At 72.3% G+C, this 50130-nt stretch carries 44 protein-coding genes, 1 rRNA gene and 1 pseudogene; 33 read left to right on the forward strand and 13 right to left on the reverse strand.

Going from position 1 to position 50130, the window contains the following annotated elements; translation table 11 throughout:
* The 3 genes from rrf to ABZ016_RS38955 form a co-directional block, all read left to right on the forward strand.
* Positions 1-92: ribosomal RNA gene (rrf, locus tag ABZ016_RS38945) — 5S ribosomal RNA — on the forward strand; the annotation flags it as partial.
* Between the two features lie 254 nt (positions 93-346).
* Positions 347-1531, forward strand: coding sequence for a hypothetical protein (locus tag ABZ016_RS38950; RefSeq protein WP_356921536.1), 1185 nt, complete (start codon positions 347-349; stop codon positions 1529-1531).
* Positions 1423-2157, forward strand: a complete 735-nt coding sequence (locus tag ABZ016_RS38955) for a tetratricopeptide repeat protein (protein WP_356921532.1) — start codon at positions 1423-1425, stop codon at positions 2155-2157. Before ABZ016_RS38950 ends, ABZ016_RS38955 begins: the two co-directional genes overlap by 109 nt.
* Positions 2158-2216: 59 nt before the next feature.
* Here ABZ016_RS38955 and ABZ016_RS38960 read toward each other — a convergent pair whose 3' ends face one another.
* Positions 2217-3509: a DUF1015 domain-containing protein gene (locus tag ABZ016_RS38960; protein ID WP_356921494.1), complete on the reverse strand. Its 1293-nt coding sequence runs from the start codon at positions 3507-3509 to the stop codon at positions 2217-2219.
* A 72-nt stretch (positions 3510-3581) separates the two neighbouring features.
* On the opposite strand from ABZ016_RS38960, the gene ABZ016_RS38965 reads away from it, so the two are divergent.
* The 4 genes from ABZ016_RS38965 (at position 3582) to ABZ016_RS38980 (ending at position 7693) form a co-directional block, all read left to right on the forward strand.
* Positions 3582-4613: an HAD hydrolase-like protein gene (locus ABZ016_RS38965; protein WP_356921495.1), complete on the forward strand. Its 1032-nt coding sequence runs from the start codon at positions 3582-3584 to the stop codon at positions 4611-4613.
* 109 nt (positions 4614-4722) lie between these two features.
* The gene (locus ABZ016_RS38970) at positions 4723-5766 is read left to right on the forward strand and encodes an iron chelate uptake ABC transporter family permease subunit (protein ID WP_356921496.1); all 1044 of its coding nucleotides are present in this window, start codon (positions 4723-4725) and stop codon (positions 5764-5766) included.
* On the forward strand, positions 5763-6803 hold the full coding sequence (locus ABZ016_RS38975) for an iron chelate uptake ABC transporter family permease subunit (protein WP_356921497.1): 1041 nt from the start codon (positions 5763-5765) through the stop codon (positions 6801-6803). Before ABZ016_RS38970 ends, ABZ016_RS38975 begins: the two co-directional genes overlap by 4 nt.
* Positions 6800-7693, forward strand: a complete 894-nt coding sequence (locus ABZ016_RS38980; RefSeq protein ID WP_356921498.1) for an ABC transporter ATP-binding protein — start codon at positions 6800-6802, stop codon at positions 7691-7693. The genes ABZ016_RS38975 and ABZ016_RS38980 overlap by 4 nt, the downstream gene beginning before the upstream one ends.
* Here the strand turns inward: ABZ016_RS38980 and ABZ016_RS38985 are convergent.
* On the reverse strand, positions 7677-8024 hold the full coding sequence (locus ABZ016_RS38985; RefSeq protein WP_356921499.1) for an SCP2 sterol-binding domain-containing protein: 348 nt from the start codon (positions 8022-8024) through the stop codon (positions 7677-7679). The two genes, ABZ016_RS38980 and ABZ016_RS38985, sit on opposite strands and share 17 nt — an antisense overlap.
* Positions 8025-8066: 42 nt before the next feature.
* Here ABZ016_RS38985 and ABZ016_RS38990 point away from each other — a divergent pair, with 42 nt between their 5' ends.
* The 5 genes from ABZ016_RS38990 (at position 8067) to ABZ016_RS39010 (ending at position 13306) form a co-directional block, all read left to right on the forward strand.
* Entirely contained in the window at positions 8067-8345 is a 279-nt protein-coding gene (locus ABZ016_RS38990) for a hypothetical protein (RefSeq protein WP_356921500.1), read from the forward strand.
* Between the two features lie 7 nt (positions 8346-8352).
* The gene (locus tag ABZ016_RS38995) at positions 8353-9168 is read left to right on the forward strand and encodes a TlyA family RNA methyltransferase (protein WP_356921501.1); all 816 of its coding nucleotides are present in this window, start codon (positions 8353-8355) and stop codon (positions 9166-9168) included.
* Complete coding sequence (locus ABZ016_RS39000; RefSeq protein WP_003989274.1) at positions 9165-10070, forward strand: NAD kinase; 906 nt, start codon at positions 9165-9167, stop codon at positions 10068-10070. The genes ABZ016_RS38995 and ABZ016_RS39000 overlap by 4 nt, the downstream gene beginning before the upstream one ends.
* Before the next feature lie 157 nt (positions 10071-10227).
* On the forward strand, positions 10228-11946 hold the full coding sequence (gene recN, locus ABZ016_RS39005; protein WP_356921533.1) for a DNA repair protein RecN: 1719 nt from the start codon (positions 10228-10230) through the stop codon (positions 11944-11946).
* Between the two features lie 214 nt (positions 11947-12160).
* Positions 12161-13306, forward strand: a complete 1146-nt coding sequence (locus tag ABZ016_RS39010) for a glycosyltransferase family 4 protein (protein ID WP_356921503.1) — start codon at positions 12161-12163, stop codon at positions 13304-13306.
* Here ABZ016_RS39010 and ABZ016_RS39015 read toward each other — a convergent pair.
* Positions 13263-14966, reverse strand: a complete 1704-nt coding sequence (locus ABZ016_RS39015; RefSeq protein WP_356921504.1) for a PucR family transcriptional regulator — start codon at positions 14964-14966, stop codon at positions 13263-13265. The genes ABZ016_RS39010 and ABZ016_RS39015 overlap by 44 nt on opposite strands.
* Before the next feature lie 127 nt (positions 14967-15093).
* Here ABZ016_RS39015 and ABZ016_RS39020 point away from each other — a divergent pair, with 127 nt between their 5' ends.
* On the forward strand, positions 15094-16050 hold the full coding sequence (locus tag ABZ016_RS39020; protein ID WP_356921505.1) for an LLM class F420-dependent oxidoreductase: 957 nt from the start codon (positions 15094-15096) through the stop codon (positions 16048-16050).
* Here the strand turns inward: ABZ016_RS39020 and ABZ016_RS39025 are convergent.
* Together ABZ016_RS39025 and ABZ016_RS39030 are read right to left on the reverse strand one after the other, a co-directional pair.
* Positions 16037-17419, reverse strand: coding sequence for an FAD-binding oxidoreductase (locus ABZ016_RS39025; protein WP_356921506.1), 1383 nt, complete (start codon positions 17417-17419; stop codon positions 16037-16039). The genes ABZ016_RS39020 and ABZ016_RS39025 overlap by 14 nt on opposite strands.
* Positions 17420-17487: 68 nt before the next feature.
* Positions 17488-19290: a glycoside hydrolase family 15 protein gene (locus ABZ016_RS39030; RefSeq protein ID WP_356921534.1), complete on the reverse strand. Its 1803-nt coding sequence runs from the start codon at positions 19288-19290 to the stop codon at positions 17488-17490.
* 516 nt (positions 19291-19806) lie between these two features.
* Here ABZ016_RS39030 and ABZ016_RS39035 point away from each other — a divergent pair.
* The 10 genes from ABZ016_RS39035 to ABZ016_RS39080 all read left to right on the forward strand — a co-directional run bounded on the left by ABZ016_RS39035 (position 19807) and on the right by ABZ016_RS39080 (position 32151).
* A complete protein-coding gene (locus tag ABZ016_RS39035) occupies positions 19807-21465 on the forward strand; it encodes a CTP synthase (protein ID WP_356921535.1) in 1659 nt (552 codons plus the stop codon).
* A gap of 96 nt (positions 21466-21561) precedes the next feature.
* Positions 21562-22188: an NUDIX hydrolase gene (locus tag ABZ016_RS39040; RefSeq protein WP_356921507.1), complete on the forward strand. Its 627-nt coding sequence runs from the start codon at positions 21562-21564 to the stop codon at positions 22186-22188.
* Positions 22189-22465: 277 nt separating this feature from the next.
* The gene (locus tag ABZ016_RS39045) at positions 22466-24550 is read left to right on the forward strand and encodes a tetratricopeptide repeat protein (protein ID WP_356921508.1); all 2085 of its coding nucleotides are present in this window, start codon (positions 22466-22468) and stop codon (positions 24548-24550) included.
* A 136-nt stretch (positions 24551-24686) separates the two neighbouring features.
* Positions 24687-25811, forward strand: a complete 1125-nt coding sequence (gene ald, locus ABZ016_RS39050) for an alanine dehydrogenase (protein ID WP_356921509.1) — start codon at positions 24687-24689, stop codon at positions 25809-25811.
* Between the two features lie 420 nt (positions 25812-26231).
* On the forward strand, positions 26232-27359 hold the full coding sequence (locus ABZ016_RS39055; RefSeq protein ID WP_078506824.1) for a ParA family protein: 1128 nt from the start codon (positions 26232-26234) through the stop codon (positions 27357-27359).
* Positions 27344-27916, forward strand: a complete 573-nt coding sequence (locus ABZ016_RS39060) for a hypothetical protein (protein ID WP_356921510.1) — start codon at positions 27344-27346, stop codon at positions 27914-27916. Before ABZ016_RS39055 ends, ABZ016_RS39060 begins: the two co-directional genes overlap by 16 nt.
* A gap of 18 nt (positions 27917-27934) precedes the next feature.
* Positions 27935-29125, forward strand: a complete 1191-nt coding sequence (locus ABZ016_RS39065) for a segregation/condensation protein A (protein WP_356921511.1) — start codon at positions 27935-27937, stop codon at positions 29123-29125.
* Positions 29122-29808: an SMC-Scp complex subunit ScpB gene (gene scpB / locus ABZ016_RS39070; RefSeq protein ID WP_356921512.1), complete on the forward strand. Its 687-nt coding sequence runs from the start codon at positions 29122-29124 to the stop codon at positions 29806-29808. The genes ABZ016_RS39065 and scpB overlap by 4 nt, the downstream gene beginning before the upstream one ends.
* A complete protein-coding gene (locus ABZ016_RS39075) occupies positions 29808-30869 on the forward strand; it encodes a pseudouridine synthase (RefSeq protein WP_356921513.1) in 1062 nt (353 codons plus the stop codon). Before scpB ends, ABZ016_RS39075 begins: the two co-directional genes overlap by 1 nt.
* A gap of 262 nt (positions 30870-31131) precedes the next feature.
* On the forward strand, positions 31132-32151 hold the full coding sequence (locus tag ABZ016_RS39080; RefSeq protein ID WP_356921514.1) for an ADP-ribosylglycohydrolase family protein: 1020 nt from the start codon (positions 31132-31134) through the stop codon (positions 32149-32151).
* Here the strand turns inward: ABZ016_RS39080 and ABZ016_RS39085 are convergent, their stop codons facing one another.
* Together ABZ016_RS39085 and ABZ016_RS39090 are read right to left on the reverse strand one after the other, a co-directional pair.
* The gene (locus ABZ016_RS39085; RefSeq protein WP_356921515.1) at positions 32152-32844 is read right to left on the reverse strand and encodes a nucleotidyltransferase domain-containing protein; all 693 of its coding nucleotides are present in this window, start codon (positions 32842-32844) and stop codon (positions 32152-32154) included.
* 22 nt (positions 32845-32866) lie between these two features.
* Positions 32867-33307, reverse strand: coding sequence for a Rieske (2Fe-2S) protein (locus tag ABZ016_RS39090; RefSeq protein WP_356921516.1), 441 nt, complete (start codon positions 33305-33307; stop codon positions 32867-32869).
* A 180-nt stretch (positions 33308-33487) separates the two neighbouring features.
* On the opposite strand from ABZ016_RS39090, the gene aroH reads away from it, so the two are divergent.
* The 5 genes from aroH to der all read left to right on the forward strand — a co-directional run bounded on the left by aroH (position 33488) and on the right by der (position 38114).
* Positions 33488-33850: a chorismate mutase gene (gene aroH / locus ABZ016_RS39095; RefSeq protein WP_356921517.1), complete on the forward strand. Its 363-nt coding sequence runs from the start codon at positions 33488-33490 to the stop codon at positions 33848-33850.
* Positions 33847-34932 (forward strand): prephenate dehydrogenase, encoded by a 1086-nt coding sequence (locus ABZ016_RS39100; protein WP_356921518.1) that lies wholly within the window; start codon positions 33847-33849, stop codon positions 34930-34932. The genes aroH and ABZ016_RS39100 overlap by 4 nt, the downstream gene beginning before the upstream one ends.
* A gap of 117 nt (positions 34933-35049) precedes the next feature.
* A complete protein-coding gene (cmk, locus tag ABZ016_RS39105; RefSeq protein ID WP_356921519.1) occupies positions 35050-35730 on the forward strand; it encodes a (d)CMP kinase in 681 nt (226 codons plus the stop codon).
* On the forward strand, positions 35727-36383 hold the full coding sequence (locus ABZ016_RS39110) for a lysophospholipid acyltransferase family protein (protein WP_356921520.1): 657 nt from the start codon (positions 35727-35729) through the stop codon (positions 36381-36383). Before cmk ends, ABZ016_RS39110 begins: the two co-directional genes overlap by 4 nt.
* A 234-nt stretch (positions 36384-36617) precedes the next feature.
* Positions 36618-38114, forward strand: coding sequence for a ribosome biogenesis GTPase Der (gene der / locus ABZ016_RS39115; protein WP_356921521.1), 1497 nt, complete (start codon positions 36618-36620; stop codon positions 38112-38114).
* Positions 38115-38187: 73 nt separating this feature from the next.
* Here the strand turns inward: der and ABZ016_RS39120 are convergent, their stop codons facing one another.
* Both ABZ016_RS39120 and ABZ016_RS39125 read right to left on the reverse strand, forming a co-directional pair.
* Positions 38188-38574, reverse strand: coding sequence for a hypothetical protein (locus ABZ016_RS39120; RefSeq protein ID WP_356921522.1), 387 nt, complete (start codon positions 38572-38574; stop codon positions 38188-38190).
* A gap of 85 nt (positions 38575-38659) precedes the next feature.
* The gene (locus ABZ016_RS39125) at positions 38660-39445 is read right to left on the reverse strand and encodes a hypothetical protein (RefSeq protein ID WP_356921523.1); all 786 of its coding nucleotides are present in this window, start codon (positions 39443-39445) and stop codon (positions 38660-38662) included.
* A 545-nt stretch (positions 39446-39990) separates the two neighbouring features.
* Between ABZ016_RS39125 and ABZ016_RS39130 the strand changes: the two genes are divergently transcribed.
* Positions 39991-40629 (forward strand): transglycosylase family protein, encoded by a 639-nt coding sequence (locus ABZ016_RS39130; protein WP_356921524.1) that lies wholly within the window; start codon positions 39991-39993, stop codon positions 40627-40629.
* A gap of 71 nt (positions 40630-40700) precedes the next feature.
* On the opposite strand, the gene ABZ016_RS39135 is transcribed toward ABZ016_RS39130, so the two are convergent.
* From ABZ016_RS39135 to ABZ016_RS39145, 3 genes are all read right to left on the reverse strand, one after another.
* On the reverse strand, positions 40701-41342 hold the full coding sequence (locus tag ABZ016_RS39135; RefSeq protein WP_356921525.1) for an ATP-binding cassette domain-containing protein: 642 nt from the start codon (positions 41340-41342) through the stop codon (positions 40701-40703).
* A gap of 181 nt (positions 41343-41523) precedes the next feature.
* A complete protein-coding gene (locus tag ABZ016_RS39140) occupies positions 41524-44331 on the reverse strand; it encodes an ATP-binding cassette domain-containing protein (RefSeq protein WP_356921526.1) in 2808 nt (935 codons plus the stop codon).
* A 9-nt stretch (positions 44332-44340) separates the two neighbouring features.
* A complete protein-coding gene (locus ABZ016_RS39145; protein WP_356921527.1) occupies positions 44341-44817 on the reverse strand; it encodes a hypothetical protein in 477 nt (158 codons plus the stop codon).
* Between the two features lie 143 nt (positions 44818-44960).
* Between ABZ016_RS39145 and ABZ016_RS39150 the strand changes: the two genes are divergently transcribed.
* From ABZ016_RS39150 to ABZ016_RS39160, 3 genes are read left to right on the forward strand one after another with little or no spacing between them, the layout of a single operon-like run.
* The gene (locus ABZ016_RS39150) at positions 44961-45512 is read left to right on the forward strand and encodes a hypothetical protein (RefSeq protein WP_356921528.1); all 552 of its coding nucleotides are present in this window, start codon (positions 44961-44963) and stop codon (positions 45510-45512) included.
* Complete coding sequence (locus tag ABZ016_RS39155; RefSeq protein ID WP_356921529.1) at positions 45487-46773, forward strand: ABC transporter substrate-binding protein; 1287 nt, start codon at positions 45487-45489, stop codon at positions 46771-46773. Before ABZ016_RS39150 ends, ABZ016_RS39155 begins: the two co-directional genes overlap by 26 nt.
* Positions 46774-46812: 39 nt before the next feature.
* Complete coding sequence (locus tag ABZ016_RS39160; protein ID WP_356921530.1) at positions 46813-47853, forward strand: YafY family protein; 1041 nt, start codon at positions 46813-46815, stop codon at positions 47851-47853.
* Positions 47854-47896: 43 nt separating this feature from the next.
* Here ABZ016_RS39160 and ctaD read toward each other — a convergent pair.
* Positions 47897-49423, reverse strand: a pseudogene (gene ctaD / locus ABZ016_RS39165) (cytochrome c oxidase subunit I); the annotation flags it as partial.
* Positions 49424-49873: 450 nt separating this feature from the next.
* Between ctaD and ABZ016_RS39170 the strand changes: the two are divergent.
* Positions 49874-50089, forward strand: coding sequence for an I78 family peptidase inhibitor (locus ABZ016_RS39170; RefSeq protein WP_356921531.1), 216 nt, complete (start codon positions 49874-49876; stop codon positions 50087-50089).
* Positions 50090-50130: the final 41 nt, after the last annotated feature.

Raw genomic sequence — 50130 nt, forward strand, 5'->3', positions numbered from 1 at the left:
CGCCCGGTTACATTCCGAACCCGGAAGCTAAGCCTTACAGCGCCGATGGTACTGCAGGGGGGACCCTGTGGGAGAGTAGGACGCCGCCGAACAATCTTTGGAAGGACCCCTGGTCACCAGCGTTCAGCTGGGACCAGGGGTCCTTTTTTGTTTTTTGCACTGCGCGCCGGTGACCCGGTTGCGCGAGAATGACTTGCGGTACCGAAGACAGGAGTCACCATGTCCACCAACTCTCCCGAAGACCGACCGGAGCGCGACCAGCGGCGACGGGAGGGGGACCGGAGCGACCGCGGTGGCCAGCGCGGGGACCGTGGCGACCGTGGTGGCTTCCGCAGGAGCGACCGTGGTGACCGAGCCGACCGCGGAGAGCGCGGTGGTTTCCGGCGTGACGACAACCGCCGTGACGACAACCGGCGTGATGACAACCGCGGTGGTGGCTACGGTCGCCGTGACGACCGGGATCGCGGGCCGCGCAGGGACGACCGCGACCGTGGTGGGTTCCGGCGTGACGATCGTGGTGACCGTCCCTCCTTCCGGCGTGACGACCGACGTGACGACCGAGGAGAGCGTCGGGACGACCGGGGCGAGCGCGGCGGTTTCCGGCGCGACGACAGGCGCGATGACAGGCGTGACGACAACCGTGGTGGCGGCTTCGGCCGGCGCGACGACCGTCGGGGCGATGTGCGCCGAGGAGACGACCGTGGCCCCCGCGGTGGCTTCCGCCGGGATGACCGGCGTGACGACCGGCGTGATGACCGCCGGGATGATCGGCGCGAGGGTGACCGTGGTGGGTTCCCCCGCCGTGACGACCGCGGCGAGCGTCGCGACAGCCGGGATCGTAACTTCCGCGGCGACGACCGGGATCGTGGGTTCCGGCGGGACGACCGTGGCGGTTTCCGGGGGCGGGACGAGCGTCGCGGGGACGACCGGGGCGAGCGCGGCGGTTTCCGGCGCGACGACGCCGGTCGAGGCGGGCGTGGCGGCTTCCGCCGTGACGACGGCCCTCGTGGAGAGCGTGGGGACTTCCGCCGTGGTGACAGTTCTCGAGGTGAGCGCGGGGACTTCCGCCGTGACGACAGTCCTCGTGGTGAGCGTGGGGACTTCCGCCGTGACGACAGTCCTCGTGGTGAGCGTGGGGACTTCCGCCGTGATCAGAGTCCCCGTGGTGAGCGTGGGGACTTCCGGCGGGATGACAACCGGGGCGACGACCGGGACCGTGGCTTCCGGCGGGACGACCGCGGTGGGTTCCGTGGGCGGGACGACCGTGGCGGGCGCGGGCCGCGGCGGGACGATCGCGACCGTGGGTTCCGGCGTGACGGCGACCGGGGTGGGTTCCGGGGACGTGACGACCGGCGTGACGACCGGCGCGGTGGCGGCCGTTTCCGTGAGGAGCGGGAGCGGGACAGGGAGCCGATCAAGCGGCTGCCGATCCCGGAGGACGTCACGGGTGACGAGATCGACAAGGACGTACGGCAGGAGCTGCAGAGCCTGCCCAAGACGCTCGCGGAAGACGTCGCCAGGAACCTGGTGATGGTCGCGCGGCTCCTCGACGAGGACCCCGAGGGCGCGTACGGCTACTCCAGGGTGGCGCTGCGGCTGGCGTCGCGTGTCGCCGCCGTTCGGGAGGCCGCCGGGTTCGCGTCGTACGCCAACCAGAAGTACGGCGAGGCGCTGGCCGAGTTCCGGGCTGCCAAGCGGATGACCGGCAACATCGAGCTGTGGCCCGTCATGGCCGACTGCGAGCGAGGGCTCGGGCGGCCGGAGAAGGCGCTGGACATGGCCGGCGCGCCCGAGGTGCACAAGCTCGACAAGGCCGGGCAGGTGGAGATGCGGCTCGTGGCGGCCGGTGCGCGGCGGGACATGGGGCAGCTGGACGCGGCCATCGTGACGCTGCAGAGCCCGGAGCTGGCCTCCAACTCGGTGCAGCCGTGGACCGCGCGGCTGCGGTACGCGTACGCCGACGCGCTGCTGGCCGCCGGACGGGAGGACGAGGCGCGCGAGTGGTTCGCGAAGGCCGTGGAGGCCGACCGGGACGGCAGCACGGACGCTTCGGACCGGCTCGCCGAGCTCGACGGTGTGGAGTTCGTGGACGCCATGGCCGACGACGATGGTGAGAGCGAAGACGTCGCTCCGGAGGAGCCGGAGGAGAAGGACTGACCCGGACGTAGACAGCAGAAGGGGGCGGGTCCCGGCCGGGACCCGCCCCCTTCGTGCGTTCAGAGGTCCAGCGCGCGCAGCACCAGGCCCGACGCCGGCTTCGGGCCGAACGACGTCGACTTGCGCGGCATCGTCACGCCCTGCCTTGCCAGGTCGCGGACGACCTCCTCGCGGACCGGGTGCATCAGGACGGCCGTACCGCCGTCGCGTTCCGCCTTCGCGACGGTGGCGGCCGTGTCGTGGATGTAGGCGATGTGGGCGGGGGAGTCCTCGGGGATGCGCCACACGTGGTCGAGGAGGGTGGCGTGCAGGACCGTCGCGTCCAGGGTGCGCCAGGCCGTGGGACGGTCGGCGGGGACCGTCCGGTCCAGGAGGTCCGGGTCCGGGTGGTTGACCAGGTGGAAGGATCCGTCGCCGGCCAGCAGGAACGCGTTGCCCGCGCAGGCCGCGTCGGCCAGCGCATCCAAGGCCTCGGGCAGGGGGGCGTGCAGACGGCGTACCCGGAAGAGGCCGTGCAGGGCGGCCACGGCCCGGTCGACGGGCAGGTCGTGGAGGAGGCGGTGGATGGCGCGGACGCGGAGGGGGTAGCGGGCCGTGTCGACCAGGAGGACCAGGCCGTGGTCCCACGGGCTGGGGGAAGGGTGTTCGGTGCGCAGGCGGCGGTAGGTCGCCCAGCGGTGGTGGCCGTCGGCGATGAGGGCCTGGTGCCGGGCCAGGTCGGTCTGGATCGTGGCCAGGTCGGCCGGAGCGGTGACCGACCACAGGCGGTGGCTGAAACCGTCCTCCGTGGTGGTGGCCAGGAGGGGTGGCTGTTCCGCGGTGCGCTCGATGAGGTCGGCCGTGGCGGTCGTCGAGCCGTCGCCGCGGTAGGTGAGCAGGAGGGGTTCGAGGTTCGCCGAGGTGGCGCGCATGAGGGCCGCGCGGTCGGCGACGATGTGTGGCATGACGTCCTCGTGCGGCAGCACCACCTGCTCGGCGGGGTCCGACACGCGGAGGGTGCCGATGATGCCGCGTTGCAGCATGCCGGTGCCGTCGCGTTGCTCGTAGACGTACAGGCCGGGCTGCGGGTCGGTGGTCAGGACGCCCTCGGACAGCCAGCGGCGCAGGGTCTCGGCGGCCTGCTCGTTGCGGGCGCTGGGGGTGGCGGCCTGGGGGAGGATCAGTCGGACGATGTTGTGAGGGTCGGAGGACTCCAGGTGGTGCAGGCCGTCGGGGCGCACCACGACGTCGTACGGCGGAGATGTCACGGCGGCAAGGCTGCCGACCCGGTCGGGGTCGTAACGGAGGCCTCGGAACGGGGTGAGTTCCAGGCCTCGGTGCGCCGTTGCCTCCGAGTGACCTGCTGTGTCCATCCCGGCATCGTACGGCTGTCGGTGGCATGGGGGATGATCGGGGGAAAGCCGTCGAACGAGGAGCGATGCGGGATGAGCCGGAGTGTCAGGACGAGGCCCGAGGGCAGTGGGCAGGCCCTGAGCGAGGCGTACGACACCGCGCTGCTCGATCTGGACGGGGTCGTGTACGCGGGCGGCAGTGCGATCGAGTACGCGGTCGAGTCGCTGGCCGAGGCGCGGGCGGGTGGGATGCGGCTCGCGTACGTCACCAACAACGCGCTGCGGACGCCGGACACCGTGGCTGCACATCTGAGCGAGCTGGGGATACCCACGGGCGCGGACGACGTCATCACCTCGGCGCAGGCGGTCGCGCGGCTGATCAGCGAGCAGGTGCCGCAGGGTGCCCGGGTGCTGGTGATCGGCGGTGAGGGGCTGCGGGTGGCGCTGCGCGAGCGCGGGCTCGTGCCCGTGGAGTCGGCGGACGACGATCCGGTGGCGGTGGTGCAGGGCTACGGCGGGCCCGAGCTGCCGTGGGGCCGTTTCGCGGAGGCCAGTTACGCCGTGGCGCGCGGTGTGCCGTGGTTCGCCTCCAACACCGACCTGACGATTCCGAGCGGGCGGGGGATCGCGCCGGGCAACGGGGCGGCGGTGGAGGTCGTACGGATCGCCACGGGCGCCGAGCCGCAGGTCGCGGGCAAGCCGCTGCCGCCGATGCACCGCGAGACCATCCTGCGGACCGGGGCGAAGCGACCGCTGGTGGTGGGTGACCGGCTGGACACGGACATCGAGGGCGCGTTCAACGGGGACGTCGACTCGCTGCTCGTGCTGACCGGGGTGACCGACGGTGCGAAGTTGCTGGCCGCGCCGCCGCAGCACCGGCCGACGTATGTGGACGCCGATCTGCGCGGGATGCTCAGCGGCCAGCCGGAGGTCGTGGAGGCGGGCGACGGCAGGTTCCGGTGCGGGGGCTGGACGGCGGTGGCCGGTGCGGACCGGCTGGAGCTGGACGGGGAGGGTGCGGCGCTGGACGGGTTGCGCGCGTTGTGCGCCGTGGCGTGGACGGCCGCGGGTGAGGGCGTGTGCGAGCTGGACGGGGAGAAGGCGCTGGCCCGGCTGGGGCTGTGAGCGCCGGTTGGCACAGACGGTTCCGGGGCAGGCTCCGGCCGTGCGTTCGTGGGGCGTGGCCGGGCTCCGGAATCGTGATCGAATGCGAGGGTAGGCTAACCTAACCTGCGTGTTGGTCGACAGTCCCCCCGAACAGCGCGCGGAGACCACCTCCGCGCCCCCAACCCGACGTGCGATACGTGCCTTTGGGCTGCTCCTGGCCGTCGCGATCCTGGTGCTCGTAGCGCTGGCGAGCATCGCGATCGGAGCGAAAGAGCTGTCCCTCGGGCAGGTCTGGCACGGCCTGTTCGACGATTCGGGGTCGTACGGCGACGTCGTCGTCGCGGAGCGGCTGTCGCGGACCGTGCTCGGGCTGCTCGCCGGCGCCGCCCTCGGTCTGGCCGGTGCGGTCCTCCAGGCCCTCACGCGCAACCCGCTGGCCGATCCCGGGCTGCTCGGCATCAACGCGGGCGCGTCCGCAGCGGTCGTCACGGCCATCACGTACCTCGGGGTCACCTCGCTCACCGGCTACGTCTGGTTCGCGTTCTTCGGTGCGGCCGCGGTCGGGGCGCTGGTGTGGTTCCTCGGCGGCAGCCGGGGTGCGACGCCGGTACGGCTCGCCCTCGCCGGTACGGCGCTCAGCGCCGCGCTCTACGGTTACCTCCAGGCCGTGATGATCATGGATGACGCGGCGCTCGGCAAGATGCGCTTCTGGACGGTCGGTTCGCTGTCCTCGGCGACCGACTCGACCATCCGTCAGGTCCTGCCGTTCCTGCTGGCCGGTACGGTCCTCGCGCTCGCGCTGGCGCGGCCGCTGAACGCCATGGCCATGGGCGACGACACCGCCAAGGCGCTCGGCGCCAACCTGAACCGGACGCGGGCGCTGTCCATGCTGGCCGCGACCGTGCTGTGCGGGGCCGCGACCGCCGCCTGCGGTCCGATCGTGTTCGTCGGCCTGATGGTGCCGCATGTCGTGCGCTCCTTCACCGGGCCCGACCTGCGCTGGATCCTGCCGTACGCGGCGATCCTGTCGCCGGTGCTGCTGCTCGGGGCCGACGTCCTCGGCCGGATCGTGGCCCGGCCCGCGGAACTCCAGGTGGGCATCGTCACCGCGATCCTCGGCGGCCCGGTGTTCATCTTTCTCGTACGACGGCGGAGGACGGCGCAGCTGTGAAGACCACCAACCGTGCCGTGCGGACCCCGGGCGGCCTCTCCGTACGTCTGGACGTGCGCGCCTTCGTCGTCGTGCTCCTGCTGCTGGTCGTGGCGCTCGCGGCGAGTGTCGTGCTGATCGGCACCGGCGACTTCCCGATCCCCGCCGCCGACGTGCTGCGGACGCTGGTGGGCGAGGGCAACGCGGGCCAGGAGTTCATCGTCAACGAGCTGCGGCTGCCGCGGGTCCTGGTGGGGCTGCTGGTGGGCGCCTCGCTCGGCCTGGGCGGCGCGCTGTTCCAGTCCATCTCCCGCAACCCGCTGGGCAGTCCGGACGTGCTCGGTCTCGGGCAGGGCGCGACGGCCGGCGCGCTCACCATGATCGTGCTGTTCTCCGGGAGCGCCGGCCAGGTCGCCGTCGGCGCGCTCGTGGGCGGCCTGGTGACCGGCCTCGCCATCTACGTGCTCGCCTGGAAGCGGGGCGTGCACGGGTACCGGCTGGTGCTGGTCGGCATCGGTGTCTCCGCGATCGTCACGGCGGTCAACGGCTATCTGCTCACCAAATCGGACATCGTGGACGCGGCCCGCGCGGTCGTGTGGATGACCGGTTCCCTCGACGGCCGTGACTGGGCCCAGGTCTGGCCGCTGCTCGGGCTGAGCGCCGTGCTCGTGCCGCTCGTCCTCGGCAACGCCCGGGCGCTGCGGATGATGGAGATGGGCGACGACGTGTCGTACGCCCTCGGGGTGCGGGTGGAGCGCGTGAGGCTGCTGCTGATGGTGGCGGCCGTGCTGCTCACCGCCTCCGCGACCGCCGCGGCCGGACCCGTCAGCTTCGTCGCGCTCACCGCGCCGCAGCTGGCCCGGCGCCTCACCCGGTCGCCGGGCCCGAACTTGCTGGCCTCGCTCTGCATGGGCGCCGCCCTGCTGGTCGCCGCCGATCTGCTCTCGCAGCGGGCGTTCGGCGCCGAGCAGCTGCCCGTGGGCGTGGTCACCGGCGTACTCGGCGGTGTCTACCTGCTGTGGCTGCTGGTCACCGAGCGCCGGGCGGGACGGATATGAGCGCCGAGAGCAACAAGAACAGCGGACTGAACGACCGAAGGAGCACCGTGAACCGCCTGTCCGCCGAGAACGTCACCCTCGCCTATGACCAGCGGGTGATCGCCGAGCAGCTGTCGGTGGAGATACCCGACAACTCCTTCACCGTGATCGTCGGCCCCAACGCCTGCGGCAAGTCGACGCTGCTGCGGGCCCTGTCGCGGATGCTCAAGCCGAGCGACGGCCGGGTGCTGCTCGACGGGCAGGTCATCCAGTCGATGCCCGCCAAGAAGGTCGCCCGCACTCTGGGCCTGCTGCCCCAGTCGTCCATCGCACCCGACGGCATCACCGTCGGCGACCTGGTCGGCCGCGGCCGCTACCCGCACCAGGGCCTGCTGCGGCAGTGGTCCACCGAGGACGAGCGGATCGTCCAGGAGGCCATGCGGCAGACCGGCGTCGCCGAGCTGGCCGACCGCTACGTCGACGAGCTGTCGGGCGGTCAGCGCCAGCGCGTGTGGATCGCCATGGCGCTCGCCCAGCAGACCCCGCTGCTGCTGCTCGACGAGCCGACGACCTTCCTGGACATCCAGCACCAGATCGACGTCCTGGACCTGTGCGCGGAGCTGCACGAGGAGCAGGGCCGCACGCTCGTGGCCGTGCTGCACGACCTGAACCACGCCGCCCGCTACGCCACCCACCTCATCGCCCTGCGCGAGGGCACGGTCGTCGCCGAGGGCGCGCCGAACGACATCGTCACGGCCGAGCTGGTGGAAGAGGTCTTCGGGCTGCGCTGCCAGGTGATCGACGACCCGGAGACGGGCACGCCGCTGGTGGTGCCGGCGGCGCGGAAGGCCCGTGTGACGGGCGCGGCGGCGGTGGCGAAGACCGCCGCGGAGGCTACAGCAGCTTCCTGAGACGGAGCAGGTCCCGGAAACCCGCGTGCAGCTTCACCCGGCCGGAGCCCCATGCGGTGGCGAAGTTCAGCTCGCCGTCGACCAGGGCCACCAGGTCGTCGCCGGCCATGGCCAGTCTGATCTCGGCCTGGTCGGGCGGCGGTCCCTGGACCGTGTCGCGCACCTCGATCCGCCCGCCCTGCATGCGGCCCACGAAGGTGACGTCCAGGTCCGTGATGTGGCAGCTGACCGAACGGTCCAGGGCCGCGGCGTCGCGGGCGTCCCCTTCGGCGTGCTGCATGTTGTCCGAGAGCTTGTCGAGTGCGCTGCGGCACTCCTCGATCGTGGCCATCGCCGTCGACGTTACCGCAGGGGTTCGCGGTAGCGTCTGGGCATGGACGACGCAGTTCCCGACCCGCCGCCGGTGGAGGAAGCGCCCGAGCCCGCGTACGACCCGGCCGCTCCCGCCCCGCTGAACGTGCCCCGTACCCCCACCGGCGACGCCGACGTGGACGCGGTTCTGGCCCGGCTCGGTGACGCCGACCACCTCGCCACCGACGGACACGTCGAGGTGTACGAGGATGTACACCGGGGGCTGCGCGACGCGCTCACCGCGCTCGACGCCCGCCCGGGTCCTCCGGCGCCCCCGCGGACGCACGAACACAGGAGCTGAACACACCGTGGCAGGAGTCGCACGCCGCCGTCTGGACGCGGAGCTGGTCCGCCGGAAGCTCGCGCGCTCGCGTGAGCACGCCGGCCAGCTGATCGCCGCCGGGCGTGTCTCCGTCGGCAAGACCGTCGCGACCAAGCCCGCCACGCAGGTGGAGACCGCGGCCGCGATCGTCGTCGCGGTAGACGACAACGACCCCGACTACGTGTCGCGCGGCGGCCACAAGCTCGCCGGCGCGCTGCAGGCGTTCGTGCCGCTGGGCCTGGCCGTCGAAGGGCGCCGGGCACTGGACGCCGGCGCCTCCACCGGTGGTTTCACCGACGTCCTGCTGCGCGCGGGCGCCGCCCATGTCGTCGCCGTGGACGTCGGATACGGACAACTTGCATGGTCTCTGCAGAAGGATGAACGCGTCACCGTCAAGGATCGTACGAACGTACGCGAGTTGACACTTGAAGAGATCGATGGGGAGCCTGTGGATCTTGTCGTGGGGGATCTGTCCTTCATCCCGCTCGGGCTGGTCCTGCCCGCCCTGGTGCGGTGCGTGAAGCCGGACGCCGACCTGGTGATGATGGTCAAGCCGCAGTTCGAGGTGGGGAAGGAGCGGCTGGGCAGCGGGGGAGTCGTACGCAGCACCCGGCTGCGGGCCGAAGCGGTGACGGGGGTGGCCGAGAAGGCCTGGGGACTGGGGCTCGGGGTGAAGGGCGTGACGGCCAGTCCGCTGCCCGGGCCGTCGGGGAATGTCGAATACTTCTTGTGGCTGCGGGCCGGGGCACCGGAACTGGACCCGGCCGATGTCGAGCGTGCAGTGGCGGAGGGGCCGCGTTGACCGAGAACCGAGCTCGTACTGTTTTCCTGCTCGCCCACACGGGGCGGCCCGCCGCCGTGCGCAGTGCCGAACTCGTGGTGAAGGGGCTGCTGCGCTCCGGTCTCGGTGTGCGCGTCCTGGAGGCGGAGGCGCGTGACCTGCCCCTGCCGGAGGAGGTGGAGCTGGTCAAGGAGGCCACTCCGCAGTGCCTCGACGGGTGTGAGCTGCTCATCGTGCTGGGCGGCGACGGCACGCTGCTGCGCGGCGCGGAGTTCGCCCGGGCCTCCGGGGTGCCGATGCTCGGCGTCAACCTCGGGCGGGTCGGGTTCCTCGCCGAGGCCGAGCGCGACGACCTCGACAAGGTGGTCGACCGGGTGGTGACCAAGGCGTACGAGGTCGAGGAGCGGATGACCGTCGACGTCGTCGTGCACCGCAACGGGGACATCGTGCACACGGACTGGGCGCTGAACGAGGCGGCCGTGCAGAAGGTGTCCGCCGAGCGGATGCTGGAGGTCGTCCTGGAGATCGACGGGCGTCCGGTGACCGGGTTCGGCTGTGACGGGATCGTGCTGTCGACTCCGACCGGGTCGACGGCGTACGCGTTCTCGGCGGGTGGGCCCGTGGTGTGGCCGGAGGTCGAGGCGCTGCTGATGGTGCCGATCAGCGCGCACGCGTTGTTCGCGAAGCCGTTGGTGACATCGCCGGATTCTGTGTTGGCTGTGGAGGTTCTGCCGCACATTCCGCCGGGTGTGCTGTGGTGCGACGGGCGGCGGACCGTGGAGTTGCCCGCCGGGGCCAGGGTGGAGGTCCGGCGGGGGGCTGTGCCGGTTCGGCTGGCTCGGCTGCATCATGCGTCCTTCACTGACCGGTTGGTTGCCAAGTTCGCGCTGCCGGTTTCCGGGTGGCGCGGCGCTCCTCATTAGGGTGGTTGACCGTCGTCGGCGGGTGCGGGGCGTCTGTGGCTGGTCGCGCAGTTCCCCGCGCCCCCGAGAAGGCCACTTCCACTCACGTGGGTGACAAAGGCAGGCCAGTCGCAATCCTTGGCTCGGACCTCGTAAGGTCGTGTCCGTGTTGGAGGAGATGCGGATACGGTCGCTGGGCGTGATCGACGACGCTGTGGTCGAGCTGTCGCCCGGGTTCACCGCGGTCACCGGTGAGACGGGTGCGGGCAAGACCATGGTGGTCACCAGCCTCGGGTTGCTGCTCGGCGGGCGCGCGGATCCGGCGCTCGTGCGGATCGGGGCCGGCAAGGCGGTCGTGGAGGGGCGGATCACCGTCCCGGACGACGCGACGGCGGCCGTCCGTGCCGAGGAGGCCGGGGCCGAGCTCGACGACGGGGCCCTGCTGATCAGCCGTACCGTCTCCGCCGAGGGGCGCTCACGGGCGCACCTGGGCGGTCGCAGCGTGCCCGTGGGGGTGCTCGCCGAGCTCGCCGACGAGCTGGTGGCCGTGCACGGGCAGACCGACCAGCAGGGGCTGCTCAAACAGCAGCGGCAGCGCCAGGCGCTCGACCGGTACGCCGGCGACGCCGTCGCCGGGCCGCTGGCCAAGTACGGCGAGGCGTACAAGCGGCTGCGGGCCGTCGCCGCCGAGCTCGACGAGATCACCACGCGCGCGCGTGAAAGGGCCCAGGAGGCCGACATGCTGCGCTACGGGCTCGATGAGATCGCCGCCGTCGAGCCCCGGGCCGGAGAGGACGTGGAGCTGGCCGAGGAGGCCGAGCGGCTCGGGCACGCCGAGGCGCTGGCGTCGGCCGCCGCTGTCGCGCACGCCGGACTCGCCGGAAATCCGGAGGACCCGGAGGGCGTCGACGCCGGGACGCTCGTCGCGGGCGCGCAGCGGGCCCTGGACGCCGTACGGTCGCACGACCCGGCGCTGGCCGCGCTCGCCGACCGCATCGGGGAGATCGGGATCCTGCTGCGTGACGCGGCGGGGGACCTGGCCGGGTACGCCGACGACCTGGACGCCGATCCGCTGCGGCTGGCGGCCGTGGAGGAGCGGCGGGCCGCGCTCACCGGGCTGACCCGGAAGTACGGCGAGGACATCGCCTCCGTGCTGGCCTGGGCCGAGCAAGGTGCCGCCCGGCTGACCGAACTCGACGGTGACGACGAGCGGATCGGGGAGCTGACCGCCGAGCGGGACGCGCTGCGGACCGAACTGGGCGGGCTCGCACAGGCGCTGACGGACGCCCGGACCGACGCCGCCGAGCGGTTCGCCGCCGCCGTCACCGCCGAACTGGCCTCGCTCGCCATGCCGCACGCCCGGGTGTCCTTCGACATCCGGCAGACCGAGGACCCGGAGGGCGTCGAGGTCGGCGGCCGTGCGGTCGCGTACGGGCCCGCCGGTGCCGACGAGGTCGAACTGCTGCTGGCCCCGCACCCGGGCGCGCCGCCCCGGCCGATCGCCAAGGGCGCGTCCGGCGGTGAGCTGTCCCGGGTGATGCTGGCCGTGGAGGTCGTGTTCGCGGGGACGGATCCGGTGCCGACGTACCTCTTCGACGAGGTCGACGCGGGCGTCGGCGGCAAGGCGGCGGTCGAGATCGGCCGGCGGCTGGCCCGTCTGGCGAAGACCGCGCAGGTCGTGGTCGTCACCCATCTCCCGCAGGTCGCCGCCTTCGCCGACCGGCAGTTGCTGGTCGAGAAGACCAACGACGGGTCGGTCACCCGTTCCGGCGTGAAGGTGCTGGAGGGGGAGGACCGGGTCCGGGAGCTGTCCCGCATGCTCGCCGGGCAGGAGGACTCGGAGACGGCACGGGCCCATGCGGAGGAACTGCTGGCGACGGCCCGGGCGGATGTCTAGCTGAAGCAGCGGTCGTGCGGCAGGACCGGACGGGTGCGCCGATCTTCACTCGTGTGGGTGACCCGGCCCGGCGCACTGCCCCGACGCCGCGCCCCACTGTCGCGCCGTCGGGGTCCCGGCGTTCCCGGAACCCCCGTATGTCCTGGCATCCTTGGCGGAGTACGCGTAGGAAACCGCTTCGTGACCGCCCGACCCGAACCAGGAGCCCGGCCACGTGACCCCCGTGAGCAGCCACTCACCGCATGGCCAGTCGCCGCTGCGCACCGTGCAGGTGCTGGGCGGAGGCAACGCCGCCAGCAGCACGCATGTGCGCTCCCTGGCCGCGGGGCTCGTCGCGCGGGGCGTGAAAGTCACGGTGTGCGCCCCCTTCGAGGCGGATCGCGCCTACGACTTCAGGGGTGTCGGGGCCGACCATGTGCACGTGCCGCGCAGCAGTGACCCGGTGTCGGTGGCGGCCCTGCGGGCGGCCTGCGCCAACGCCGATCTGGTGCACGCCCACGGGCTGCACGCCTCCTTCCGGACCGTGCTGGCGCTCAGCGGGCGGCGCGTGCGTACTCCGCTGGTCGTGACGTGGCACGACCGGGCGCACGCCGACGGAGCCCGCGCCCATCTGCTGCGGGTGCTGGAGCGCCGGGTCGTGAAAGCCGCCACGGTGGTGCTGGGCACGACGTCGGCGCTGGTGGACCGGGCCCGGCGGACCGGGGCGAGGGACGCACGGCTCGCCGCCGTCGCCCTGCCCGGCCCCCGTAGGCCCGTGGAACGGGACGATCCGGACCGCCTGCGGTCCAAGGTGCGGGCCGAACTCGGCGCCATCGGACGGCCGTTGCTGGTGGCCGTCGGCTCTCTGGAGCGGCACCGCGGATACGACGTGCTGCTGGACGCCGCGCGCGCGTGGCGCCGTCTCGATCCGGTTCCCCTGGTCGTGATCGCGGGGGAAGGGCCGCTGCGCGGCGAACTCCAGGAGCGGATCGAGGAAGAGGGGTTGCCGGTCCGGCTCTTCGGACGGCGCGACGACATCACCGCACTGCTCGCCGCCGCCGATCTCGCCCTGCTGCCCAGCCGCTGGGAGGAGGCGCGCTCCGTCCTCGCCCAGGAGGCCCTCCACGCCCGTGTGCCGCTCGTCGCGACCGCGGTCGGCGGCGTTCCCGAACTGGTCGGGGACGCGGCCGAACTCGTTCCGTGCGGGGACGCGGGGGCCCTCGCCGACTCCGTCGTACGCCTGCTCGGCGACCCGGAGCGCCGGGAGCTGCTGAAGGAGAAGGGCGCCCGGCAGGCGGCGACCTGGCCGACCGAGGACGAGACGGTCGCCCAAGTGCTCAGCGTGTACGACGAGCTGACCCAGCCCCGGCCGCTCCCGTAGCGCCGCCGTAGGGCCCCTGGGGAACGTGTCTGCGGGCTCGCAGCGCCAGGCTGAGGGCCAGAACGGTCTGCGGGTCGTCGAGGTCCGTGCCCAGCAACTCCCCGATGCGCGCCAGGCGGTTGTACAGGGTCTGCCGGTTGAGGTGCAGCTCCCGGGCCGTCTCCGCCTTGCGTCCCGCGTGCGCGAGGTACGTCGACAGGGTGGGCAGCAGCGGCGGCCGGGAGCGGCGGTCGTGCTCCAGGACCGGGCCGAGGGCCCGGTCGACGAAGGCGGCCAGGTCCGGATGGTCACGCAGTCGCCACAGCAGCAGATCGATGTCCAGGCGGCGCGCGTCGTACCAGGGCCGGTCGGGCAGCCCCTGGGCCGCCGTGGCCGACTCGGCGGCGTGCCGCAGGCCCGACGCCACCGCCGTCCAGCCGCCGGCCACCCCCACGACCACCACCGGCGGCTGCCCGCCCGGCCGCAGCATCCCGGCCCGGCCCACCCCGGCCCGCAGCGCCACCGCCACCCGGTCCGCGACCGTCGTCCGCTCCGGCTCCGAGCGCAGCCCGAGCAGCACCAGCACCCGGCCCTCCACCGGCCGCACCCCGAGCAGCAGCGGTACACCCACCGAGGCCAGTTCCGCCGAGACCGCCCGGGCGAGCACCGCCCAGCCGCCCCCCGGGGACAGGGCGTCCCCCAGCCGCATGACCACCGGCAGCAGCGGACCGTCGCCCGGCCGGAAGCCCAGCACGCGCGCCTGGGCCGGGGCGTCCTCCGCCGTGACCCGGCCCTCGGCGAGATCCGTGAGGAAGTCGCCCCGCCCCCGCGCCGCCAGCTCCTCCTCCTGCCGTGCCTGCATCAGCACCACGGCCAGGATGCCCGCGGCCCGCTCGGCCGCCATCCGGTGCACCGGCGCCAGGGGCGCCCGTACGGGAAGCAGCACCAGACGCGCCCGGACGCCCCCGATGCCGGGCCCGCCGCCCGGGACGTCCACGAGGACCGAGCCCGCCGGCGGCGGCTCATCCCGGTTCTGGGCCCGCAGCCCCTCCCACACCTGCAGCGGGTCCGCGCCCTCGGGACCGGCCCCGGCGGCGTACAGCAACTGCCCGTCCGCCGTCTCCAGAAAGACAGGATTCCCGCCGAAATCAGCCAGAATGGCCAGCACTTGAGGTACCCCGCCACCGCTGAGCAGGGCCTCGGTACACCGCCGGTGCACCTCCTCGGCCCGCTGCAGCAGCGCGTAGTGGCCGTTGACGATCTCGGTGTGGACCTCCTCCGTGACGGTGACGAACGGCACCTCCCGGTGCAGTTGGACGAGCGGCAGCCCGGCGGAGCGTGCCGTGTCGACCAAGGCGGCCGGCAGCCGCGTGAAGCGCGGCCCGAGCTCCACCACCAGGGCGGCGATGCCCCGCTCGGCCAGGGTGCGCACGAAGGCCCGTTGCTCGGCCGGGCGGGTGCCGAGGCCGTAGCCCGTGGTCAGCAGCAGCTCGCCGCCCTTGAGCAGGGAGGCGATGTGCGGCACCTCGCCGGCGTGCACCCAGCGCACCGTGCGCCCGAGCCGCTCGGCGCCCGCCAGCACCTCGGGCAGCCCGCTGCGCAGCCCCGGCAGCTCCAGCGCCCGCTGCACGGTGATCCCGGCGCCCTGGGTGCCGTAGCCGCTGTCCGTCCCGCTGTCCATGTGCCGGACGCTACCCGTGCGGGTGCCTCACGGACATCTCCGGAGGCGCAGGGGAGCGATCACGTACGGGGGCGCGGCCGGTCAGGACACGGGATTACCGTGGCAACGGCCGGGTACGGGCGCCGTCATGGACATCAGCGTGGTCGCCGTAGGGCGTGAGGACGACAGTCCGATCGAGGAGCCGTTGCGGGTCGCGGTCCTCGCCGACCGGCTCGGATACCGGGAGGTGTGGGCGGGCGAGGGAGCCACGTGGGACTCGTTCGTCCTGGCGACGGCGATCGGCGCGGCCACCGAACACGCCGTGCTGACGGCCGGGCCCGTGCCCGTGAACGTGCGCGACCCGCTCACCATCGTCCGGGGCGCCGCCTCCACCGCGGCCGTCACCGGCCGGACCGTCGGTGTGGCACTGGGCACCTCCAGCAAGCGGGTCGTCGAGGGCGTGCACGGCCGGCCGCGGACCCGGCCCGCCGCCACTCTCGCGGAGTCGGCGGCGGCCGTGAGCGCCCTCATGCACAGCGTGCCGGGTGAGCCGATCGTGCCCGGCAGCGGCTTCCTGCGCCGGCTGCCGCCGCCCGGCGGCATGGTCACCGTCGCGGCGTTCGGAGAGCGCGCGGTCGCCGCGGCCGTCGAACACGCCGACCGGATGCTGCTCGACATCGTCTCGCCCGAACAGGTCCGGGTGCTGCGGGCCCGGATGCTCGCGGCCGCCGAGAAGGCGGGACGCACGCCGCCGCGGCTGGCCTCGTGGCTGCCCGCCGCCGTCGACCCGAAGCCCGAGACGCTCCAGCAGGTCCTGCGCAGCGTCGTCGGCTATCTCACGGTGCCGGGCTACAGCGACATGTTCGTCGACGCGGGGTACGCCGAGATCGTGGAGCTGGCCGCCAAGGGCGCGGACCCGGACACCCTGCTGCGGGCCATGCCCCCGGAGGCCGCCGGCACGGTCGCCCTCGTCGGCGACGCCGACACCGTCCGCGCCCGTATCGACGCCTACGCCGAGGCCGGGCTCGACGAGATCGCGCTGGTGCCCGCGACGGCGGGCGACCCGGCGGGGGAGCGGACGCTCAGGGCGCTCAGGCCGGCGTGATGTTGTGGTTGAAGCGGAACACGTTGTCCGGGTCGTAGCGCCGCTTCAGCTCCGCCAGCCGCCGGGTGTTCTCGGCACCCAGACCGGCGACCACACGCGCGTCGCCCTCGTCGCCGATGAAGTTGAGGTAGACGGCGCCGGTGCTCCACGGCCGCGTGCCGGCCCGGACGTCCCGCACCCACTGCCGGCACCGCTCGTCGTCCGCCGGGTCCTCCCAGATGGCGAACGGATGCACCGCCCAGGGAGCGTCCCGGTAGGGCACCGGGTACTCGGGCGGCCCGGCCGCGATCGCACCACCCTGCGGGAACAGCACGTGCTGGGTGCCGGTCGGCACGGGCACGGATTCGGCGAGGGAGCAGAAGGCGTCCACGAAGTCGTCGGGCGCGCCCGACACGTACTCCGCCGACCAGTAGTTCCGCATCCCCGGCGGGTCGTCGATCATGCACTGGAGGTCGGCGTACGGGATCGCGCCGACGACCTCGGCCTCGTGCGGCAGGGCCAGCAGCGGTTGGGCGACCTTGCGCATGTCGTCCTCGCCGCCGGCGTACGTCAGCAGCGCGCCGCACACGAGCCGGCCGACCAGGTGCTCGGGGACGAACTCCTCCGGCGGGGCGGTGAGGTAGATGATGCCGCCGCCCGCCTCGTCGGGCGCTGAGGTGATCACCTCGCGGAAGGTGCGGACGGCGTCCGGGCCGTGCTCCGGGAGGTACAGCACCAACGCCATGGAGAACTCGGGCAGTTCGTGCAGCCGCAGCGTCAGTGCCGTGGCGACGCCGAAGTTTCCGCCGCCGCCGTGCAGCGCCCAGAACAGGTCCGGGTTCTCGTCGGCGCTCGCGTGGACGCGGCTGCCGTCGGCGGTGACGAGCTCGACGGCGAGCAGATTGTCGACGGCGAGTCCGCACCAGCGGTCCAGCCAGCCGGTGCCGCCGCCCAGCACGAAGCCGCCGACGCCCGTGGTGGAGGCCCGGCCGCCGGTCGTCGCCAACTTGTACGGCTCGGTGGCCCGGTCCAGATGGCTCATCGTGGCCCCGCCCGCGACCCGGACCGCCTGCGCCGCCGGATCCACGGTCACCGCGTGCATCCGGCGCAGATCGACCACCACACCGCCGTCGTTGACCGCCATGCCCGCCACACTGTGCCCCCCGCCGCGCACCGCGACGGGCAGATCCAGCTCCCTGGCGAACCGCACCGCCCGCACCACGTCGTCCGCGTCGGCACACTGCGCGATGACCGCGGGCCGCCGGTCGATCATGACGTTGAAGACGGCCCGGGCCTCGTCGTAGCCCGCGTCGTCCGGGGCGAACACATCGCCGCTCAGTTCCTCGCGCAGCGCGGCGAGAGCCGCGCCCGCCTTCCAGAGGGGAGCCATGGCCGCCCCCTTCCGACCGGGGGAATCGTCCGCTTCCAGCCTAGGCGGCCGCGACCCGTCCGGCCCGTTCAGCCGCCGTAGGCGCCCGAAGCCGTCAGACGCAGGGCCGTGTCGATGAGGGGCACGTGGCTGAACGCCTGGGGGAAGTTGCCGACCTGACGCTGGAGACGGGGGTCCCACTCCTCGGCCAGGAGCCCGAGGTCGTTGCGCAGCGAGAGCAGCTTCTCGAAGAGCTTGCGGGCCTCGTCCACGCGGCCGATCATCGCGAGGTCGTCGGCCATCCAGAACGAGCAGGCCAGGAACGCCCCCTCGTCACCGGGCAGACCGTCGACGCCCTCGTCACCGCCCGAGGTCGGGTAGCGCAGGATGAAGCCGTCCGGCGTGGACAGCTCCCGCTGGATCGCCTCGATGGTGCCGATGACCCGCTTGTCGTCCGGCGGCAGGAAGCCCATCTGCGGGATCAGCAGCAGGGAGGCGTCCAGCTCCTTCGAGCCGTAGGACTGCGTGAAGGTGTTGCGCTCCTTGTCGTAGCCCCTCTCGCAGACGTCCCGGTGGATGTCGTCGCGCAGCTCGCGCCAGCGCTCCAGCGGGCCGTCCGCGTCTCCGGACTCGATCAGCTTGATGGTGCGGTCGACCGCGACCCAGGCCATCACCTTGGAGTGCACGAAGTGGCGGCGCGGGCCGCGCACCTCCCAGATGCCCTCGTCCGGATCCTGCCAGTGGTCCTCCAGGTAGCGGATCAGCTTCAGCTGGAGCAGCGAGGCGTAGTCGTTGCGCGCGAGGCCCGTCATGTGGGCCAGGTGCAGGGCCTCGGTGACCTCGCCGTAGACGTCAAGCTGGAGCTGGTGGGCGGCGCCGTTGCCGACCCGGACCGGGGTGGAGTTCTCGTAGCCCGGCAGCCAGTCCAGCTCCGCCTCGCCGAGCTCGCGCTCACCGGCGATGCCGTACATGATCTGCAGGTTCTCCGGGTCGCCGGCCACCGCCCGCAGCAGCCACTCGCGCCAGGCGCGGGCCTCCTCGCGGTAGCCGGTGCGCAGCAGCGAGGACAGGGTGATCGCCGCGTCGCGCAGCCAGGTGTAGCGGTAGTCCCAGTTGCGGACGCCGCCGATGTCCTCCGGCAGGGAGGTGGTCGGCGCGGCGACGATGCCGCCGGTCGGGGCGTACGTCAGCGCCTTCAGCGTGATCAGCGAGCGGACCACGGCCTCGCGGTAGGGGCCGTGGTACGTACAGTGGTCGACCCACTCGCGCCAGAAGTCCTCGGTCGCCTCCAGCGACTGCTCCGGCTCGGGCAGCGGCGGCGGCTCCTTGTGCGAGGGCTGCCAGGAGATCGTGAACGCGATCCGGTCGCCCGGCGCGACCGTGAAGTCCGCGTACGTCGTGAGCGACTTGCCGTAGGTCTCGGCGGATGTGTCGAACCACACGGAGTCGGGGCCCGCGACGGCCACCGTGCGCCCGTCGTGCTTGTGGACCCACGGCACCACTCGCCCATAGGAGAACCGCATCCGCAGGGCCGAGCGCATCGGCACCCGGCCGGAGACGCCCTCCACGATCCGGATCAGCTGCGGGGCGCCGTCACGCGGCGGCATGAAATCCGTCACGCGGACCGTGCCCCGCTGGGTGTCCCACTCGGATTCCAGGATCAGCGAGTCACCCCGGTAGCTGCGCCGCGCGGCGGTGGGGGGCTGCTGGTCGGAGGCGTACGCGGGGCCGAGCCGCCAGAAGCCGTGCTCCTCCGTGCCCAGCAGGCCGGCGAAGATGGCATGCGAGTCGAAGCGGGGCAGGCACAGCCAGTCGACTGTCCCGTCCCGGCAGACCAGGGCAGCGGTCTGCATGTCTCCGATGAGTGCGTAGTCTTCGATGCGCCCGGCCACGTGCAACTCCAGTCGAACGGCCACGTCACCCCACGAGGGGGCTGTCGCTAGTGCGGTCAAGGGGGGTTTTCAGCAGTCTTGCAAAGCGTCGTTGAGCGATGAAGCAAAACAGGTCGCTCAGGCGTGACGCAAAGCGCCAATTGTTGCTCAACGAACTGACGAGCTCACCTTGTTCCGGTGCTTACGGGCGGGGGGTGGTGCCGTTGGGCCGGGCGGGCTCGGCAGCGAGTGTCCGAGCAGGATACGACGCACGCAGATGATCTGGGTGCCGCTCCGGGCAAGCCGGGTACGCCGAACGAGTGAGCAACGGGTGAGGAACCGGTGACGGGGGCCCTCTCCGTGGCGATCCGTGCGCGGAGCGTGGCCGGAAGCCATGGCCCCGAGGCGCTGATACGCTGGTAGCCCGTGGACCGGTGGGCAGCAAACCCCCGAACCGCAGCGACGGCAGCCCCCGGACCTCCGGCAGGCGGCCGTACCGCACCCCCATACCGCGACCACGGGAGCCCCGTCTTGGCCATGCCGCCCGCCGCTTTTCGTAATTCGACGACCAAGCACATCTTCGTCACCGGGGGTGTCGCCTCCTCGCTCGGCAAGGGCCTGACGGCCTCCAGCCTCGGCATGCTGCTCAAGGCCCGCGGTCTGCGTGTCGTGATGCAGAAGCTCGATCCGTACCTCAACGTCGACCCGGGCACGATGAACCCCTTCCAGCACGGTGAGGTGTTCGTCACCAACGACGGCGCCGAGACCGACCTGGACATCGGCCACTACGAGCGCTTCCTCGACCGCGACCTGGACGGCTCCGCCAACGTCACCACCGGTCAGGTGTACAACACCGTGATCGCCAAGGAGCGGCGCGGCGAGTACCTGGGCGACACGGTGCAGGTCATCCCGCACATCACCAACGAGATCAAGCACCGCATCCGCCGCATGGCGACGGACGAGGTCGACGTCGTGATCACCGAGGTCGGCGGCACGGTCGGCGACATCGAGTCGCTGCCGTTCCTGGAGACCGTCCGCCAGGTCCGTCACGAGGTCGGTCGTGACAACGTCTTCGTCGTCCACATCTCGCTCCTGCCGTACATCGGCCCCTCGGGTGAGCTGAAGACGAAGCCCACCCAGCACTCGGTTGCGGCCCTGCGCAACATCGGTATCCAGCCGGACGCGATCGTGCTGCGCTGCGACCGCGAGGTGCCCACCGCGATCAAGCGGAAGATCTCGCTGATGTGCGACGTCGACGAGGCCGCCGTGGTCGCCTGCCCCGACGCCCGCTCGATCTACGACATCCCGAAGACCGTGCACGGCGAGGGCCTGGACGCCTACGTGGTCCGCAAGCTGGACCTGCCGTTCCGTGACGTGGACTGGACGACCTGGGACGACCTGCTCGACCGCGTCCACAACCCCGACCACGAGATCACGCTCGCGCTGGTCGGCAAGTACATCGACCTGCCCGACGCCTACCTCTCGGTCACCGAGGCGCTGCGCGCCGGCGGTTTCGCCAACCGGGCCCGCGTGAAGATCAAGTGGGTCACCTCCGACGACTGCAAGACCCCGGCCGGCGCCGCCCAGCAGCTCGGCGACGTCGACGGCATCTGCATCCCCGGCGGCTTCGGCGAGCGTGGTGTGACCGGCAAGGTCGGTGCCATCCACTACGCCCGTGAGAACAAGATCCCGCTGCTCGGCCTCTGCCTCGGCCTGCAGTGCATCGTGATCGAGGCCGCGCGCAACCTGGCCGACATCGCGGACGCCAACTCCACCGAGTTCGACCCCGCCACCGGGCACCCGGTCGTCTCCACGATGGCCGAGCAGCTCGACATCGTCGCCGGCGAGGGCGACATGGGCGGCACCATGCGGCTCGGCATGTACCCGGCGAAGCTGGCCGAGGGCTCGATCGTGCGCGAGGTGTACGACGGCAAGGAGTACGTCGAGGAGCGGCACCGGCACCGCTACGAGGTGAACAACGCCTACCGCGCCGAGCTGGAGAAGAAGGCGGGCATCCTGTTCTCCGGCACCTCGCCGGACGGCAAGCTCGTCGAGTACGTCGAGTACCCGCGCGACGTCCACCCGTACCTGGTCGCCACCCAGGCGCACCCGGAGCTGCGTTCGCGGCCGACGCGTCCGCACCCGCTCTTCGCCGGGCTCGTCAAGGCCGCGGTCGAGCGGAAGACTTCGAAGTAACACACCAGTTGTACGGTGGCCGGGGTGCATCCCTTCAATGGGTGTGCACCCCGGTTTCGTTCCGGCAGGTCGCGCAGGGCACGTGGAAGGACAGGAATGACGATCAAGGACACCCCGGAGGAGTGGGAGATCCGGGCGACGGACACCCCCTTCGTGGGCAACAAGACCTCCGTCCGCACCGACGACGTGGTCATGCCCGACGGCACCGTGGTCGGCCGCGACTACCAGGTCCACCCCGGCTCCGTGGCCGTCCTCGCCCTCGACGAGGCCGACCGCGTCCTGGTCCTGCGCCAGTACCGCCACCCCGTGCGCCACAAGCTGTGGGAGATCCCGGCCGGACTCCTCGACGTCCCCGGCGAGAACCCGCTGCACGCCGCGCAGCGCGAGCTGTACGAGGAGGCGCACGTCAAGGCCGAGGACTGGCGCGTGCTGACCGACGTCTACACCACGCCCGGCGGCTGCGACGAGGCCGTACGGATCTTCCTCGCCCGGGACCTGTCCGAGGCCGAGGGCGAACGCTTCGCGGTCGAGGAGGAAGAGGCCGACATGGAGCTCGACCGGGTTCGGGTCGACGAGCTCGCCCGTGGTGTGCTGGCCGGCGAACTGCACAACAACTGCCTCGTCGTGGGTGTCCTGTCCCTGCTCGCCGCGCGGTCCGGAGACGGTCTGGACGCACTGCGCCCGGCCCAGGCACCGTGGCCGGCGCGTCCGTTCGAGGCGTAGCGCTCCGCTGGGGGCGCCGCGAACGTTGCCGGTCGGGTGCGGCCTCGCCGTGGCCGGTCGCGCCCGCGCGGCGGAGCCGCAGTTCAGGTACAGCCCCGGGCCCCTTCGGGGCCACCCCGACCCTGTCAGTCCTACGATCTGTTGATCCGATCGGGGGATGCCGTCGCCGTGCCCGCCGCGCTCCGCCCGGAACGTTGCAGAGCGTGAACTAGGCTCTGTTCCACGCCCGGACCGGAGTCCCGGCGGGCTTGTGCGTGGTGGGACGGGAGTGTGGCCCGTGACGGATCAGGTCGTGGAGACAGGCGACGTGCGGCTGACCGGGCACGCTTCAGGAGAACGCCGGTTCCTGGGCCGTACACGGGAATTGAAGGAACTGCGCGCCGACATCGAGCGCGCCGGACTGGACACGCTTGCGGGCCGCAAGGCCCCACGCGCGCGCGTGCTGCTCATCGCCGGCCGGCCCGGGTCGGGGCGCACCGCACTCGCCGAGGAACTCGCACGGCAGGTCGCCGGCGCCTACCCGGACGGGATCCTGCGCGCCCGGCTGACCGACCCCGACGGCACCCCCGTGCCCGTCGAGCGCGCCGCCCGGGACCTGCTCGCCGCCCTCGACCAGGACGCCCCGGCCGGAGCCGGTGAAGACGACCTCACCGACGCCCTCCGCTCCGCACTGGCCGACCGCCGGGCCCTGCTCCTGCTGGACGACGCGGCCGACGCCGAGCAGGTCGACGCCCTGCTGCCCGACACCCCGGACTGCCTGGTCGTCGCGGTCTCCGAAGGCCCGTTGACCGGCATCTCCGACGTCCGCCCCTGCACCCTGGGCGGCCTGGACGCCAAGTCCGGAGTGGAACTGCTCTCCCGGCACACCGGGTCGGTCCGGATCACCGTCGACCCCCGGGCCGCCGAGGGCCTCGCCGAGGAGTGCCAGGGCCAGCCGGCCGCGCTCATGCTGGCGGGCGGCTGGCTCGCCGCCCGCCCCAAGGCGGCCGTCTCCGACCTCGCCAAACAGCTGCGCGCCGAGGACGACGAGGGCACCGCGCTGAGCCGGGTCTTCCGCCTCGCCTACGCCGCCCTGCACACCACCGCCGCCCGGATGCTGCGGCTGCTCGCCCTCGCCCCCGCCGGCCTCGTCGACCCGCAGACCGCCTCCGCCCTCGCCGGCTGCTCGGTCGACAGCGCCCGCACCGTCCTGGACGACTTCGTCGCCCTCGGCTTCCTGCACGCGGTGGACTCGCCGATCCCGCAGTACGAGGTGCCCGGCTGCCTGCACCCCCTGCTGCGCGTCCTCGTCGAGCACCACGAACGCCCGGCCGAGCGCCGGCTGGCCGGCGCCCGCATGCTGGAGCGGACCGTACGGATGCTCCAGTCGTGCCGGGCCATCACCGAGACCGACAACCCCCAGGCGCGCCAGAAACTCCTCGACATGCCGCGCGCCCTGCGCTTTCCCACCCCGCGGGCGGCCGCCGACTGGCTGCGCCTGACCCGGCCCGCCCTGCTGGCCTCGGCCCGGCTCGCGGTCCTCGACGGGGAGCTCGACACCCTGGCCCGGCGGCTGATGTCCCAGTTGGTACGGGCGATGGTGGCGCACGTCGGCACCCAGGCGGCGGCGCCCGACCTCTACGTCATCCACACCCTCGTCCTCGACGTGGCCGAGCGCCTGGACCTGCCCCGCGAACGCGCCGCCGCCCTGCTCAACCTCGGCGACCTCGACGCCCGGACCGGCCGTACGGCCGACGCGCTGCTGCGGTACCGGGCGGCACTGGACGCCGGCCGCGAGGTGAACGATCCGTACGCGACCGGCCGCGCGATGGAATCCGTAGGGGGCGCGCACCTGGAACTCGGCGACTTCGACCGGGCCGCCGACTGGTTCGGCCGGGCCCTGGCCGAGCGGCTCGCCCGGGGCGAGCGTGAGGACGCCGCCCGGCTGTACGGGCGGATCGCCGCCGCCCACACCTACGCCGGCCGCTACGGCGAGGCCCTGCGGAACTGGCGCTCGGCGATCACCGGCCACCGCAGGAACGGGGACGTGGCCGCGCAGGCGCGGGCCATGAGCGAGTTGGCGCGGGTCCAGGAGTACGCGGGCCGGCCCGAGGAGTCGCTGCGCACCTGCCGGGAGGCCGTGGAGTGGGCCCGGCGGGCCGAGGACGCACGGTTGCAGGCCGCGCTGCACCTGCGGGTCGCCGACACCCTCGAGCACCTCGGCGACCCCGCGTCGGCCCGGCTGCACCGGGGCGCCGCCGAGCGGCTGCTGGGGGAGGAGCAGGACGGGAACGACGAGCCCCTGGAGGCCCTCTTCGCCGACTCAAACCTGAAACCTCGACCTGACGCCTGCGAAATCCGTAGTGCATCCGAGGAAGATTGATGTAATGAAAGGCTAGACAGCGGGAACACCTTCATTAGACTGGCTCCGCCGCACGTTCTCCTGCGGTCTATCCCGGTGTGCCCGTGCGTGCCCGGGTATGCCTAGCAATGCCCCCATACCCTCTGAGCCAAGGACCGTGATCGACGTGAAGGTCGGCATCCCCCGCGAGGTCAAGAACAACGAGTTCCGGGTGGCCATCACCCCCGCCGGCGTGCACGAGCTGGTGCGTCATGGCCACCAGGTCGTCATCGAGCGCGGCGCCGGTGTCGGCTCCTCGATCGTGGACGAGGAGTACGCGGCAGCCGGTGCCGGGATCCTGGACACCGCCGACGAGGTGTGGGCCACCGCCGACCTGCTGCTGAAGGTCAAGGAGCCCATCGCCGAGGAGTACCACCGCCTCCGCAAGGACCAGACGCTCTTCACCTACCTGCACCTCGCGGCGTCCAAGGAGTGCACGGACGCCCTCCTGGAGTCCGGGACCACGGCGATCGCCTACGAGACGGTCGAGCTGCCCAGCCGCGCGCTGCCGCTGCTCGCCCCGATGTCCGAGGTCGCGGGCCGGCTGGCTCCGCAGGTCGGCGCCTACCACCTGATGCGCGCCAACGGCGGCCGTGGTGTGCTGCCCGGCGGCGTCCCCGGCGTCCTGGCCGGCCGGGCCGTCGTCATCGGCGGCGGTGTCTCCGGCTGGCAGGCCGCGCAGATCGCCATCGGCCTGGGCTTCCACGTGACCCTGCTCGACAAGGACGTCAACAAGCTCCGCGAGGCGGACAGGATCTTCGGCACGAAGATCCAGACCGTGGTCTCCAACACCCTGGAGCTGGAGAAGGCCTGCCTGGAGGCCGACCTCGTCATCGGCGCGGTGCTGATCCCTGGCGCCAAGGCCCCGAAGCTGGTCACCAACGAGCTGGTCTCGCGGATGAAGCCCGGAAGTGTCCTTGTCGACATCGCGATCGACCAGGGGGGCTGTTTCGAGGACTCCCGTCCGACCACCCACGCCGAGCCGACCTTCCAGGTCCACAACTCGGTCTTCTACTGCGTCGCCAACATGCCCGGCGCCGTGCCCAACACCTCCACCTACGCGCTGACCAACGCCACGCTGCCCTACATCGTGGAGCTGGCCAACCACGGCTGGGCGGACGCGCTGCGCCGCGACCCGGCGCTGGCCAGGGGCCTCAACACCCATGACGGCAAGGTCGTTTACCGGGAGGTCGCCGAGGCGCACGGCGCGGAGCATGTGGAGCTGTCCTCGCTGCTCGGCTGAGCCCGCGCCCTCCGTGGGCCGGTAAATCAACCAAGTCACCGACAGGTAAAGGCGATACGTCAACACGGGTCGTCAACGCCGCGCACCCGGCCGGACCTTGCCCGCAAGGTCCGGCCGGATGTGTGTATGGTCACTTCGCGGTTCTCGAGCAACTCGCCTCGAACGTAACCCTTCAACCGATTCGCACACCGGTGAAACCTGCCGTGCGACGGCCGTACGCCCTTGACAGCGGGATGTTTCATTGCCGACACATCGGGCCGGGTCCGGCGGATTGTGTTGCTGCGGACGCCCGACACGCCATAGAGTCGCCAACCGTCGGCATGGTGCCACGCTGACCTGTCTAGAAGTTTCCTGGTCACCAAGGAGGTAAGACGACTTGTGAATGAGTCGACATTTACTCCCGGGGGTGGCCAACCAGGAATGCCTGCACGGGACCAGGCGCCCGCGGGGTTCGCGGCTGTCGGCTCCGTCGCTGTGCGCACCTTCGCAGCCCACCAGAGTCAGCAGACGACTCACACTGCACACCAGAAGATGGATGGCCATCACGTGAACGCCATGGCCGGCGACGGAAGTGGCGCGCCCCACAACCACTTCGCCGACTACGACGAACTGCCCGAGGGGCACTTCTACGACCCCGACGCGGAGTACGAGCCCGACCCCGAGTACGCGGCCACTCTCGCGCCCGACGCGGCCAGACAGCGCCGGGAGCGTATCGGTCCGACCGGGCGTCCGCTGCCGTACTTCCCGATCCCGGGCCCGCTGGGCGACCACGGGCCCGCGAAGATCATCGCGATGTGCAACCAGAAGGGCGGCGTCGGCAAGACGACGTCGACCATCAACCTGGGTGCCGCGCTCGCGGAGTACGGACGCCGGGTCCTGCTCGTGGACTTCGACCCGCAGGGCGCGCTGTCGGTCGGACTCGGCGTCAACCCGATGGAACTCGACCTCACCGTCTACAACCTGCTCATGGAGCGGGGGATGGCGGCCGACGAGGTGCTGCTGAAGACGGCGGTCCCCAACATGGACCTGCTGCCCAGCAACATCGACCTGTCGGCGGCCGAGGTCCAGCTCGTCTCCGAGGTCGCCCGCGAGTCGACGCTCCAGCGCGCCCTGAAGCCGCTGCTGGACGACTACGACTTCATCGTCATCGACTGCCAGCCCTCGCTCGGTCTGCTCACGGTCAACGCCCTGACGGCCGCGCACAAGGTGATCGTGCCGCTGGAGTGCGAGTTCTTCGCGCTGCGCGGTGTGGCCCTGCTGACGGAGACCATCGAGAAGGTCCAGGAACGGCTCAACCCCGAGCTGGAACTCGACGGGATCCTGGCCACGATGTACGACTCGCGCACGGTGCACAGCCGTGAGGTCCTCGCGCGGGTCGTCGAGGCGTTCGACGACCACGTCTACCACACGGTCATCGGGCGTACGGTCCGCTTCCCGGAGACCACCGTCGCCGGTGAGCCGATCACCACGTACGCCTCCAACTCCGTCGGCGCCGCCGCCTACCGTCAGCTCGCCAGGGAGGTGCTCGCCCGGTGTCACGCCGAGTGAGTCTGCCGGGGGCCGACGAACTCTTCCGAACGACAGGGGGAATGGGGCTGCAGTCGTCCACGCCCAGGCGCCAGGTGAACGGCGAGGCCCGGGTGCCCGCTCCCGCGGGGGAGGGCGACGCGGTGGCTGCGGAGGACGCACCGCAGTCGGTGCCCGCGCAGGGCGGTGACGGTGAGGGCGCGGAGCACGTCGCGGCGGACGCGGAGCCGGCCGAGGCCGGGGAGTCCCGCAGCCGGGGCGCCGAGCGCTCCGGCTCCGCCCGCCGGCAGGCGGCGCAGGAAGGTTCTGCCGCCGGTGCCGCCGCGGCGCCGCGCAAGCGCGGGAGGTCGGCCTCACGCCGTCCCAGCGGCCGTGAGCGGCATGACGAGAAGATCACGGTGTACGTGTCGGCCGAGGAGCTCATGGACCTGGAGCACGCCCGTCTAGTGCTCCGCGGTGAGCACGGCCTGGCCGTCGACCGCGGCCGCATCGTCCGCGAGGCGGTCGCCGTGGTCCTCGCCGACCTGGAGACCCGCGGAGACGCCAGCATCCTCGTACGACGGCTGCGCGGGCGGTAGCGATAGCCTGCGGGGGCCATGACCTCGAACGCCTCTCCACCACCCACCGGCCCGTCCGGCCGCCGTCGTGCGTTGGGGCGGGGGCCGGGTGCTCCGAGTTCCGACCGGGGAAAGCCTCCGGCGGTTGAGCCGGTTGAGCCGGTTGAGCCGGTTGAGCCGGTTGAGCCGGGCGAGTGGACGACGCCGGGCGACCGGGCCGTGGCCGAGACGATCGCTGTGGCTCCGGTGGCCGGGCAGCCGGAGTCAGCCGGTCCGGCGGGTTCGGCCGTCGCTGTCGAGGAGCTTCCGGTCGTGGTTCCGGCCGGCGTGCGGGAACCGGTCACCGAATCCGGCGTAACGGAGGCGGGGCGCGAGTCCGGGGGCGGCACACCGGAGTCGGCAGACGACGGTGGCGCCGACGGCGGGGTCTTCAAGGTCCGGCTCTCGAACTTCGAAGGGCCCTTCGACCTGCTGCTCCAGCTGATCTCCCGGCACAAGCTGGACGTCACCGAGGTCGCCTTGTCCAAGGTGACCGACGAGTTCATGGCGTACATCCGGGCGCTGGGCCCGGACTGGGACCTGGACGAGACGACCGAGTTCCTCGTCGTCGCGGCCACCCTGCTGGATCTGAAGGCGGCACGGCTGCTGCCCGCCGCCGAGGTGGAGGACGAGGCCGACCTCGCGCTGCTCGAGGCCCGGGACCTGCTCTTCGCCCGGCTGCTCCAGTACCGGGCCTACAAGCGGATCGCCGACATCTTCAACGGGCGCCTCGACGACGAGGCCCGGCGCTACCCCCGTACCGTCGGGCTCGAACCCGAGCACGCCGAGCTGCTGCCCGAGGTCGTCATCAGCATCGGCGCGGAGGGGTTCGCCAAGCTCGCCGTGAAGGCGATGCAGCCCAGGCCCAAGCCGCAGGTGTACGTCGACCACATCCACGCCCCGCTGGTCAGTGTGCAGGAGCAGGCCGGGATCGTCATCGCCCGGCTCAGGGAGCTCGGCGAGGCCAGTTTCCGGACGCTCGTCAAGGACACCGACGACACCCTGACGGTCGTCGCCCGCTTCCTCGCCCTGCTGGAGCTCTACCGCGAGAAGGCCGTGGCGCTGGAGCAGGAGGCCGCGCTCGGGGAACTGCTCGTGCGGTGGACCGGCGGGGACGGGGACGAGACGCCGACCGTCACCGACGAGTTCGACCGGCCGCCCGAGCCGCCGAAGGAGGAGAAGAAGGAGTGAGTGAGGAAACCAGGGAGCTTCCGGCCGGCCTGCGTGCCGTGGCCGACCTCGACCTCAAGCCCGCTCTGGAGGCCGTCCTCATGGTGGTGGACGAACCCGCGACCGAGGAACACCTCGCGAAGATCCTCGACCGGCCGCGCCGGCAGATCGCGGACGCCCTGCGGGAGCTGGCCGACGAGTACACCGTCCAGAGACGCGGCTTCGAACTGCGGTTCGTCGCGAACGGCTGGCGGTTCTACACCCGCGCCGAGTTCGCGCCCGCCGTCGAGCGCTTCGTTCTGGACGGCCAGCAGGCCCGCCTCACCCAGGCCGCCCTGGAGACGCTGGCCGTCGTCGCCTACCGGCAGCCGGTCAGCCGGAGCCGGGTCTCGGCCGTGCGCGGAGTGAACTGCGACGGCGTCATGCGCACCCTCCTCCAGCGCGGGCTGATCGAGGAGGCGGGCACGGAACCCGAAACAGGTGCGATCCTGTACAGGACGACGAACTACTTCCTGGAGCGGATGGGCCTGCGCGGTCTGGACGAGCTCCCGGAGCTCGCGCCCTTCCTCCCGGAGGCGGAGGCGATCGAGGCCGAGACCCAGGAGGGCGTACCGTCGTTCGACCCGGACGCGCCTGACGACGACGTGCCGGGCCGCCCGGTTCACCCGGGTACCGACGACGAAGACGACCAGACGGACATTTGATGCGAAGCAGCGGCAGCGGCAAGAGCGGCGGACGCGGTAACCACCGCGGTGCCGGTAACAACAGGGACCAGAAGCAGGGGCAGGACCGCCCCCGCAAGCCCCGCCCCGAGGAGCGCCGCTACGACGTGGGCCCCGGGGCGACGAAGGACGGCCCCAAGGCCGGGCGCGGTGGTGCCGCGCGCGGTGGCGCCAAGGGCGGCCCCAAGCAGCCCCGGAAGCAGGGGCGGAGCGCCCCGGCGCGCCCCCGCGAGTACGAGGCGCAGGTCGAGGAGCGCAACCGCGACCGGTACGCCGGGAAGAAGGAGGTCAAGCTCCCGAAGACCTTCCCCGGCGCCGAGCAGGAGGGCGAGCGGCTCCAGAAGGTCCTCGCACGCGCGGGCTTCGGCTCCCGGCGCGCCTGCGAGGAGCTGATCGAGGAGGCCCGCGTCGAGATCAACGGCGAGATCGTCCTGGAGCAGGGGCGGCGGGTCGACCCGGAGAAGGACGAGATCAAGGTCGACGGGCTGACCGTCGCCACGCAGAGCTACCAGTTCTTCTCGCTGAACAAGCCCGCCGGTGTCGTGTCGACGATGGAGGACCCGGAGGGCCGCCAGTGCCTCGGTGACTACGTCACCAACCGCGAGACCCGTCTCTTCCACGTCGGCCGGCTCGACACCGAGACCGAGGGCGTCATCCTGCTCACCAACCACGGCGAGCTGGCCCACCGGCTGACCCACCCGAAGTACGGCGTGAAGAAGACCTACCTCGCGCACATCGTCGGCCCCATCCCGCGCGACCTGGGCAAGCAGCTCAAGGACGGCATCCAGCTGGAGGACGGCTACGCGCGCGCGGACCACTTCCGGGTCGTCCAGCAGACCGGCAAGAACTACCTCGTCGAGGTCACCCTGCACGAGGGCCGCAAGCACATCGTGCGCCGGATGCTCGCGGAGGCCGGCTTCCCCGTCGACAAGCTGGTCCGGGTCGCCTTCGGGCCGATCACCCTGGGCGACCAGAAGTCGGGCTGGCTGCGGCGGCTGTCCAACACCGAGGTGGGCATGCTGATGCAGGAAGTCGACCTCTAGGGCCTGTCGTTTGGATCAGGTCGGCTGAGAGGGCCTGTGCCTATCGGCCGACCCGAGCGGGGTGTGGTGCGTGCAGCTGCAAGGCGGAGGAGGGCGGCGACGCGGAGCGTCGACAACCGACGACAACGCGGCAGATGTGCGTGCCACACCCCGCGACGCCGGCATGATCCAAACGACAGGCCCTGGGCGCCACTCCGACGGGCCGAGTGCTGTGAGGCCCCGCACCCTCCGGAGGGTGCGGGGAAACGGGAGGATGCCTGACATGACCATGCTTGTCCATAAACAAGCGGCTACGGGAGCGCTCACGGGCCTCGCGCTGGGGGACGCGTTGGGGTATCCGACCGAGTTCGACAGCGTGTCGTCGATCCTGGCCAAGCACGGATCATGGCGGGAGCTCACGCTGCCGACACCGGCGATCGTCAGTGACGACACGCAGATGACGCTGGCCCTCGGGCGGGGGTTGCGGACGGCGATGGACCGCGGTCTGCTCACGCCGAGGCGGATGGAGCGGCCGGTGCGCGAGGAGTTCGTCGACTGGTACCAGTCGCCGCAGAACAACCGGGCTCCGGGCCGCACCTGTCTGAAGGCCTGTGCGGTCCTGAAGCACGAGGACCGCCCCTGGCAGGACGCCAGCCAGATCCACTCCAAGGGCTGCGGCGCCAACATGCGCGTCGCCCCCCTGGGCCTGATCCAGGGCCTGAGCGACGAACAGCGCGCGGGTGCCGCCCAGTTGCAGTCGGGCCTCACCCATGGGCATCCCACCGCACTCGCCGCGTCCGACCTCACCGCGCACGCCGTACGGCTGCTCGCGCAGGGCGCCGAACCGGCCGGGCTGATCGGTCTGCTGCGCTCCTATGCCCGGGAGAACCGCAGCCACTACCACGAGCGCTGGCTGGGCGATCTGTGGCGCAGGGCGCAGGACCCGAGCCCCGAGCAGTTCATCGCGCGCGGCTGGGACGAATGCCTGGCGATCCTCGACCGGCTCGAGCACGCCGTACGCACCCCCTCGCCCGAGACCGATCCGTGCCAGGCCACGGGGGAGGGCTGGATCGCCGAGGAGGCCCTGGCGACCGGGCTGCTGTGCTTCCTGCTCTTCGCCGACGAGCCGGTGACCGCCCTGCGGCGGGCCTCCTGCACGGCCGGTGACTCGGACTCGATCGCCTGTCTGACGGGCGCGTTCGCCGGCGCGTACCTGGGCGCGGAGGCCTGGCCGGGCGAGTGGGCCGACCGGGTCGAGTACCGGAGCGACCTGGTGACACTCGGGGCCCTCTGGGACGCCTGATCAGGCGGCCGGCCGGAGGGCCGAGGCGCGGCGGGCGCGGGTGAGGAAGTCCTCCACGCGCCGCCGGTCCGGTTCCGCCGGCAGGGGGCTGTCCCGGGCGGCCCGCTCCGTCTCCCGCTCCAGGCGCGTCATCCAGGAATCGATCCCGGACCAAGGCACCTCGCCCCGCTTCACCGCGAGCAGCGGCTCCCGGTGGTCGCCGACGTCGACCGTGAGCGTGCCCGTGCGCAGCAGGTCGCGGGCGCTGATCAGCAGGCGCAGCAGGTGCATCGCGTGCTTCCAGCGCGGGGCACCGTGGGCGCGGACGTCGGCGTCCAGCTTGCGGCGCTGGCCGTGCGCGTACCGGGTGAACGTCTCGTGGACCCTGCGGGAGAGGAACGCCTCCCGCAGGGCGAGCAGCTCGCGGCCGGTGTCGTCGGCGTACTCCACCAGCGGGGAGTGCAGGCACTCCAGGATGTTGGGGTTGGCGCGCAGAGCCAGCTCGCAGAAGCGCTCCAGTTCCCAGCTGAACTGCTCGTCGGCCGGGCCCTCGACGTGCGTCGGCGGCTTGTCGAAGCGCCAGAACAGCGGTGTGGGAGCGAGGAAGACGCCACGGCGGTCGGTGTCGCTGCCGTCGGTCGCCAGGCCGAAGGCGCGCGAGCCCATCACGCAGGCGTAGACGGTGTGTTCGCGCACCAGGGTCTCGGGCTGCATGACCGGGAGCGTACGCGGACCCTCACGTCAGGCGAACCGAGTTTCCCTCCACGGTGATCTGCTCGGCGGGCAGCGGCCGGGTCGCCGGACCATGGGCCACCGAGCCGTCGGCGACACGGAACCTGCTGCCGTGACAGGGGCAGTTGATCGTGCCGTCGGAGACGGACCCCACCGTGCAGTGCTGGTGGGTGCAGATCGCCGAGAAGGCCTTGAACCGGCCCTGCTCCGGCTGGGTCACCACGACCTTCTGTTCCGCGAAGATCTTGCCGCCGCCGACCGGGATCTCGTCGGTGGTGGCCAGCTCCTGACCGCCCTGGGCGCTCGTCGCCCCCGTGTCGGTGGGGGAGCTCGTCGACGTGGAGCCGCTGTCGCCGCCGCCTCCGCCGCAGGCCGCGACGAACGCCGCCGCGCCGGTCGCGCCCGTCGCGAGGAGAATCGTGCGGCGCGTGGTCTCGTGGGTCATGTCGTCACTCCGAAGACGCCGAAGAAGGTCAAACCGGAAGTTTCCGCATTCCGAGTTCGAAAATACCCAAGGAACGGCAATCCCGGTGTCTCATCGGGTGGGCGTCGTACATCCCGCCCACACGGGCTGACTAGGCTGGACGGACGTAGAGCGACAGGCACGTGAGCAAGGAGCATCGCCGTGGCGGTACGAGCGGTCCGGGGCGCCGTCCAACTCGAACAGGACGAGGCCGGGCACATGGACGAGCAGGTCGGAGCCCTGCTCACAGCCATCCTGGAGCGCAACGACCTCACCGCCGACGACCTGATCAGCATCTGGTTCACGGCCACGCCCGACCTGCACAGCGACTTCCCGGCGGCCGCCGCGCGCAAGCTCGGCATCGTCGACGTACCGCTGATCTGCGCCCAGGAACTGGACATCGAGGGCGCCATGCCGCGGGTCGTCCGGGTCCTCGCGCACATCGAGTCGGACCGGCCCCGGGCCGACATCGCCCACGTCTACCTCGGCTCCGCCGCCGCCCTGCGCAAGGACATCGCCCAGTGAGGACCGCACTCGTCATCGGCACCGGGCTCATCGGCACGTCCGCGGCGCTCGCCCTGTCCCAGCGGGGCGTCACCGTGCACCTCGCCGACCCCGACCCGGAGCAGGCCCGTACGGCGGCCGCGCTCGGTGCCGGGACGGACGAGGCGCCGGACGGACCCGTGGACCTGGCGATCGTCGCCGCCCCGCCCGCGCACGTGGCGGACGTGCTCGCCGACGTCATGAGCCGCGGTGCGGCGCGCGGCTACCTCGACGTCGCCAGCGTCAAGGGCGGGCCGCGCCGCGAGCTGGAGGCACGCGGTCTCGACCTGTCCGCCTACATCGGCACGCACCCCATGTCGGGCCGCGAGAAGTCCGGCCCGCTCGCCGCCACCGGCGATCTCTTCGAGGGCCGCCCCTGGGTGCTGACCCCGACCCGGGACACCGACACCGAGGTGCTGAACCTCGCCCTGGAGCTGGTCTCGCACTGCCGTGCCGTGCCGGTGGTGATGGACGCCGACGCCCACGACCGTGCCGTCGCCCTGGTCTCCCACATGCCCCACCTGGTCTCCAGCCTGGTCGCCGCGCGCCTGGAGCACGCGGAGGAGGCCGCCGTACGGCTGTGCGGGCAGGGCATCCGGGACGTGACCCGGATCGCCGCCTCCGACCCCCGGATGTGGATCGACATCCTCTCCGCGAACCCCGGGCCGGTCGCCGACCTGCTCACGGACGTCGCCGCCGACCTGGAGGAGACCGTGCAGGCCCTGCGCGCCCTCCAGTCCTCCGACGACCACAAACGCAGCGCCGGCACCACCGGTATCGAGGACGTCCTGCGGCGCGGCAACGCCGGCCAGGTCCGCGTCCCCGGCAAGCACGGCTCCGCGCCGCGGGCCTACGAGGTCGTGGCCGTCCTGATCGACGACCAGCCGGGACAGCTGGCCCGGATCTTCGCGGACGCGGGGATGGCCGGGGTCAACATCGAGGACGTACGGATCGAACACGCGACGGGGCAACAGGCCGGTCTGGTGCAGTTGATGGTCGAGCCCAAGGCCGCGCCCGTGCTGACCGCCGCGCTGCGGGAGCGGGGCTGGGCGCTCAGGCAGTGACGCCCGCCGCGGGCGGTCGGCCGACGCGCGGCCGGACGAGTGACGCGAACCCAGTAACCTTGTGCGGGGCAGTCGCGCCCTCACCCCCGCCGACCCGGTTTCAGGAAGGTCCCCACTGTGGAAAGCGCCACGCCAGTGATTGTCGCCATCGACGGCCCGTCCGGCACGGGCAAGTCGAGCACCTCGAAGGCCGTGGCGGCGCAGCTCGGGCTGAGCTACCTGGACACCGGCGCCCAGTACCGGGCGATCACCTGGTGGATGGTGAGCAACGGCATCGACATCGACGACCCGGCCGCGATCGCCGCCGCGGCCGGTAAGCCCGAGATCGTCTCCGGCACCGACCCGCAGGCCCCCACCATCGCCGTCGACGGCGTCGACGTGGCCGGCCCGATCCGTACCCAGGAGGTCACCTCCAAGGTCAGCGCGGTCAGCGCGGTGCCCGAGGTGCGCGCCCGGATCACCGAGCTGCAGCGCACGATCGCCGCCTCCGCCGAGCAAGGCATCGTGGTCGAGGGCCGTGACATCGGCACGACCGTGCTGCCGGACGCCGACCTGAAGATCTTCCTCACGGCCTCCCCGGAGGCGCGTGCCGCCCGCCGCAGCGGTGAGCTGAAGGGCTCCGACGTCCACAGCACCCGCGAGGCCCTGATCAAGCGGGACGCGGCCGACTCCAGCCGCAAGACCTCGCCGCTCGCCAAGGCGGGCGACGCGGTCGAGGTGGACACCACCGAGCTCACGCTGGCCCAGGTCATCGAGTGTGTCGTCACCCTCGTCGAGGAGAAGCGGGCCGGGAAGTGACCGAGGTGCCTTCGGCGCGCAGCGCCGATGTCGGGCGGCGCATCGGCGTCGGCCTGATGTACGGGCTGTGGAAGCCGCGCGTGCTCGGCGCCTGGAAGGTGCCCACGCACGGCCCGGTGATCCTCGCGGTCAACCACTCCCACAACATCGACGGCCCGATGGTCATGGGCGTGGCGCCCCGGCCGACACACTTCCTGATCAAGAAGGAGGCGTTCGTCGGCCCCCTCGACCCGTTCCTGACCGGCATCGGCCAGCTGAAGGTGGACCGCGACACCACCGACCGCACGGCGATCACCCGGGCGCTCGGCGTCCTGGAGAAAGGCGGCGTGCTGGGCATCTTCCCCGAGGGCACCCGGGGCGAGGGCGACTTCGCCTCGCTGCGCGCTGGGCTCGCCTACTTCGCGGTGCGCAGCGGCGCCCCGATCGTGCCGGTCGCCGTGCTGGGAAGCACAGACCGGGCCGGACGGTTGATAAAGGGGCTGCCCCCGCTGCGCTCCCGTGTCGACGTCGTCTTCGGCGAGCCCTTCGAGGCGGGCGACGGCAGCGGGCGGCGGACACGCACGGCCCTGGACGAGGCGACCGGGCGCATCCAGAAGCAGCTCGCCGCCCACCTGGAAAACGCCAGGCGCTTCACCGGGCGAGGGGGCTGCTGATGGATCTCCGTGGAAGAAGGAGCGGCGTTCGGTGCGTGCTCTCGGCGTGCCGGGCGGGAGGCCTCGTAGCGGAGCTACTAGGCCTGTCGTCCGGTGCGGCGAGAGTGCGTGCCGGGCGTCGCGACGCCGCGGAGATCCATCAGCAGCCCCCTAGGCAACACTGAGTAGTGGATCAGCCCGGGACACCGCGGGTACTCCACCGACCACCACGATGAACTACGAGGTACGGACTTCATGAACGACCACATCCAGCCCGACGGCTCGGACGCCTCCGCGGGCGCGCACGAGCACGACCACGGGGCGCTCGGCGACGCCGAGTACGCGGAGTTCATGGAGCTCGCCGTGGAGGAGGGCTTCGACCTCGAGGACGTCGAAGGTGCGATCGAGGCGGCCGGGCACGGCCCGCTGCCCGTCCTCGCCGTGGTCGGCCGCCCCAATGTCGGCAAGTCGACTCTGGTGAACCGCATCATCGGGCGCCGCGAGGCCGTCGTCGAGGACAAGCCCGGTGTCACCCGGGACCGTGTGACGTACGAGGCCGAGTGGGCGGGCCGCCGCTTCAAGGTCGTCGACACCGGCGGCTGGGAGCAGGACGTCCTCGGCATCGACGCCTCCGTCGCCGCCCAGGCCGAGTACGCCATCGACGCCGCGGACGCGGTCGTCTTCGTCGTCGACGCCAAGGTCGGCGCCACCGACACCGACGAGGCCGTCGTACGGCTGCTGCGCAAGGCAGGCAAGCCGGTCGTGCTGTGCGCCAACAAGGTGGACGGCCCGAGCGGCGAGGCCGACGCCGCCTACCTGTGGTCCCTGGGCCTGGGGGAGCCGTACCCGGTCTCGGCGCTGCACGGCCGCGGCACCGGCGACATGCTCGACCAGGTCCTCGAGGTGCTGCCCGAGGCGCCGCGCGAGACCTTCGGCGGGGGCGGCATCGGCGGCCCCCGGCGCATCGCCCTCATCGGCCGCCCGAACGTGGGCAAGTCCTCGCTCCTCAACAAGGTCGCTAACGAGGAGCGCGTCGTCGTCAACGAGCTGGCGGGCACCACCCGTGACCCGGTCGACGAGCTGATCGAACTCGGCGGCGTCACCTGGAAGTTCGTCGACACGGCCGGCATCCGCAAGCGCGTCCACCTCCAGCAGGGCGCCGACTACTACGCCTCGCTGCGTACGGCGGCGGCGGTGGAGAAGGCGGAGGTGGCGGTCATCCTGATCGACGCGTCCGAGTCGATCTCCGTGCAGGACCAGCGCATCGTCACCATGGCCGTCGAGGCGGGCCGCGCCATCGTCCTCGCGTACAACAAGTGGGACACCCTCGACGAGGAGCGCCGCTACTACCTGGAGCGGGAGATCGAGACGGAGCTCGGCCAGGTGGCGTGGGCGCCGCGGGTGAACGTCTCGGCGCGCACCGGGCGGCACATGGAGAAGCTGGTCCCGGCGATCGAGACGGCCCTGGCGGGCTGGGAGACCCGGGTACCGACCGGCCGGCTGAACGCCTTCCTCGGTGAGCTGGTCGCGGCCCACCCGCACCCGGTCCGGGGCGGCAAGCAGCCGCGCATCCTGTTCGGCACGCAGGCGGGCACCAAGCCGCCGCGGTTCGTGCTGTTCGCCTCCGGCTTCATCGAGGCGGGCTACCGGCGCTTCATCGAGCGCCGCCTGCGCGAGGAGTTCGGCTTCGAGGGCACGCCGATCCACATCTCGGTGCGCGTGCGCGAGAAGCGCGGCGCGAAGAGGAAGTAGCGGGAAGCAGCAGGAGAACAGCGGAAAGGGCGGCCTCCGTCGGGGGCCGCCCTTTCCGCTGTCCGGTGCTCGCTCAGACGCCGCCGCGTCGTACCGGTGGCAGTGGGGCGGGCACGTGGTGCATCCCCGTGCCGTGCGAGACGGGGCCGACGCGCTGCCAGTGCGACTGCTGGCCGGCGGCATGGCGGGCGCTCTGGGCTCCCGCGCTGTACGCACTGTACGAGCTGCTGTGGGTATGGCTGTACGAGCCCGTACCGTGCGGGATGTTCCCGAAGGCGGTGAAGCCCAGCTTCTCCTCGCCACTGCGGTCGCCGGGCAGTGCGCGGAAGGACTTGACGTACTCGGCGTAGAGAGCGTCGTAGATCGGCGTGGCCGATGGGCCGCCCTGGGTGTCCTGAGCCGATCGCGCGGAGGGGATCGACGAGTAGGACTGGCGGCGGGGAACGTCGTATGCGTGCACGTATGTCCAAACGACCCCGCGGGTCAGGGGATGCGGCCCGGATGCCGCTTTCGCCGGGATGCGGACCGCCTGGGTGATCCGCGGCTCAGGTACCGGCCAGCGGCAGCGCCGCGGCGACCAGCCTTCCGTTCGCCGCCGCCTTGTCCAGGGCGTCCCGCAGCAGGTCCTCGCGCGGCTGGCGGCCGATGGAGCCGACGGGCGCGGCGAACATCAGCACCTGCTGGTGCTTGTTGGCGGCCGCGCGCCAGCCCTCGGTGACCTGGAGCGGCTGGTGCGCCTGCCACCAGGCGACCGGCCGGCCGCCGTTCTGGCCCGGCTGGAGCACCGCGTGCAGCTGGCCCACGGCGAGCAGCACGGACCAGCCGTGCAGCACGGGCGGTACGGCGGACAGCTCGGTCAGGGGCATGAAGCCCTGCTCGATGAGGAGCGGCAGGAATTCGTCGCCGTCCTCGCCGGACGTACCGGGCCGGGCGATGGGCACGGTCGGCTCCACCACCAGGGCCGGGTGCAACTCCCCGCCGATCAGGACGAGTCCGCTGGTCACACCGAGCACCGCCTGCTCGGGCGCCACCTTGTCGGGCTCCAGGTCGACGGTGTCTCCGGTGATGGACTTCACGGCGCCCCGCAGCTGCTCCTCCGTGACCTGCACGACCTGGGAGGGCAGGCAGCCGGCGTGGGCGAAGGCGAGGACGGCGGTCTCGTCCCCGATGAAGAGGACGGTGCTGGTGCGCTCCTGCTCGGAGTCGCCCGGAGTGCGGCAGGACGTGCAGTCGTAACTGCCCGGGGCGGTCTCTCCGGCGAGCAGGCGGTCGGCTTCTTCGTCGCCGATCTCGGCGCGTACCTCGTCGCTGACGTCGAGCATGCGCGGCACGGGTGACTCCCTCGGGGATGCGGTGCGTGGCGAGGCCGGGTGGCTCCCGGCCCGTGGTCCGGGTCGGCCCCGGCTCATGAAGAAGACAACGGGCGATCTGTGGCGGGAGTCACGCCTTACGGCGAACGGAATCGAACCATCCAGCGCGCAGGGTCACGCTGGGCACGGAATCGGGCACTCACGGTCAACTACCCGATTTGTAAAGGACGTTGGAGTGGTGAAGTGGGTCACAGATCGGCGGGCGGGTTGGTCGACAAATCCGGAAATCCACGAATGAAGTGGGTGTCCGGAAATTGCCGTTACCAGAGGTATCGGTGAACTGGCCTGCCCTGACCGGCGACTGGTTGCTGTCGGCCCGTCACCTTCCATACATTCCTCCGCCGTGTGCAACGAGCACCGCTCGGGTACGTCCGCCGGCCGCACGGTTCTCCGGAACCGCGCACAGCACCACACCAGCGGACGGGGCGAGCGCGGCCCACGCGTCCCATGGCGCGGAGGGCGGCGCCCGGTCTTGGGGGACCTCGAGTGCTTCGAGAGGGAACTACATGTCCGAATGTGCCGACACCACTCGCGACAACGCTCGGAAGAACCAGGTTCGTACGACGGCGGTCCTCGCCGGGGCGGCACTGCTCGCGCCCCTCGGACTGCTGGCCGCGACCGGAAACGCCGCGGCGGCTGACAGCGGAGTGTGGGACCGCATCGCCCAGTGCGAGAGCGGCGGCAACTGGCACATCAACACCGGCAACGGCTACTACGGCGGACTGCAGTTCGCCGCCTCCACCTGGAGCGCCTACGGCGGCACGGCCTACGCGGCCACCGCCGACCGGGCGAGCAGGTCCCAGCAGATCGCCGTCGCCACCAAGGTCCAGCGCGCCCAGGGGTGGGGCGCCTGGCCCGTCTGCTCGGCACGCGCCGGGGCGAGCGGCGGCGCACCCGCGGCTTCCGCCGACCCGGTCACCACCACGAAGTCCGCACCGGCGAAGCCCTCGAAGGCACCGGCGCGCACCACGGAACACGCCGACCGCGGCTCCTCACGCGGCGACTACACCGTCCGCCAGGGCGACACGCTGAGCGGCATCGCCGCCCGGCACGGGATCACCTGGCAGCGCCTCTACACCGCCAACGAGGCCGCCATCGGCGGCGATCCCGACGTGATCGTGCCCGGCCTGCGCCTCGAACTCTGAGCCGCTGCTCCCCCTCGCCGGGACACGGGCCCCGTCCGGTCGGCCGACCGGACGGGGCCTCGGCATCCGGTTCAGTGCCGGAGCTCGCTCGTCTCCCCGGCGAACACGACGGCTCCGCGGCGCAGTTCGTAGACGAGCGCGTGCCGGTCGCGCAGGGCGGCCGGCAGCCGTTGCTCGGCGATCACCACACAGGCGCCGAGCGCGTCCAGCAGCTCGTACGTGCGGGCCGCGACCGCGGGTGACATGCCCTGGGCGGGCTCGTCGACGAGGACCACGCGCGCGCGTGCCAGCAGGGCCCGGGACAGGGCGAGCATGCGCTGCTCCCCACCGGAGAGGGTCCCGGCGCGCCGCTCCAGCAGGGGCCTCAGCTGCGGGTAGGCGTCGAGTGCCGGGGCGTGGTCCGGGGCGGCGAGGCCGAGGTTCTCGCGCACGGTGAGCGAGCCGAACACGGCCTGCCGCTCCGGCACCAGGCACATTCCGCGCCGGGCCCGTTCGTACGCCGGCACCCGGGTCACGTCGGCCCCGTCCCAGACCACGGCGCCGCCCGACAGGGGCACGCTGCCCGCGAGTGCGCGCAGGGCGGTGCTGCGGCCGGAGCCGTTGCGGCCCAGCAGCACGGTGAGGCCCGGGCCGGGGGCGGCGAGGGTGATGCCGTGCAGGGCCTCCAGGGGGCCGTAGCGCACGCGCGCGTGGCGCAGGGAGACGGTCGTCATCGGCAGGCCCCGTTCATCGGGGCGTCCAGGGTGCTCGTCGGCCGGCCTTCCACTGCCGGACCCGCATCGGGCGGTCCTGGCGTTCCCGGGGAGTCAAGAGCGCTCGTCGAGAGGCAGTCCGCTTCCCGGGAGTCCAAGGCGCGCATCGGGCGGGCTTCTGTTCCCTGGGCGTCCAGAGCGGTCATGGGCCGGCTCCCTTCTCCAGGGTCTCCAGGACCCGCTCGGGCGGCCCCGAGGCCACGATCCGCCCCTCGGCCATGACATGCACGAGGTCGGCGAGGCCCGCGACCAGATCCAGGTCGTGCTCGACGACGAGGAGGGCCGTGCCGTCGGCGGCCAGGGCCTTCAGCACTCGGGCCAAGGCGGCCACTTCGGCGGCGTCGAGGCCGGCGGCGGGCTCGTCGAGCAGCAGCACCCGCGGGCCGCCCGCGAGGACCCGGGCCAGTTCGACGCGGCGCAGCGTACCCGTGGGCAGCCCGGCGGCGGGCAGCGCCCGTACCGGCCCGTCCAGCCCGAGCAGCCGGAGTGTCCGCTCCACGGCCCCGGCATCGCTCACCCTGCCCTGCTCGGCACCCACCCGGACGTTCTCGGCCACGGTCAGCGACGGGAAGACGGCCAGTTCCTGGAAGGTCCGCGCGATCCCCAGCCGGGTGCGGGCGTGGGCGGGCCGTGCGGTGATGTCCCGCCCACCGAGGCGCACCGCCCCGCGGGCGGGCCGCAGCGTCCCGGCCAGACAGTGGAACAGGGTGCTCTTCCCGGCCCCGTTGGGTCCGACGACCGCGGTGATCCGCCCGGGGGAGAGGGCCAGGCCGACTCCGTCGAGGGCGGTGAAGCCGCCGTAGTGGACGTGCAGATGACGGGCGGTGAGGACGGGGGGAGCGTGAGGTGCGGGCGGGCCGCGGCGGACGGGTCCGTCCCCGGCGACACTCGGTGGCCCCGAGGGCGGGCGCTCCGTCGTCCCCGGCGGTTCCCGGTCCGTGGGGGCGGGAGCCGCGCGCCGCCCGTCCGCGCCGGAGGCGAGCTCGTCGTTGCCCGCTCCGTGTCCTCCCGCTGCCTCCGCGCCCTTGGCAGCCGGCGCCACGCGGGTCGGCGTCGCCCCCCTGGGCACCGGCGCTGTGCGGGGTGTTCCCGGCCTCGCCGGGCGCAGCAGCCCGCGGGCCCGGATGCCCGCCGGTGTCAGGGCAGGGGCGCGGTACAGGCGCAGGCGCTCCGTCGCCATGCGCAGGGCCTCGTACGGTCCGCCGGGGAAACGTCCCACGAGGACCGCCAGGACACCGATCAGGGCCGCCGCCACCCCGCCACGCGTGCCCGCGTCCAGGCCGACCAGGAGGGCCGCGGCCGCGAGCGCGCCGAGGGCGCTGTCGGCGCCCAGCACCACGACCGCGGCGAACCACAGCAGGCTGCGCACCGGGTCGAACGCGGCCGGGTCGAAGGCGCGCAGGCCCATGCCGAGCATGCCGCCGCCCAGCGCGGCCAGCGCGGCGCCCGCGACGAAGGCGAGCAGCTTGAGCGACGGCACCTGGACCCCCGCCGCCTGCGCCCCCGCCTCGTGGTCCCGCATGGCCGCGAGGGCCCGGCCCGTCCGGCCCCGGCGCAGGGCGTGTGCCGCCAGCAGCGCGACCACCAGCAGCAGAAGCTCCAGGACGTAGTACGCGCGGTCCCCGGCGAAGCCCGCCGGCCGGTCCAGCGACAGGCCGGCCGTGGCGTACGGCTGGGCGAAGACGAAGCGGCTCACCCCCACGCCGACCGCGAACGTCGCCAGCGCCAGTGCCAGACCCCGGCGGCCGATCGCCGGCCAGCCGGTGAGCAGGCCGAGCGGTGCCACCAGGACGACCGACACCGCGAGCGCCGGCAGCTCCGGCATGTCCGGCAGACCGGGGAAACGACCGGCCGCCAGCAGCGCGGTGAACAGGGCGCCCAGCCCCGCGTACGCCGCCTGCCCCATGGAGATCTGTCCGCCCCGGCCGGTGACCACCACCAGGGACAGCAGGATCACGGCCAGCGCCGGCACCTGGATCGACGTGTGCAGGTCCTGGCCCGCCAGACCCAGCGGCAACAGGAACAGCACACCCGCGACGATCCACGCGCCCGGCGGCGTCGGCACCCGGGCGGTGGCCGTGCGGGGCAGCGCGTCCCGCGCGCCCACCCCCGGCAGCACCAGGGCCGCCACCAGCAGCGCGACGACGAACAGATTCGTCCCGGCCGTCTGGAGCAGCGCCCCGCCCCACCCGGACGGGTGCAGCCGCGTCAGCTGGCTCTGCGCCACCCCGATGCCGAGCGCCACCACCACCGCGACCCACAGGCTCCGCATCCGCGCGGCCACCGCGACCGCCACGACCTCCATCACGAGCAGCGGCAGCCCGTACGGGTCGAGCCGCACGTACGGCGCCAGCAGCACGCCCGTCAGGCCCGCCGTGAACGAGCCGAACGCCCAGCCCGCCGCCGCTACCCGGTCCGCGTCGATGCCGCCCAGCACCGCGAGCCGCCGGTCGTCGACCACGGCCCGCAGCTCCCGCCCGAACCGGGTCCGGCGCACGATCGCCGCGACCCCCGTGGCCAGCACCAGCACCACCGCCAACTGCCCCCACGGCTCGTCCGGCACCAGCACCGGGGCGTCGTCCCGCGCCCCCTGCCCCCACAGCAGCGCCGCCCCGCCGACCAGCAGCACGAACACCCCGATGGACGCCACCAGCGTCTGCGCCGGATCCCCGCCGAGCACCGCCAGCGGCCGGAACACGAACCGTTCCAGGACGACACCCAGCCCCGGCGCCAGCACCAGCAGCGTCACCGCGGCCCCCAGCCACAGCGGCCAGCCCCACTCGACCACGCAACTCCGCAGCCCGTACGCGCACACCATCGCGATCGCCCCGTGCGCGAAGTTCAGCACGCCGGTCGCGCGGTACGTCACGATCAGGCCGATCCCGGTCAGCGCCGCCGCACTGCCGACCGACAGGCCGGCCAGGGTGAGGTCGTAGGTCAGCGAGGACATCGGCCGGGCTCAGCCGGTCTCTTCGGCGGGTTCACAGATCGGGCAGGGGCCCAGCTCCCCGCTCGCCACCAGCCCCGAGTCCACCGGAACCGCCTCCGCCTTGCCCGCCACCAGCGGACAGTCCGCGCGGTGCCACAGCGTGCCGCCCGGCACCATCAGCAGTTCACCGCTGACCGCGAGAGGCGCGAGCCCCGCGTGCCCGGTCCCGTCCCCCTCGGCCGGCCCGGCCGTGACCAGCAAGCCGTACAGCTCCTCGACGCGCGCGGCGGCGATCGAGCCCCGGCCGTGGGCCAGCAGCACCGCCCCGGAGACGATCAGCGCCGCGCCGGGGATGGTGCAGGAGGCGAGGTAGGGCAGCTGCCGTTCGGCGAAGCGTTCCCCGGAGACGCCGTACCAGCCGACGACGCACAGCACCGCGCCGGCGGCCACCGCGGCCCAGCCGGCCCAGAGGACGGGATGCACGGTCCGCAGTCGGTTCGTCCGCATCGCTGGCTCCCACACGTCGGTTGTCCGGGCACGCGTCTGGCTGCCTGTTCAAGTCCGCCGTTCGCTTGCACTATGCCCCTTGGAAGCTGACCCTGAAAGCACCGGGCGCACATGGCCCGGACCGACACCCGGTGGTGAGCCAGATGGTTCTCGGCAGCGACCTCAGGCGGGGGAACGGGAAGCGGGGCCCACGAGCCGCGGGACGGGGCACGGCGATCGCGGCCGCCCTGGTCCTGGCCGTCGCACCGGTCCTCGCCGCATGCAGTGACGACAGCGGCGGCGGCAGCACGAGCACGCCCCCCACACCGACCACGAGCGCGCCGGCCAGCGCGCCGGCGGACCGGGCCGCGGCCGAGTCGCAGATCAAGCAGAACTGGCAGAAGTTCTTCGACCCGAACACCTCGACCGAGGACAAGCTGGCCGTCCTGGAGAACGGCGAACGGATGGCACCGGTCCTCAAGGCCTTCAGCGGTGACGCCCGCGGCGGTCAGGTCGAGGCGAAGGTCACCAAGGTCCAGTTCACCTCGGCGACCGAGGCGGACGTGACGTACACGCTCACCCTGAAGGGCGCCACCGCTCTGCCGAACGCCTCCGGGACATCCGTCGAGCAGGACGGCACCTGGAAGGTGTCCGTCAAGACGCTGTGCTCGCTGGTGCAGATGAGCGGTAATGGGTCGCCGGTCCCGGGTTGCTGAGATCCTCGCAGCGGTGCTGCTGCTCGCCCTGAGCGCGGCCTGCGGCAGCCGGCTCCCGGAGAGCGACTTCGAGCACGACGACCGCACCTCGCCGCCCCGGGAGTCGGCGCCCCTGCGGGTCGGCATCATCACCAGCGCCACCAGCCCCGTCGGCGGCAGCGCGTTCACCGGCCCGCGCGACGGCGCCAGGGCCTGGTTCGACCGGCTCAACGCGCGCGGCGGCATCGACGGCCGCCGCGTGGAGGTGCGCACCTGCGACGACGGCGGCAGCGGCATCGGCGACAACGAGTGCGTGCACAAGCTGGTCGAGGAGGACAAGGTCGTCGCCCTGGTCGCCACCACCGTCCTGGACTACGCCGGCGCCTCCCGTGTCTCGCGCGCACGGGTGCCCGACATCGGCGGCCAGCCCATCGGCAGCGCCTACGACACCTACCCGCACCTCTACGGCATCTACGGCAGCCTCGCGCCCCGCGCCGGCACCACCGGCTGGGACGGCAAGCTGTACGGCGGCACCGAGGTCTACCGCTACTTCGAACGCGAGCACGGCGCCCGCACCGCCGCCGTCGTCTCCTACAACCAGTCCGCCTCCGCCGCCTACGCCCGGCTCGTCGAGCGGGGCCTGCGCGCCGAGGGCTACAAGGTCGTCACCGAGCAGGTCGACTTCGCCCTGCCCAACTTCCGCGCCGTCGCGGCCGATCTGAAGGAGCAGGGCGCCGACCTGGTCTTCGACGCCATCGACGGCCATGGCAACGCCCAACTGTGCCGGGCCATGGACGAGGTCGGCGCCCACGTCACCGCCAAGGTGACCAACGTGCAGAACTGGACGTCGACCGTCCCCGAGGACTACCAGGACGCCCCGCGCTGCCGCAACGCCCTCTGGGCGACTGGCTCCAGCCGCAACTACCAGGACACCGGCGACCCGGCCGTACGGGAGTTCCGCGAGGCGACGAAGGACCTGAAGACGCACTCCCAGTGGCAGCTGGAGGGATGGGCGGCCGCCCGGTGGTTCACGGACGCCGCGAAGTCCTGCGTACGGACGGGCATCACCCGCGCGTGCGTCGACGCCTTCATGAACCGCAGCGAGGGGTACACCGCCGCGGGCCTGCTCCTGCCCGTCGAGTTCGCACGGCTCCCGGAGCCGCCGAAGACCAGGAGGACCTGCCTGTCGGTGGCCCGCTGGCAGGACGGCAGGGGCTGGGTCGGCCAGGGGGACATGAACCACACCTGCTTCACCGTCCCGCAACTGGCCTACACGCCTTGAGGACAGCAGGTGTCCGCAAGGGCTGGCAGACTCGCCCCCATGTTGGAGACCTCGGCCCGCCTGCTGCGTCTGCTCTCCCTGCTCCAGGCCCACCGCGAATGGTCCGGCGCCGACCTGGCGGAGCGGCTCGGCGTCAGCGCCCGCACCCTGCGCCGGGACGTCGACCGGCTGCGCGGACTCGGCTACCCGGTCAACGCCAGCCCCGGCACGGGCGGCGGCTACCAGCTGGGCGCGGGCGCCGAACTGCCGCCGCTGCTCCTGGACGACGACGAGGCTGTGGCCGTGGCGATCGGGCTGCGCACGGCCGCCGGGCAGGGCATCGAGGGCATCGGCGAGACCTCGGTCCGGGCTCTCGCCAAACTGGAACAGGTGCTGCCGAACCGGCTGCGCCGCCGCGTGGGCGCCCTCAACGCCTTCACCGTGCCGATGCTGCGCGGTCCCGTGCCCGACGCCGTCGACCCGGCCGTGCTGACCGAACTCGCCCACCTCTGCCGGGACGCCGAGCGGCTGCGCTTCGAGTACCGCGGACACGACGGCGCCCTCAGCCGGCGCAGCGTCGAACCGCACCGGCTCGTGTGCACCGAACGCCGCTGGTACCTGGTCGCCTGGGACCTGGACCGGGCGGACTGGCGCACCTTCCGCGCCGACCGCGTCATGCCCCGGCCGCCGCACGGCCCGCGCTTCGTGCCGCGCGAGCCGCCCGCCGAGGACCTCGCCGCCTACGTCTCCCAGGGCGTCTCCACACGCGTGTACGCCACCCACGCGGTGGTACGGCTCCTGGCGCCCCTGGAGGAGGCCGCCGCGCACATCTCGCCCTCCGCCGGTGTGCTGGAGGCCGAGGGCCCGGACAGCTGCCTGCTGCGCTGCGGCGCCGGGAGCCTCGACGTGATGGTGATCCACGTGGTGATGCTGGGCTTCGAGTTCGAGGTGCTCGAACCGGTGGAGCTGGTCGAGGCGGTCAGGAGGACTCGCGACCGGCTTGATGGCGCTCTGGCTCGGGCTGCGACGTCACCGCCGCGTACCGCGGATGGTGCAGGTCGAAGGCCGGCGACTCCGACCGGATCCGGGGCAGCGTCGTGAAGTTGTGCCGGGGCGGCGGGCACGAGGTCGCCCACTCCAGGGAGCGGCCGAAGCCCCAGGGATCGTCCGACTCGACCTTCTCGCCGTACTTGGCGGTCTTCCACACGTTGTAGAGGAACGGCAGCGTCGAGATGCCGAGCAGGAACGCGCCGATCGTCGAGACGGTGTTGAGCGCGGTGAACCCGTCCGCGGCGAGGTAGTCCGCGTACCGGCGGGGCATGCCCTCGGCGCCCAGCCAGTGCTGCACCAGGAAGGTGGTGTGGAAGCCTACGAAGAGCGCCCAGAACTGGATCTTGCCGAGCCGTTCGTCGAGCATCTTCCCGGTGAACTTCGGCCACCAGAAGTAGAACCCGGCGAAGATCGCGAAGACCACGGTGCCGAAGACGACGTAGTGGAAGTGCGCGACCACGAAGTACGAGTCCGTCACGTGGAAGTCCATCGGGGGCGACGCAAGGATCACCCCGGTCAGCCCGCCGAACAGGAACGTCACCAGGAAGCCCGTCGCCCAGAGCATGGGCGTCTCGAACGACAGCGAGCCCTTGAGCATGGTGCCGGTCCAGTTGAAGAACTTCACGCCCGTCGGCACCGCGATCAGGAAGCTCACGAAGGAGAAGAACGGCAGGAGCACCGCGCCCGTGGCGAACATGTGGTGCGCCCACACCACCACGGACAGGCCGGTGATCGCCATCGTGGCGCCGACCAGCGTCAGGTAGCCGAACATCGGCTTGCGGCTGAAGACCGGGATGATCTCCGTGATGATGCCGAAGAACGGCAGCGCGATGATGTACACCTCGGGATGGCCGAAGAACCAGAACAGGTGCTGCCACAGGATCGCCCCGCCGTTGCCCGCGTCGAAGACCTGCGCGCCGAACCGCCGGTCCGCCTCCAGCACCAGCAGCGCCGCCGCGAGCACCGGGAACGCCATCAGGATCAGGATCGACGTGAACAGGGTGTTCCACACGAAGATCGGCATCCGGAACATCGTCATGCCCGGGGCGCGCATCCCGATGATCGTGGTGATGAAATTGACGGCGCCGAGGATGGTGCCGAAGCCGGACAGCGCCAGCCCCATGATCCACAGATCGGCCCCGATCCCCGGGGTGCGCTCCGCGCTGTTGAGCGGGGCGTAGGCGAACCAGCCGAAGTCCGCCGGACCGGAGGGCACCAGCAGGGAGCCGAGCACGATCAGCCCGCCGAACAGGAACAGCCAGTACGACAGCATGTTCAGCCGCGGGAAGGCGACGTCGGGCGCGCCGATCTGCAACGGCATCAGCTCGTTCGCGAAGCCCGCGAAGGACGGCGTCGCGAACAGCAGCAGCATGATCGTGCCGTGCATCGTGAACAGCTGGTTGAACTGGGTGTTGTCGACGATCTGGAGGCCGGGGCGGGCCAGCTCGGCGCGCATCAGCAGCGCCATCACACCGGCGACCAGGAAGAACACGAACGAGGTGATCAGGTAGAGGTGCCCGATCTTCTTGTGGTCCGTCGTCGTCAGCCAGTCGACCGTCACCCGTCCGTGCTTCGTCCGCGGTACGGGCCGCGCCGTCGCCTGTGCTGTCTGCGTCGCCATCGCTCGCCCCTTCGCTCAATCGCGTGCCGGGCCCGCCGAAGCCCGCGCCACACGTACCCGCGAGCCCACGTCATGATGCTCGCGTCACCGCGCGGTCCGACAGGGGGCGTACCGGCCTCTTCGGGCCGAAGCCATGCATTTCCTGTGCGGCGCCGACCGCACCGGACCGGCTCCGGCGCCGGAATGGAACGGAGTCCGGAGTGACTTCTCCCGGAACTTTCCGCCGGGCTTTTCCATGGCCTCACGTGACACGCGGAATTCACGATCGAATGCCTGCGGAAGGCCTACGAAACCGCTCGTCCGTGTGACGGACAGCCCCCGAAACTCCTGCCGTGATCTTGTGACAGAAGCGTGACAGGCGAGGGACGGGAAGGGGACAGTACCGGCCTGTGTGACCTTGCTTACCGGCCCGGACTTCCCCGCTTACCGGGCAGGACATAGCGTGGCGGCATGGCACCGATTCCGACACCTTCCGCGGAACCCGACGACAGCCCGGACACCTATGTCGGCCTGGAGGCCGCCCGTGCCGAACACCTCGCGCGGGAGCGCGGCTGGCCGACGGTGCGCTCGCTGCCGCCGGGGGCGATCATCACGATGGAGTACCGCGTGGGCCGGCTGAACTTCGAGGTGAGGGACGGCCGGGTGGCGCGGGCCTGGAAGGGCTGAGACACGGCGAGGGCCCCGGTTCCACTCCGGAACCGGGGCCC

This window comes from Streptomyces sp. NPDC006372 (assembly GCF_040612515.1).
Lineage (GTDB): Bacteria > Actinomycetota > Actinomycetes > Streptomycetales > Streptomycetaceae > Streptomyces.

What these genes read in the sequence shown, in the direction of transcription:
- ABZ016_RS39040 (WP_356921507.1), top strand. Translation starts at nt 21,562, where the DNA reads ATGACGATCAAGGACACCCCGGAGGAGTGGGAGATCCGGGCGACGGAC.
- ABZ016_RS39020 (WP_356921505.1), top strand. Translation starts at nt 15,094, where the DNA reads ATGGACATCAGCGTGGTCGCCGTAGGGCGTGAGGACGACAGTCCGATC.
- ABZ016_RS39075 (WP_356921513.1), top strand. Translation starts at nt 29,808, where the DNA reads ATGCGAAGCAGCGGCAGCGGCAAGAGCGGCGGACGCGGTAACCACCGC.
- ABZ016_RS38990 (WP_356921500.1), top strand. Translation starts at nt 8,067, where the DNA reads ATGGACGACGCAGTTCCCGACCCGCCGCCGGTGGAGGAAGCGCCCGAG.
- ABZ016_RS39140 (WP_356921526.1), bottom strand. Translation starts at nt 44,331, where the DNA reads ATGTCCTCGCTGACCTACGACCTCACCCTGGCCGGCCTGTCGGTCGGC.
- ABZ016_RS39135 (WP_356921525.1), bottom strand. Translation starts at nt 41,342, where the DNA reads ATGACGACCGTCTCCCTGCGCCACGCGCGCGTGCGCTACGGCCCCCTG.
- ABZ016_RS39065 (WP_356921511.1), top strand. Translation starts at nt 27,935, where the DNA reads ATGACCTCGAACGCCTCTCCACCACCCACCGGCCCGTCCGGCCGCCGT.
- ABZ016_RS38980 (WP_356921498.1), top strand. Translation starts at nt 6,800, where the DNA reads ATGAGCGCCGAGAGCAACAAGAACAGCGGACTGAACGACCGAAGGAGC.
- ABZ016_RS38985 (WP_356921499.1), bottom strand. Translation starts at nt 8,024, where the DNA reads ATGGCCACGATCGAGGAGTGCCGCAGCGCACTCGACAAGCTCTCGGAC.
- ABZ016_RS38960 (WP_356921494.1), bottom strand. Translation starts at nt 3,509, where the DNA reads ATGGACACAGCAGGTCACTCGGAGGCAACGGCGCACCGAGGCCTGGAA.
- ABZ016_RS39055 (WP_078506824.1), top strand. Translation starts at nt 26,232, where the DNA reads ATGCCTGCACGGGACCAGGCGCCCGCGGGGTTCGCGGCTGTCGGCTCC.
- ABZ016_RS39015 (WP_356921504.1), bottom strand. Translation starts at nt 14,966, where the DNA reads ATGGACAGCGGGACGGACAGCGGCTACGGCACCCAGGGCGCCGGGATC.
- der (WP_356921521.1), top strand. Translation starts at nt 36,618, where the DNA reads ATGAACGACCACATCCAGCCCGACGGCTCGGACGCCTCCGCGGGCGCG.
- ABZ016_RS39035 (WP_356921535.1), top strand. Translation starts at nt 19,807, where the DNA reads ATGCCGCCCGCCGCTTTTCGTAATTCGACGACCAAGCACATCTTCGTC.
- ABZ016_RS39150 (WP_356921528.1), top strand. Translation starts at nt 44,961, where the DNA reads ATGGTTCTCGGCAGCGACCTCAGGCGGGGGAACGGGAAGCGGGGCCCA.
- ABZ016_RS39170 (WP_356921531.1), top strand. Translation starts at nt 49,874, where the DNA reads ATGGCACCGATTCCGACACCTTCCGCGGAACCCGACGACAGCCCGGAC.
- ABZ016_RS39090 (WP_356921516.1), bottom strand. Translation starts at nt 33,307, where the DNA reads ATGACCCACGAGACCACGCGCCGCACGATTCTCCTCGCGACGGGCGCG.
- ABZ016_RS39155 (WP_356921529.1), top strand. Translation starts at nt 45,487, where the DNA reads ATGGGTCGCCGGTCCCGGGTTGCTGAGATCCTCGCAGCGGTGCTGCTG.
- ABZ016_RS38965 (WP_356921495.1), top strand. Translation starts at nt 3,582, where the DNA reads ATGAGCCGGAGTGTCAGGACGAGGCCCGAGGGCAGTGGGCAGGCCCTG.
- ABZ016_RS39085 (WP_356921515.1), bottom strand. Translation starts at nt 32,844, where the DNA reads ATGCAGCCCGAGACCCTGGTGCGCGAACACACCGTCTACGCCTGCGTG.
- ABZ016_RS39130 (WP_356921524.1), top strand. Translation starts at nt 39,991, where the DNA reads ATGTCCGAATGTGCCGACACCACTCGCGACAACGCTCGGAAGAACCAG.
- ABZ016_RS39160 (WP_356921530.1), top strand. Translation starts at nt 46,813, where the DNA reads ATGTTGGAGACCTCGGCCCGCCTGCTGCGTCTGCTCTCCCTGCTCCAG.
- ABZ016_RS39145 (WP_356921527.1), bottom strand. Translation starts at nt 44,817, where the DNA reads ATGCGGACGAACCGACTGCGGACCGTGCATCCCGTCCTCTGGGCCGGC.
- ABZ016_RS39025 (WP_356921506.1), bottom strand. Translation starts at nt 17,419, where the DNA reads ATGGCTCCCCTCTGGAAGGCGGGCGCGGCTCTCGCCGCGCTGCGCGAG.
- recN (WP_356921533.1), top strand. Translation starts at nt 10,228, where the DNA reads ATGCGGATACGGTCGCTGGGCGTGATCGACGACGCTGTGGTCGAGCTG.
- ABZ016_RS39080 (WP_356921514.1), top strand. Translation starts at nt 31,132, where the DNA reads ATGACCATGCTTGTCCATAAACAAGCGGCTACGGGAGCGCTCACGGGC.